General features: G+C 58.5%; 38 protein-coding genes and 1 pseudogene. 20 read left to right on the forward strand and 19 right to left on the reverse strand.

Translation table 11 applies throughout. The features are described from left to right. Positions 1–159 precede the first annotated feature (159 nt). The 6 genes from ABLU95_RS20170 to hutI form a co-directional block, all read right to left on the reverse strand. Positions 160–1,542 (reverse strand): amino acid permease, encoded by a 1,383-nt coding sequence (locus ABLU95_RS20170; RefSeq protein WP_101977958.1) that lies wholly within the window; start codon positions 1,540–1,542, stop codon positions 160–162. Between the two features lie 98 nt (positions 1,543–1,640). After that, the gene (gene hutH, locus ABLU95_RS20175; RefSeq protein WP_023288909.1) at positions 1,641–3,176 is read right to left on the reverse strand and encodes a histidine ammonia-lyase; all 1,536 of its coding nucleotides are present in this window, start codon (positions 3,174–3,176) and stop codon (positions 1,641–1,643) included. After that, positions 3,173–4,861: a urocanate hydratase gene (gene hutU / locus ABLU95_RS20180; protein ID WP_023288908.1), complete on the reverse strand. Its 1,689-nt coding sequence runs from the start codon at positions 4,859–4,861 to the stop codon at positions 3,173–3,175. The genes hutH and hutU overlap by 4 nt, the downstream gene beginning before the upstream one ends. Before the next feature lie 142 nt (positions 4,862–5,003). Next, positions 5,004–5,729, reverse strand: a complete 726-nt coding sequence (locus tag ABLU95_RS20185) for a histidine utilization repressor (protein ID WP_023288907.1) — start codon at positions 5,727–5,729, stop codon at positions 5,004–5,006. A gap of 57 nt (positions 5,730–5,786) precedes the next feature. Next, positions 5,787–6,743 carry a formimidoylglutamase gene (gene hutG, locus ABLU95_RS20190; RefSeq protein WP_289551471.1) on the reverse strand — a complete coding sequence of 319 codons (957 nt, stop codon included), beginning with the start codon at positions 6,741–6,743 and terminating at the stop codon, positions 5,787–5,789. Next, positions 6,740–7,999 carry an imidazolonepropionase gene (hutI, locus tag ABLU95_RS20195; protein WP_275257130.1) on the reverse strand — a complete coding sequence of 420 codons (1,260 nt, stop codon included), beginning with the start codon at positions 7,997–7,999 and terminating at the stop codon, positions 6,740–6,742. Before hutI ends, hutG begins: the two co-directional genes overlap by 4 nt. Positions 8,000–8,213: 214 nt before the next feature. Between hutI and ABLU95_RS20200 the strand changes: the two genes are divergently transcribed. Continuing rightward, the gene (locus tag ABLU95_RS20200) at positions 8,214–9,497 is read left to right on the forward strand and encodes a putative acyl-CoA thioester hydrolase (protein WP_348880319.1); all 1,284 of its coding nucleotides are present in this window, start codon (positions 8,214–8,216) and stop codon (positions 9,495–9,497) included. A 273-nt stretch (positions 9,498–9,770) separates the two neighbouring features. Here ABLU95_RS20200 and ABLU95_RS20205 read toward each other — a convergent pair whose 3' ends face one another. After that, positions 9,771–12,458: a cation-transporting P-type ATPase gene (locus ABLU95_RS20205; protein WP_048334459.1), complete on the reverse strand. Its 2,688-nt coding sequence runs from the start codon at positions 12,456–12,458 to the stop codon at positions 9,771–9,773. Between the two features lie 51 nt (positions 12,459–12,509). After that, entirely contained in the window at positions 12,510–12,941 is a 432-nt protein-coding gene (locus ABLU95_RS20210; RefSeq protein ID WP_086076255.1) for a universal stress protein, read from the reverse strand. 535 nt (positions 12,942–13,476) lie between these two features. On the opposite strand from ABLU95_RS20210, the gene ABLU95_RS20215 reads away from it, so the two are divergent. Genes ABLU95_RS20215 through ABLU95_RS20225 form a run of 3 tightly spaced genes read left to right on the forward strand, consistent with a single transcriptional unit; the run spans position 13,477 to position 18,590 of the window. After that, positions 13,477–14,562 carry an efflux RND transporter periplasmic adaptor subunit gene (locus ABLU95_RS20215; RefSeq protein WP_023288901.1) on the forward strand — a complete coding sequence of 362 codons (1,086 nt, stop codon included), beginning with the start codon at positions 13,477–13,479 and terminating at the stop codon, positions 14,560–14,562. Then, positions 14,563–17,628, forward strand: a complete 3,066-nt coding sequence (locus tag ABLU95_RS20220) for an efflux RND transporter permease subunit (protein ID WP_348880322.1) — start codon at positions 14,563–14,565, stop codon at positions 17,626–17,628. A 38-nt stretch (positions 17,629–17,666) separates the two neighbouring features. Next, entirely contained in the window at positions 17,667–18,590 is a 924-nt protein-coding gene (locus ABLU95_RS20225; RefSeq protein WP_072096501.1) for an acyltransferase family protein, read from the forward strand. 16 nt (positions 18,591–18,606) lie between these two features. On the opposite strand, the gene ABLU95_RS20230 is transcribed toward ABLU95_RS20225, so the two are convergent. Then, on the reverse strand, positions 18,607–19,113 hold the full coding sequence (locus ABLU95_RS20230) for a hypothetical protein (RefSeq protein ID WP_289551466.1): 507 nt from the start codon (positions 19,111–19,113) through the stop codon (positions 18,607–18,609). 732 nt (positions 19,114–19,845) lie between these two features. On the opposite strand from ABLU95_RS20230, the gene ABLU95_RS20235 reads away from it, so the two are divergent. Continuing rightward, positions 19,846–20,058, forward strand: a complete 213-nt coding sequence (locus ABLU95_RS20235) for a biofilm development regulator YmgB/AriR family protein (protein ID WP_044521698.1) — start codon at positions 19,846–19,848, stop codon at positions 20,056–20,058. A gap of 82 nt (positions 20,059–20,140) precedes the next feature. Further along, positions 20,141–20,695 (forward strand): helix-turn-helix transcriptional regulator, encoded by a 555-nt coding sequence (locus tag ABLU95_RS20240; RefSeq protein WP_017899620.1) that lies wholly within the window; start codon positions 20,141–20,143, stop codon positions 20,693–20,695. A 41-nt stretch (positions 20,696–20,736) separates the two neighbouring features. Here ABLU95_RS20240 and ABLU95_RS20245 read toward each other — a convergent pair whose 3' ends face one another. Continuing rightward, a complete protein-coding gene (locus tag ABLU95_RS20245) occupies positions 20,737–21,471 on the reverse strand; it encodes a MerR family transcriptional regulator (protein WP_023288896.1) in 735 nt (244 codons plus the stop codon). Positions 21,472–21,625: 154 nt separating this feature from the next. Further along, positions 21,626–22,837, reverse strand: coding sequence for a diguanylate phosphodiesterase (locus ABLU95_RS20250; RefSeq protein ID WP_048334451.1), 1,212 nt, complete (start codon positions 22,835–22,837; stop codon positions 21,626–21,628). Between the two features lie 327 nt (positions 22,838–23,164). Here ABLU95_RS20250 and ycgZ point away from each other — a divergent pair, with 327 nt between their 5' ends. The 3 genes from ycgZ to ABLU95_RS20265 all read left to right on the forward strand — a co-directional run bounded on the left by ycgZ (position 23,165) and on the right by ABLU95_RS20265 (position 24,158). Continuing rightward, positions 23,165–23,410, forward strand: a complete 246-nt coding sequence (ycgZ, locus tag ABLU95_RS20255; RefSeq protein ID WP_023288894.1) for a regulatory protein YcgZ — start codon at positions 23,165–23,167, stop codon at positions 23,408–23,410. A 124-nt stretch (positions 23,411–23,534) separates the two neighbouring features. Further along, positions 23,535–23,840 carry a hypothetical protein gene (locus ABLU95_RS20260; protein WP_023288893.1) on the forward strand — a complete coding sequence of 102 codons (306 nt, stop codon included), beginning with the start codon at positions 23,535–23,537 and terminating at the stop codon, positions 23,838–23,840. Between the two features lie 51 nt (positions 23,841–23,891). Beyond that, on the forward strand, positions 23,892–24,158 hold the full coding sequence (locus ABLU95_RS20265; RefSeq protein WP_004886050.1) for a biofilm development regulator YmgB/AriR family protein: 267 nt from the start codon (positions 23,892–23,894) through the stop codon (positions 24,156–24,158). A gap of 108 nt (positions 24,159–24,266) precedes the next feature. On the opposite strand, the gene pgl is transcribed toward ABLU95_RS20265, so the two are convergent. Then, entirely contained in the window at positions 24,267–25,262 is a 996-nt protein-coding gene (gene pgl, locus ABLU95_RS20270) for a 6-phosphogluconolactonase (RefSeq protein WP_023288892.1), read from the reverse strand. Between the two features lie 228 nt (positions 25,263–25,490). On the opposite strand from pgl, the gene ABLU95_RS20275 reads away from it, so the two are divergent. Then, the gene (locus ABLU95_RS20275; RefSeq protein WP_044521692.1) at positions 25,491–26,309 is read left to right on the forward strand and encodes a pyridoxal phosphatase; all 819 of its coding nucleotides are present in this window, start codon (positions 25,491–25,493) and stop codon (positions 26,307–26,309) included. Here ABLU95_RS20275 and modC read toward each other — a convergent pair whose 3' ends face one another. The 4 genes from modC to ABLU95_RS20295 form a co-directional block, all read right to left on the reverse strand. Then, positions 26,310–27,368: a molybdenum ABC transporter ATP-binding protein ModC gene (gene modC / locus ABLU95_RS20280; RefSeq protein WP_044521712.1), complete on the reverse strand. Its 1,059-nt coding sequence runs from the start codon at positions 27,366–27,368 to the stop codon at positions 26,310–26,312. It lies immediately after the preceding gene. Further along, the gene (modB, locus tag ABLU95_RS20285; protein WP_023288889.1) at positions 27,368–28,060 is read right to left on the reverse strand and encodes a molybdate ABC transporter permease subunit; all 693 of its coding nucleotides are present in this window, start codon (positions 28,058–28,060) and stop codon (positions 27,368–27,370) included. The genes modC and modB overlap by 1 nt, the downstream gene beginning before the upstream one ends. Beyond that, positions 28,060–28,833 (reverse strand): molybdate ABC transporter substrate-binding protein, encoded by a 774-nt coding sequence (gene modA / locus ABLU95_RS20290; protein WP_065882476.1) that lies wholly within the window; start codon positions 28,831–28,833, stop codon positions 28,060–28,062. Before modA ends, modB begins: the two co-directional genes overlap by 1 nt. Positions 28,834–28,975: 142 nt before the next feature. Further along, positions 28,976–29,125: an AcrZ family multidrug efflux pump-associated protein gene (locus ABLU95_RS20295; RefSeq protein ID WP_002895156.1), complete on the reverse strand. Its 150-nt coding sequence runs from the start codon at positions 29,123–29,125 to the stop codon at positions 28,976–28,978. Between the two features lie 152 nt (positions 29,126–29,277). Here ABLU95_RS20295 and modE point away from each other — a divergent pair, with 152 nt between their 5' ends. The 7 genes from modE to gpmA all read left to right on the forward strand — a co-directional run bounded on the left by modE (position 29,278) and on the right by gpmA (position 37,120). Next, a complete protein-coding gene (gene modE, locus ABLU95_RS20300; protein WP_065882478.1) occupies positions 29,278–30,066 on the forward strand; it encodes a molybdenum-dependent transcriptional regulator in 789 nt (262 codons plus the stop codon). 67 nt (positions 30,067–30,133) lie between these two features. Further along, complete coding sequence (gene modF / locus ABLU95_RS20305; RefSeq protein WP_023288887.1) at positions 30,134–31,606, forward strand: molybdate ABC transporter ATP-binding protein ModF; 1,473 nt, start codon at positions 30,134–30,136, stop codon at positions 31,604–31,606. Between the two features lie 209 nt (positions 31,607–31,815). Beyond that, a complete protein-coding gene (gene galE / locus ABLU95_RS20310; protein ID WP_023288886.1) occupies positions 31,816–32,832 on the forward strand; it encodes a UDP-glucose 4-epimerase GalE in 1,017 nt (338 codons plus the stop codon). Between the two features lie 9 nt (positions 32,833–32,841). Continuing rightward, entirely contained in the window at positions 32,842–33,888 is a 1,047-nt protein-coding gene (gene galT, locus ABLU95_RS20315) for a galactose-1-phosphate uridylyltransferase (protein WP_044521687.1), read from the forward strand. Positions 33,889–33,890: 2 nt separating this feature from the next. Beyond that, positions 33,891–35,039 carry a galactokinase gene (gene galK / locus ABLU95_RS20320; RefSeq protein ID WP_032455171.1) on the forward strand — a complete coding sequence of 383 codons (1,149 nt, stop codon included), beginning with the start codon at positions 33,891–33,893 and terminating at the stop codon, positions 35,037–35,039. Continuing rightward, a complete protein-coding gene (galM, locus tag ABLU95_RS20325) occupies positions 35,033–36,076 on the forward strand; it encodes a galactose-1-epimerase (RefSeq protein WP_065882482.1) in 1,044 nt (347 codons plus the stop codon). The genes galK and galM overlap by 7 nt, the downstream gene beginning before the upstream one ends. 291 nt (positions 36,077–36,367) lie before the next feature. Further along, complete coding sequence (gene gpmA / locus ABLU95_RS20330) at positions 36,368–37,120, forward strand: 2,3-diphosphoglycerate-dependent phosphoglycerate mutase (RefSeq protein ID WP_348880336.1); 753 nt, start codon at positions 36,368–36,370, stop codon at positions 37,118–37,120. A gap of 73 nt (positions 37,121–37,193) precedes the next feature. On the opposite strand, the gene aroG is transcribed toward gpmA, so the two are convergent. After that, entirely contained in the window at positions 37,194–38,246 is a 1,053-nt protein-coding gene (gene aroG, locus ABLU95_RS20335; RefSeq protein ID WP_023288882.1) for a 3-deoxy-7-phosphoheptulonate synthase AroG, read from the reverse strand. Between the two features lie 315 nt (positions 38,247–38,561). Here aroG and ABLU95_RS20340 point away from each other — a divergent pair, with 315 nt between their 5' ends. Together ABLU95_RS20340 and zitB are read left to right on the forward strand one after the other, a co-directional pair. Continuing rightward, positions 38,562–38,951, forward strand: a complete 390-nt coding sequence (locus ABLU95_RS20340) for a YbgS-like family protein (protein ID WP_348880338.1) — start codon at positions 38,562–38,564, stop codon at positions 38,949–38,951. A gap of 118 nt (positions 38,952–39,069) precedes the next feature. Further along, positions 39,070–40,014, forward strand: a complete 945-nt coding sequence (gene zitB, locus ABLU95_RS20345; RefSeq protein ID WP_348880340.1) for a CDF family zinc transporter ZitB — start codon at positions 39,070–39,072, stop codon at positions 40,012–40,014. On the opposite strand, the gene pnuC is transcribed toward zitB, so the two are convergent. Both pnuC and nadA read right to left on the reverse strand, forming a co-directional pair. After that, the gene (gene pnuC / locus ABLU95_RS20350) at positions 40,011–40,730 is read right to left on the reverse strand and encodes a nicotinamide riboside transporter PnuC (protein WP_004151689.1); all 720 of its coding nucleotides are present in this window, start codon (positions 40,728–40,730) and stop codon (positions 40,011–40,013) included. The two genes, zitB and pnuC, sit on opposite strands and share 4 nt — an antisense overlap. A 35-nt stretch (positions 40,731–40,765) precedes the next feature. Then, positions 40,766–41,809 (reverse strand): quinolinate synthase NadA, encoded by a 1,044-nt coding sequence (gene nadA / locus ABLU95_RS20355; RefSeq protein WP_023288879.1) that lies wholly within the window; start codon positions 41,807–41,809, stop codon positions 40,766–40,768. Between the two features lie 69 nt (positions 41,810–41,878). On the opposite strand from nadA, the pseudogene ABLU95_RS20360 reads away from it, so the two are divergent. Further along, positions 41,879–42,025: pseudogene (locus tag ABLU95_RS20360) on the forward strand (hypothetical protein); the annotation flags it as partial. Positions 42,026–42,132: the final 107 nt, after the last annotated feature.

Below are 42,132 nucleotides of genomic sequence, written 5' to 3' on the forward strand. Positions count from 1 at the left end.
CTCGTAGGCCCGGTAAGCGCAGCGCCACCGGGCGATGACAGCAGGCACAGAGCCGATTTTGTGCCGGGTGGCGGCTGCGCCTTACCCGGCCTACAGTACCCTCTCACAGGCTCATACCTCGTCGCCCCGGTAAGCGCAGCGCCGCCGGGGAGATCTGATTTACTGCTCAGTGACAACCTGCAGCGCGGTTTTACGCACCCGCGCGTACCACACCACCGTCAGCAGCCCGAGCCAGACCAGGCCGGCGATCAGCGCCATCCGCGTCTCGGCAAACATCCCCAGCACAGCGATGACCAGCCCCATAAACAGCAGCGTTAACAGCGGCGCCACCGGCCAGAACGGAACGGGGAAGGCAATCTGGCTGCACTCTTCGGCAGACAAACTACGGCGCATGGCGAAATGGGACAGCAGGATCATCAGCCATACCCACACCGTGGCGAATGCCGCCAGCGAAGCAATCAGCACAAATACCTGCTCGGGGATCAGATAGTTCAGCACCACCGCCGCCAGCAGCGCGCCGCCCATGACCACCACCGTCATCCAGGGTACGCCGTTGCTGGCGATGCGCTGGAAGCTTTTCGGCGCCAGCCCCTCCTTCGACATGCCGTACATCATGCGTCCGGCGCCGAAGATATCGCTGTTAATCGCCGAGATGCTGGCGCTGATCACGATGATGTTAAGGATTGTCGCCGCCGCCGGGATCCCCAGACCGTCGAAAATCAGCACAAACGGACTCCCCTGCTCGCCAAAGCTGTTCCACGGGAAAATCGCCATCAGCACCGCCAGGGTGCAGACGTAGAACAGGATAATGCGCAGCGGAATGGTATTGATGGCCTGCGGGATGACCTTCTTCGGATCCTTCGCTTCCGCGGCGGTGACGCCGATAATCTCCACCCCGCCGAAGGCGAACATCACGATGCCAAGCGAAGCGATAACGCCCTGCCAGCCGTTAGGGGCAAAGCCGCCGTGGCTCCAGAGATTTTCCAGCCCGGTGGCCGGGAAGCTATGGCCGAAACCAAAGAAGATGATCCCCGCTCCCGCCAGCATCATGGCGATAATCGCCACCACCTTCACCAGCGACAGCCAGAACTCCATCTCGCCGAACACCCGCACGTTGCACAGGTTCATGGCGCCGATAAAGAAGATGATGCTGAGGATCCAGATCCAGCGCGGGACATCGGGATACCACAATCCCATATAGATGCCGAAGGCGGTCACGTCGGCCAGGGCGACGATTACCATTTCAAAAGTGTAGGTCCAGCCGGTAATAAACCCGGCCAGCGGGCCGAGATACTGGCGGGCATAGCTGCCGAAGGAGCCGGAAACTGGGTTGCGCACCGCCATCTCGCCCAGCGCGCGCATGACGATAAACACCGCCGCGCCGCCAATCAAATAGGCCAGCAGCACCGCCGGGCCCGCCGCCTTGATGGCGGAAGCCGAGCCATAGAACAGCCCGGTGCCGATCGCGGAGCCGAGCGCAATAAATCGAATGTGTCGGGCATTGAGCCCGCGCAGCAGATGTGGCTTGTGTTGTTGTTGCATATACAGGTGTCCTGGTTTTTTTATTTGACGACAAATATGCGATGTAGGGCGGTCGGGGGAATGATTTCCCCCGACGCGGGTACAGAGAACAACGGTGATTAGTGCAGGCCTGGCAGTACCGCAGGCAGCAGACGCGTCAGGTGACGGGCCGCCAGAAGCGCAATGGCATTATCGATATCCGGGGCGAAGTAGCGATCCTGCGTATAGTGAGGGACGCGTTCGCGCAGCAGATGGCGCGCCTCTTCCAGCAGCGGGCTGGTGGTCAGCCCTTCGCGCATATCCAGCCCCTGCGCCGCCGCCAGCCACTCGACGGCCAGTACGCCGCGGGTGTTCTCGGCCATCGCCCACAGGCGGCGACCGGCCGCCGGCGCCATCGAGACGTGGTCTTCCTGGTTGGCGGAGGTCGGCAGACTGTCGACGCTGTGCGGGTGCGACAGCGCTTTGTTTTCACTGGCCAGCGCCGCCGCCGTGACCTGGGCAATCATAAACCCGGAGTTCACCCCGCCGTTTTTGACGAGGAACGGCGGCAGCTGCGACATATGGCTGTCCATCATCAACGCGATGCGACGCTCGGAGAGCGAGCCGATTTCGGCAATCGCCAGCGCGATATTATCCGCCGCCATCGCCACCGGCTCGGCGTGGAAGTTACCGCCGGAGATCACGTCATTCTCGGCGGCGAAGACCAGCGGGTTATCGGACACCGCGTTGGCTTCGGCCAGCAGCACCTCAGCCGCCTGGCGGATCTGGGTCAGGCAGGCGCCCATCACCTGCGGCTGACAGCGCAGGGAGTACGGGTCCTGCACCTTGCTGCAGTTATGGTGCGACAGCGAGATCGCGCTGTCGTCGGTCAGCAGATGGCGATACAGCGCCGCCGCGTCAATCTGCCCGCGCTGGCCGCGCACTTCATGGATGCGCGCATCAAACGGACGACGGGAGCCCAGCGCCGCTTCGGTGGTTAACGCCCCGCAGACGACCGCGGAGGCGAACAAATCTTCGGCTTCGAACAGACCGCGCAGGGCAAAAGCGGTCGACGCCTGGGTGCCGTTGAGCAGCGCCAGCCCCTCTTTCGCCGCCAGGGTAATCGGCTCCAGTCCCGCCTGACGCAGCGCTTCGGTGGCCGGCAGCCAGTCGCCGCCGCGTACCCGCGCTTTACCTTCGCCAAGCAGGGTCAGCGACATATGGGCCAGCGGCGCGAGGTCGCCGGAGGCGCCGACGGAGCCTTTCGCCGGGATCCACGGCGTCACGCCGGCATTCACCAGGCCAATCAGCGCCTGGATCACGCTCAGGCGGATCCCGGAGAATCCGCGGGACAGACTGTTAATCTTCAGCACCATAATCAGGCGCGCCAGGTCATCGTCCAGCGGCTCGCCAACGCCCGCCGCATGGGACAGCACCAGCGAACGCTGCAGGTTCTCCAGATCTTCCGTCGAGATACGGGTCTGCGCCAGCAGGCCAAAACCGGTGTTGATGCCGTAGGCGGTCCGCCCTTCGGCAAGGATAGCGTTGACGCAGGCCACGCTCTCGTCAATGGCGGCAAACGCGCCGCTGTCGAGGGTAATATTCACCGGGTGGCTGTAGATGTCGCGGAGCTGCGACAGGCTGAGTTGACCCGGGATCAGAGTTAAAGATTTCATTTCGCGTTCCCCTGCGTTGCCGCCACCATCGGAAGATTCAGACCCTGTTCTGCCGCGCATTCAATGGCAATCTCGTACCCCGCGTCGGCATGACGCATCACGCCGGTGGCCGGGTCGTTGTGCAGGACGCGGGCGATACGCGCTGCCGCTTCATCGGTGCCATCGCAGACGATAACCATCCCGGAGTGTTGCGAGAAGCCCATGCCTACCCCGCCGCCGTGGTGCAGCGACACCCAGGTCGCGCCGCTGGCGGTGTTGAGCAGCGCATTCAGCAGCGGCCAGTCAGAGACCGCGTCTGAGCCGTCGCGCATCGCTTCGGTTTCGCGGTTCGGGCTGGCGACGGAGCCGGAGTCAAGATGATCGCGGCCAATCACGATCGGCGCGGAGACTTCGCCGCTGCGCACCATTTCGTTAAACGCCAGGCCCAGCTTCTGCCGCCATTCCAGACCGACCCAGCAGATACGCGCCGGCAGTCCCTGGAAGCTGATGCGCTCGCGCGCCATATCCAGCCAATGGTGCAGATGCTTATCATCCTTGATGATCTCTTTCACTTTCGCGTCAGTCTTGTAGATATCCTGCGGATCGCCGGAGAGCGCTACCCAGCGGAACGGACCGATACCGCGGCAGAACAGCGGGCGGATATAGGCCGGCACGAAGCCCGGGAAATCGAAGGCGTTGCTGACGCCCACTTCCTGAGCCATCTGGCGAATGTTGTTACCGTAGTCGAAAGTCGGCACCCCCATCTCATGGAAGGCCAGCATCGCCTGCACGTGGTCGGCCATCGAGCGTTTCGCCGCCAGAATGGTGCCCTGCGGATCGGATTCAGCTTTCTGCTGATACGCTTCCCAGCTCCAGCCTTTCGGCAGATAGCCGTGCAGCGGGTCGTGGGCGCTGGTCTGGTCGGTGACCATATCCGGGCGCACGCCGCGTTTCACCAGCTCCGGCACGATCTCCGCGGCGTTGCCGCACAGCGCGATGGAGATAGCCCGGCCTTCGGCGGTGTATTTCTTGATACGCGCCAGGGCGTCATCCAGAGAAGTGGCCTGTTCGTCCACGTAGCGGGTGCGCAGACGGAAATCGATGCGGCTCTGCTGGCATTCAATATTCAGCGAGCAGGCGCCGGCCAGCGTCGCGGCCAGCGGCTGCGCGCCGCCCATGCCGCCCAGCCCGGCGGTTAGCACCCAGCGGCCTTTCAGGCTGCCCTGATAGTGCTGGCGACCGGCTTCGACGAAGGTTTCGTAAGTGCCCTGGACGATGCCCTGGCTGCCAATGTAGATCCAGCTGCCGGCGGTCATCTGGCCGTACATCGCCAGCCCTTTGGCATCCAGCTCGTTAAAGTGTTCCCAGGTCGCCCAGTGCGGAACCAGGTTGGAGTTAGCGATCAGCACGCGCGGCGAGTGTTCATGGGTTTTGAAAACGCCCACTGGCTTGCCGGACTGGACCAGCAGGGTCTCGTCGCTTTCCAGGTTCTTCAGCGCCTTCACGATAGCGTCATAGCATTCCCAGTTGCGCGCTGCGCGACCAATGCCGCCATAGACCACCAGTTCGTGCGGGTTTTCGGCGACATCGGGATCGAGGTTATTCATTAACATACGCAGCGGGGCTTCGGTCAACCAGCTCTTCGCGGTCAGCGTCGTGCCTCTTGGCGCACGGACGTCCAGCTGGCGATATTTGCTTTGCGACATCGGGGTTTCTCCTGACAATGAACGTTGTTTACGTAGATACATATACTTGTCTATACAAGCATGCGCAAGCCAGGATTTAACAGAAATGATACAATTTTATTATATTGCGTCAGCAATCACGTTTTGCTGACGCCAGCGTGGATCAGGAGCCAAAGCGGCCCTGCAGACGATAGCGGCTACCGGGGAACAGCAGGCGCGCGTGGGAGACGATGTGGGTTGTCGACCAGGTGCGGCGGCGGATCAGCAGGCAGGGATCGTGGGCGTGAATATGCAGCAGCGCGCACTCTTCCGCCGTGGCCTGCACCGCTTCAACAATATGTTCACCTTCTGTTAACGGGGCGATCAGCGACAGATAATCATGGGGCGTGGTGGCGGTATAATCCTGCTGGAGATAGTCCGGCACCACCGCGGCATTGACGCAGCGATCTTCGATTTGCACCGGCACCTCGTTTTCGTAATGCACCATCAGCGAGTGAAAGATGCGGGTGCCTTCCGCTACGCTGAGCGCCGCCGCCTGAATATGATCCGCCCGGGTCTCCTCCAGCAGCAGCACCTCGCAGCGGTGCTGATGGTGGCGGGCAATAATTTCTTCGGCAATGCTGCGCACCTCAAACAGCGCCGACTGCCCTTTCGGCTCGGCGACAAAGGTCCCCACCCCTTGCAACCTGACCAGCAGGCCTTCATCCGTTAGCTCGCGCAGCGCGCGGTTGATGGTCATCCGGCTGAAGCCGAACTGGGCCACCAGCTCCGCTTCGGAAGGGATACGGTCATGCGGTCGCCAGACGCCGCTGTGAATTTTTTCACCGATAGCCTGCTTCACCTTCTCATAAAAAGGCGCGGGCGCGGAACGGGGTTGCTGTGAAAACATAGCCTGGCTTTCCTTTTGCAAAATGGGCGGCGAAACACCCAGAATATACCGGAATGGCTACTGCCACCAATGGACGATTTGCCATGCCAGACGGGCGGCCGCGCGGGCGCCCTGACCGTCAATGTCAAACTGCGGGTTGAACTCCACCAGATCCACCGCCTGCAGCTTACCGCTGCGGCACAGCGGCTCAACGATGCGCAGCAGGGTCGCCAGCGGCACGCCCAGCGCCGCCGGGGCCGACACCGCCGGCATTTCCCGCGCCGGGAGCACGTCGAGATCGATGGTCAGATACAGACGATCGTACTGCGCGATGTTGCGCTCAAGCTCCGCCAGCACCTGGGTTTCGAAGGCCTCCAGCACCTGGAGATCCTCCACGATAGCCACCTCGCGCCGCGCCGCTTCCTCCCAGAGCGCCTGGGTGTTGGCCGCCCGACTGACGCCGATGCAGGTATAGTGAAAAGCGCGCTGCTGCGCGTCACACTCCAGCGCCAGCTGGCGGAACGGCGTCCCGGAGCTGGCGCGCTCGGCAACGCGCAGATCAAGATGCGCATCGAGATTAATAATGCCCACTTTTTCGCCCGGGAAGGCATCCAGTACCCCCGCGCCATGACCGAAGGCGGTCTCGTGGCCGCCGCCCAGAACCAGCGTGCGTTTCCCGGCGCGCTGGCAGGCGGTCACCGCCTCGCGCAGCGCCTGATGCGCGGCTTCCAGCTGGTCGCCATCGACGCTAATCGTGCCCATATCCACGCAGCGGTCGTGGCCCTGATGGCTGGCCATATTGGCCAGCGCCCGGCGTAGGGTCGCCGGGCCGTCAGCCGCTCCGGTACGCCCTTTGTTGCGCCGGACGCCTTCGTCACAGGCGAAGCCAAGCAGCGCGATATCGCCGGGTAGCGCCTGCGGCGCGAAGCGTTCCGCGCGGGGGATGGTCTGAAACAGGCGCAGCGCATTCGGCGCTTCCGCACTATCATCGCGCCCCTGCCAAAGGTTGGCGGGCGTAGCTTGCCACAGCATCATTGCCATTCTCCTTGTACCACGCGTCCCCAGAGCGGACTGCGCCCCGGCTCATACACCATCTCGACCGGATGCTCGGCATCCCAGATGGCAAAGTTCGCCACAAAGCCCGCCGCCAGCTGACCGTGGCTGTTCTGCCGCCCCAGCGCCCGCGCGGCATGGCGCGTCACGCCGGCCCACGCCTCTTCCGGTGTTAAACCAAACTTGACGCAGGCCATATTCATCGCCAGATGCAGGCTGGCGAAGGGGCTGGTGCCGGGGTTGAAATCGGTCGCCACCGCCATCGGCACCTGGTACTTGCGCAGCAGTTCCACCGGCGGTTTGCGGGTTTCATTGAGGAAGTAAAACGCGCCGGGCAGCAGGGCCGCCACGGTGCCGCTTTCGCGCATCGCCGCCACCCCCTCTTCCGTCAGATATTCAATATGGTCGGCAGACAGTCCGTGATAACGGCTCACCAGCTGGGCGCCGCCCAGCGAGGAGAGCTGCTCAACGTGACCTTTAACCGGAATGCCCAACGCCTGCGCCGCCTGAAACACCCGCTCGGTTTGCTGCGGGCTGAAGCCGACGTTTTCGCAGAAGACGTCAACGCTTTCAAACAGTCCCTCCCGCCACAGCGTCGGCAGGATAGTGTCGCAGACCAGCGTAATATAGCCGTCGGCGTCGCCTTGATATTCCGGCGGCGTGGCGTGGGCGGAGAGCAGCGTCGCCGAGAGTTCCACCGCGTTATCGCGCGCCAGCTGGCGGGCGACCCGCAGCATTTTGCGTTCGTTTTGCAGATCGAGACCGTAGCCGGATTTGATCTCCAGGGTGGTCACCCCTTCACGCAGCAGGCGGGCCAGACGCGGCTGCGCCAGCGCCAGTAATTCGGCTTCGCTGCTGTCGCGGGTGGCGCGCACGGTGGCATTAATCCCCCCGCCGCTGGCGCTGATGGTCTGATAGGAGACGCCGTTCAGCCGCTGCTCCCACTCCTGCGCCCGACTGCCGCCGAAGATCAGGTGGGTATGGCAGTCGATTAATCCCGGCGTGACCAGCCGGCCTTCGAGATCGATCCTGCGCCCGCTGGGGAGGTCATCTTCGGGGACGATCGCCGCAATGCGACCGTCGCGCACCAGCAGCGCGTGGCGCTCCAGCAGACCGTACGGTTGGGAAGCATCAGGGTTCAGGGTGGCGAGACGGGCGTTTCGCCAGATAACGCGTTCGGAGGTGGCTTCAGTCATAGCGCTTAACTTGTCATGGGTTGTATAGACATTTATTTTCATAACGCCGGGAATGTCAACAAAAGCGCGAGTAAATGTTATTTATTTGTGACTGGAGACCGTCCGGCGACGCGGCGTATTGCGTAAAGAAGGTAAGTTTTTCAGCCCACGTCTTCCCGTTTCGTTCAAGTTAGTATAAAACAGCAGGTTTTAAAGGACTTATACCCTGGCGTCTCAGCCGGGGTATTTCACTACGCTTAATTTTGCCCGGAGCAACATGAACACATATTCCGTTTCCCGTCTGGCGCTGGCGCTGGCCTTCGGCGTGACGCTGTCCGCCTGTAGCTCGACGCCTGCCGATCAACAGCCCTCAACGCAGACTGCACCGGGCACCACCGCGCGTCCCATTCTGAACGCCGATGAAGCGAAAAACTTTACCCAGGCGGCCTATTTCCAGTCGCTGACCCCCAATGCCACGGCCTGGACGCCGTCCGCCATCAGCCTGCCGGCGCAGCCTGACTTTATCGTCGGCCCGGCGGGAACCCAGGGCGTGACGCATACCACCGTCCAGGCGGCGGTGGATGCGGCGATTGCCCGCCACTCTAACCGTCGTCTGTTTATCGCCATCATGCCGGGCGAATACCCGGGCACCGTCTACGTTCCGGCGGCGCCGGGCGCCCTGACCCTGTATGGTACCGGCGATAAACCGATCGACGTGAAGATCAGCGAAGCCATTGATTCCGAAATGGATCGCAACACCTGGCGTCGTCTGGTCAATCCGGGTGGCAAATACATGCCGGGCAAACCAGCGTGGTATATGTTCGACAGCTGCCAGAGCAAATCCACCGCCACCGTCGGCGTGATGTGCTCCGCGGTCTTCTGGTCGCAGAATAACGGCCTGCAGCTGCAGAACCTGACCATCGCCAACAACCTGGGCGACAGCGTCGATGCCGGCACCCACCAGGCCGTTGCCCTGCGCAGCGATGGTGACCAGGTGCAGATCGATAAAGTGAACATTCTTGGTCGCCAGAACACCTTCTTCGTGACCAACAGCGGCGTGCAGAACCGTCTGCAGGACAACCGTCAGACCCGCACCCTGGTGACGAACAGCTATATTGAAGGCGACGTGGATATCGTTTCTGGCCGCGGCGCCGTGGTGTTTGATAACACCGACTTCCGCGTGGTGAACTCGCGTACTCAGAAAGAAGCCTACGTCTTCGCGCCGGCCACCCTGAAGAGCGTGACCTACGGCTTCCTGGCGACCAACAGCCGCTTCACCGCCTCCGGGGATAACGTCGCGCAGCTCGGCCGCGCGCTGGACGTTGACGGCAACAGCAACGGCCAGGTCGTGATCCGCGACAGCGCCATCAATGAAGGCTTTAACATCGCCCAGCCGTGGGCGGCGGCGGTAGGCTCCGGCCGTCCGTTCAGCGGCAATACCGGCAGCGCGGATGACAAAGGCAATCTGCAGCGCAACCTCAACGACAACGGCTTCAACCGTATGTGGGAATATAACAACCGCGGCGTGGGAAGCAGCGTGGTCGCCGAGCCGAAACAGTAACGCGCAACAAGCGTGAACCATAATAAAAGAGAGGGCGATGCCCTCTCTCAGACTGCTGACAACGTGCAATCTTCAGGAATTGCCCGGCGGCGCTGCGCTTGCGCGGGCCTACAGCTAACTGCATAACGGTTTGATATTGAAGTCTTTCGTAGGCCGGGTAAGGCGAATGCCGCCACCCGGCAGAAATGCGAGCACAATGACGAAACAGGTTTGTCGTCAGCCAGAGAGGGGGCGATGCCCCCTCTTTTCTTTTGCGTACTGCACGTCACGCCGTCAGGCGGTCCGCCATTTGCGGGTCAGCGGTTTTTCCAGCTCCACAATCAGGAACATGGCGAAGCCGATGATAAAGGTGATCACCCAGTAGCGGAACGGCAGCCCGGTGGTGCCGAACAGCATCTGCATAAACGGCGCATAGATAATCAGCAGCTGCAGCACCAGCAGCACGCCGCTGACGATCCAGATCCCTTTGTTAGCCAGCAGACCTTTGGTCAACGAGAAACCATCCGACACGCGGCAGTTCAGCATATAGAACCACTGGGCGGTGACCAGAGTCTGCAACAGCACGGTACGGATAAACTCCGGCGAATAGCCGCGCGGCTGCAGCCAGGCTTCGAGAATAAAAGCGCTGACCGCAATCATCGACCCCACAAACGCCACGCGCCAGATGGCAAAGCCGTCCATCACGTGCAGTTTCGGGTCGCGCGGCGGCCGCCGCATAATATTTTTCTCACCGGCTTCAAACGCCAGACCAAACGACAGCGTGGCGGAGGTGGCCATGTTCATCCACAGGATCAGCACCGGCGTCAGCGGCAGTACGTTGCCCGCCAGCAGCGCGATCACGATCAGTAACCCCTGCGCAAGGTTGGTCGGCATGACAAAAAGAATGGTTTTTTTCAGGTTGTCATACACCCGGCGCCCCTCGCGGACCGCGCTGGCGATGGTGGCGAAGTTGTCATCGGTCAGCACCATATCGGCGGCTTCCTTGGTCACCTCGGTCCCCTTGATCCCCATCGCCACGCCGACGTCAGCCTGCTTCAGCGCCGGGGCATCGTTCACCCCGTCTCCGGTCATGCCGACAATCTCTTTCTTGCTCTGTAGAGCCTGCACCAGACGGAACTTATCTTCCGGGCTGGTGCGGGCGAAGATATCGAACTGCTGCGCGGCCACGCTCAGCTGCGCGTCGTCCATCACCTCCAGCTCGCGCCCGGTAATGGCGTTCCCCGCATTGCCAATCCCCAGCATTTTGCCGATGCTCATCGCCGTTTGCGGGTGGTCTCCGGTGATCATCTTCACGCGGATCCCGGCCTGCAGGCAGTCGGCAATCGCCGTGATCGCTTCCGGACGCGGCGGATCCATCATCCCGGCAACCCCTAATAAAATGACCCCCTGCTGTAGATCCTGATGGGTCAGCTCGGTCTGGCCTGCGGCAGCCGGCTTCCAGGCCGCGGCCACCATTCGCAGCCCCTCCCGGGCGTACTCTTCAATTTTGCTTTCCCAGTACGGGAGATCCAGCGGCTGCAACCCGCTGTCGCTCTGCTGATACTGGCACAGGCGGAACAGAACATCCGGCGCGCCGGTGACCAGCACCACCTCCTCTTCGCCCAGCCGGTAAAGCGTCGACATGTATTTATATTGCGAATCAAAAGGAATTTTACTGCGCAGCTCGCTGGGCTGCGGCGACAGGGTTATCTTCGCCGCCAGCACCTTCAATGCCCCCTCGGTGGGGCCGCCGGTGATTTTCCACAGCCCGCTTTCCTCTTTGATAAGCTGGCTGTCGTTACACAGATCGATGGTGCGCAGATAGCGCTCAAGAAGCGATCCTGGCGCCACCGCAACCGGCGTCGGGTCGTCGATAGCATGGATTTTACCGACCGGCTCATAGCTGTCCCCTTCCACCCGATAGACGCTGTCCGCGGTGATCACCGCCTTCACCGTCATTTCGTTCATGGTCAGGGTCCCGGTTTTATCCGAACAGATAACGGTCATCGCGCCGAGGGTTTCTACCGTCGGCAGCTTGCGAATAATCGCTTTCTGGCGGGCCATCGCCTGCACGCCGAGCGACAGAATAATCGAGATAATCGCCGGCAACCCTTCCGGGACCGAGGCCACCGCGAGGCTAATCAACGACAGCATCAGTTCGGAGACCGGCATATCACGGAACAGCAGGCTAAAGACGAACAGCGCCGCCATCATCACCAGAATCAGGATGAAGATGGCTTTGCCCAGCTTGTCCATCTGTACCAGCAGCGGCGTGCGGTGCTTCTCAATGCCCGCCATCATTTGGTTGATGTGGCCCAGCTCGGTATCGCCGCCGGTGGCCACCACGATCCCTTTCCCCGCCCCTGAGCTGACGGTGGTCCCGGAAAACAACAGGTTGCTGCGATCGCCAAGCGGTAAATCGCCGCTTAGCGGCTCGGTGGTTTTTTCCACCACCGTCGACTCGCCGGTGAGGATCGCCTCTTCCACCCGCAGGTTGTGCGCCTCAATCACCCGTAAATCGGCGGGGATACGGTCGCCGGCGCGGATCACCACGATATCGCCGGGTACCAGCGAGGTGGTGGGGATGGTTTCATGGTTGCCCTGTCGGATCACCACCGCCTCGCTGGACAGCATATTGCGGATACTCTGCAGGGATTTTTCCGCATTACTCTCCTGAATGAAGCCGATCAGCGCATTGACCACCGCCACCGCGAGGATCACTGACATGTCGATCCAGTGGCCCATTACCGCCTTCAGCAGCGCCGCCGCCAGCAGGACGTAGATCAGCACATCGTTAAAATGCACAATAAAACGCAGCCAGGCGGGTTTACCCGGCTTCTGCGGCAGGGCGTTTTCGCCATACTGCTGCAGGCGCGTGGCCGCCTCTGTTCCGCTAATCCCGTCCGGCGAACTCTGTACGCTGGCGAGCGTCTCCTCGACGGAGCGCTGATAATAGGGCGCCCCCGGTTTATCTGTATTCATACTCTCTCCCTCGATTTCTGAAGCGGAAGTCAGGACGACATCCCGCCGTCATCAGCGCACAACGAAAACCGGTACATGGGCATAGCGCACGATATTGGCCGCTTCCGAGCCCAGCAGGTGAGTCTGAATCCCCGGATTGCGCGAACCGACAATCACCACGTCCGCTTGTAGCTCATCGGCCAGAGCAATCACTTGATCGCGAACATTGCCACTGCGCACATAAAGATGGCTGGCGTCTTCCGCAAGGCCATTTTTTTTGACCAGCTCAGTCAGTTTTTCCTTAGCGGTATTAATCAAATGGTCTTCCATCTTTCGCGCATCAGAGATAAATCCGCGCGTTAATACCGGAGAGAATGCCGGAATGACATGGATAAGATGAATTTGCCCGGAAGAATGCTGGGCGAGGAATTTCGCATGAGAGAGGGCTTTGTCGGCCAGGCCTGCATCAAACACGTCAACGGGAACAACGATATTTTTATACATGAGATAATCCTTTTATTACCAATACAATGCGTAGTGATGAATAACCCCATACTTGGGGAGGAACGAAATCTCAACAACAGAAGCGGCGAGCGGAATAGATGTTATTAAACGTAGCACAGGAAAATTAACATTAGAAAATGACGGATTAATAGACTGAAAAATATTATAAAAACCACATATTCCCTGCAGATCTCCTGCGTTTTCCCCAACAGTGCCGCTGCCGCTTGCGGTATGCTCTTTTTTAACACTTCACCTTTTCTCCGACTATGCTGATTACAAGCAGGAGTGCCGCTCCGAATGTCCGGTGGTCACCGTGGGGGGCCGAATTAAATGACATTCGCGGTTCGGGTGGGAGTAAAGGGAGAAAATCATGTTTGGTTATAGCCTGTTACGTCTGGGATTATTTGTCGCGCTGGCCATTGTCGCCTGCACGCTGGTGGGACTATTCACCTATCTGGTTGTCGCCGCCCTCGCCGAATAAGCGTGCGCCGCGTAATAAAAATGTAAAATAAATCCTGAATCTGAGGGGAATACTGTGAACCGTTATTTTTCTCTCATCCCGGTTGTTATTTTATTTACAACCGCTTGCGATCAGAAATCGCCGTCCGTCGAGTCCGCCCCGCGCATGGTCAAGGTGGCGCAGGTGACCGCCGTGGGCAATACCCAGCAGCGAACGTTTCCGGCACGTATCGAGTCTGGCGACTCCACCGAGCTGTCGTTTAAGCGGGGGGGCCAGGTGGAATCGCTGGATATTCGCCAGGGGGCGACCATCGCCCAGGGGCAAACGCTGGCGCGCCTGAATGCCCGCGAGGCCCAACAGCGGGTCAATGAGCGACAAACGGCGGCCACCCTCGCCCAGCGTCAGTTTGATCGCTTCCAAACCCTGGCGGGACGTCAGGCGATTTCCCAGGCGGAGATGGACGTGCAGCGCGCCAATCGCGATGCCGCCAACGCGGCCTTAAAAATCGCCCGTGAAGAGCTGGCGCAAATGAGCCTCACCGCGCCCTTCGGCGGGATTGCCGCCGGCGTGCATATCCGCAACCATCAGGTGGTCGCCGCCGGCCAGCCGGTGATCACCCTGACGCGTACCGACCTGCTGGATGTGGTCTTCAGCATTCCCGAAAATCTGTTCACCTCCCTGGATATCCGCAATACCGCCTACCGCCCCGTCGTCAGGATCAATACCCTGCCGGGCCGCGAATTTACGGCGGAATACAAAGAGCATACCGGCAGCAGCGACAACAGCACCCTTACCTGGCAGATCATTTTAACCATGCCGCGGCCGGATGATTTTCCCACCGTCGGCGGGGTCAGCGGCACCGTGACGGTCAATCTCGGCAATTTACCGGCCAGCGCCGGAAGGGAAACGCTCATGGTGCCGGTAGAGGCGGTGTTTAACCCGGATAACCGGCCGAAGAATGAACCGGTCGTCTGGGTGGTGAAAGGCGACAACGCGCATCGGTTTCTTGAGGAGCGCAAGGTCACGGTCGGCGAGGTGACCTCGCAGGGAGTGGCCATCACCGACGGTCTCCGCGCGGGTGAAGAGGTGGTCGCGGCGGGCGTGAGCGAGCTGCATGCCGGGCAGCCGGTGCGGATCTGGACGCGTGAACGAGGATTATAAATGGACATTTCCCGTCAGTTTATTAATAACCCGACCCGCGTCTGGTTAGCCATTCTGCTGCTGGGGGTGGGTGGTCTGTTCGCCCTGCTCAATATCGGCCGTCTGGAAGATCCTGCCTTCACCATTAAAACGGCGGTGATCGTGACCCACTACCCGGGCGCGTCCGCTCAACAGGTGGAGGAGGAGGTGACCCTGCCGCTGGAAAACGCGATTCAGCAGCTTCCCTCACTGGATAACGTCAGCTCCATCTCCTCAAATGGCTTATCGCAAATTACGGTGAATATCGCTTCGCAGTACCATTCCAGCGAGCTGCCGCAAATCTGGGATGAGCTACGTCGCCGCGTCGGTGACGCCAGCCGACTTTTCCCCCCTGGCGTAGTGACCCCCTTCGTCAACGATGACTTTGGCGATGTGTTTGGCTTTTTCTTCGCTATCTCGGGCGACAGTTTTACCAACCCCGAGCTGGTGCGCTATGCCGAACAGCTGCGTCGGGAGCTGGTGCTGGTTCCTGGGGTCGGTAAAGTCGCTATCGGCGGCGTCATTCCGCAACAGATCAATGTTGATATCTCGCTGGCGAAAATGGCGGCGCGCGGGATCACGCTCAACCAGCTCGCCGCTATCCTGACCCGGCTCAACGTGGTGTCCAGCGCCGGAGAGATCCGCGTTGGCAGCGAATCGATCCGCCTACACCCCACCGGGGAGTTTCAAAGCATCGATGAACTGGGGGATCTGCTGGTCAGCCCTCACGGCGCCAGCGCCACCACTCGACTGCGGGATATTGCCACGCTGTCGCGCGGGCTGACTGACTCGCCGTCCAGTATTTATCATGCCAACGGCCGCCAGGCGGTGACCATGGGGGTCTCTTTTATTCCTGGCGTCAACGTCATTGACGTCGGGCACGCCCTTGAAGCCCGCCTCCAGCAGATGGCCGCCGACAAACCGGCGGGTATCGACATCGCCATTTTTTACGATCAGGCGGCTGAGGTCGCCCACTCGGTCAATGGCTTTATTACCAACTTCCTGATGGCCCTGGCGATCGTGGTCGGCGTGCTGCTGGTGTTCATGGGAGTACGCAGCGGGATCATTATCGCCCTGTCGCTGGCGCTCAACGTCCTCGGCACCCTGCTTATCATGTTTGTCTGGGGGATCGAGTTACAGCGGATCTCCCTCGGGGCGCTGATCATCGCCCTGAGTATGCTGGTGGATAATGCCATTGTCATTGTCGAAGGGGTGCTTATCGCCCGCCAGCAAGGATCGCCGCTGCTGGGCGCCATTAACTATGTGATCCGCCGCTCCGCCCTGCCGCTGCTCGGCGCCACGGTCATCGCCATCCTCGCCTTCGCGCCGATTGGCCTCTCGCAGGACTCCACCGGAGAGTATTGCAAATCCCTGTTCCAGGTGCTGCTGATCTCCCTGATGCTCAGCTGGTTCTCCGCCCTGACCATCACTCCGGTGCTCATTAAGTGGTGGTTGTTTAAACACGCCCCGCCGGCCGCCGCGCCGGAGGAAAAAGCCGATCCCTACCGCGGCCGCTTTTACCGTGGCTATCAGCAGACGCTGCGAATACTGCTGCAGCAAAAGACCCTGACTCTGGTGCTGATGGGCGCCCTGCTGGCCGCCGCGATCTGGGGCTTCACCTTCGTGCGGCAGAATTTCTTTCCGTCATCGAATACGCCCATTTTCTTTGTCGACCTGTGGCTGCCCTACGGTACCGATATTAACGCCACCGAGCAGATGACCCGCGATATTGAGCGGTCGATCGCCGGCCAGCCCGGGGTGGTCACCACCGTCGCCACCATTGGCCAGGGCAGTATGCGTTTTATTCTTACCTACAGCGGTCAGCGGCAGTACAGCAACTACGCGCAGATTATGGTGCGGATGGACGACCAGCGCGGCATGGCCCCCGTCACCCGCCACGTCGAAACCTGGATCGCCAGAAACTACCCGCAGGTAAACGCCAGCACCAAACGCATTATGTTCGGCCCCTCCGGCGATAGCGCGATTGAAGTGCGCATTAAGGGCCCTGACCCGGATACGCTGCGCGCGCTGGCCAGTCAGGTGAGCGATATTCTCGCTGAGGATCCGGCGACCGACAGCGTGCGTAACGACTGGCAGAACCGCAGCAAGGTGATCCGCCCGCAGTACTCCCTAGCGCTGGGGCGCGAGCTGGGGGTGGATAAACAGGACATTGATAACGCGCTGGAGATGAATTTCTCCGGCAGTCGCGCCGGGTTATATCGCGAGGGCGCCGATCTGCTGCCGGTGATCGTCCGGCCGCCGGCAGCGGAGCGACAGGATGCCAACCATCTGCATAACGTGCTGGTCTGGAGCCAGAGCCGCCAGCAGTATATCCCGTTGAGTAACGTCATCCATGGCTTCTCCCTGGAGTGGGAAGATCCCTTGATTCTCCGCCGGGATCGCACCCGGGTGCTGACGGTCCAGACCGATCCCAGCCCGCAAAGCGGCCAAACCTCGGGTGATATTCTCGCCCGGGTGAAACCGCGCATTGACGCATTGACGCTGCCGCATGGCTATCGCATCGAATGGGGCGGCGATGCCGAGAACTCCAGTGAAGCACAGCAAGGGCTGTTCACGACCCTGCCGCTTGGCTATCTGGTGATGTTTATCATTACGGTGCTGATGTTCAGTTCGCTGAAAAACGCTGTCGCCATCTGGCTGACCGTCCCGCTGGCGCTGATCGGCGTCACGCCCGGCTTTTTGCTGACCGGCATCCCCTTCGGCTTTATGGCCTTAATCGGCCTTCTCAGCCTCAGCGGCATGCTGATCCGCAACGGCATTGTGCTGGTGGAAGAGATAGAGCAACAAAAACAGGAGAAAGATCAACGACAAGCGATCATTGATGCGGCAACATCTCGTCTGCGGCCGATCCTGCTGACCGCCTTCACCACCGTGCTTGGCCTTGCCCCGCTGCTGCGCGATGTTTTTTTCCAGAGTATGGCAGTGGTGATTATGTTCGGTCTGGCCTTCGCCACCGTGCTAACGTTGCTGGTTCTGCCGGTGATTTACGCCTGCTTTCACCATAAGGATATGACGCCTCAACGATGAACAGTACCGGCCTGAGCATTATTAAGACACTCGGCTGTATGACAGCGGTGACTTTTTTCACCATCTATAACACCTGGGATCGCTTTGATTATGACTATCACTGGATCCTCGGGCTGCTGACCTTTGTCTCGACCATCGCCACGCCGCTGTTTTTTGTGGTGGCCGGCTATCTTGATGCGCAAACGCGACACGACGCCAACTGGCAAATTGGTAAAATTAAAAGCGTGGTGATCGTCTTTCTGTTTTGGGTGACGGTCTATTATGTCTGGGAGCCTTACCAGCGCGGCTACCTGATCCAGCCCTGGTTTATTTTCGCCCTGATTGTCATCTATACCTTCCATCCCCTGATTGCCTGGCTCAGCCAGCGGCGCGGTCTGTTTTTCACCGTGGTCCTGACGCTACTGTGCTGCTCTTATGGTTACGACCTGCTCTCGGTGCTCTACCCGGAAAGACATCTTTTCAGCCTGGCGCCGCAGTATCGTCTGTGGACGTGGCTACTTTTTTATTTAACCGGGCAGTTGTTTAACGATCCGCGGGTCACGGAGTGGATACGCGACCCGCGGGTGATTAAAGCCGCCATTATCGCCCTGCCCTTTGTCTATTTATTTACCTGGTTTTATGAACGCCACTTTTTCTTCGCGCTGTTTAAAGCCGATCGCAATGCGTTCATTCTCACGGGGTCGCAGATTTATATTCTGATCGTCCTGCTGGTGATCGCCGCTAACGCCGTGCAGTTTAAAAAGAACCGCGAACTGAAGGAGGCCGTGCTGGCGACGGTTAGCAAAGCGATGACCGGGGTCTATATTTTGCACTACTCCGTTTTTCACCTGCTGGTGATGCTGATCCCTATTCACTCGTTAGCCACCAAGCTGGGAGTGATTGCCCTAACGTTTGTCCTGTCGGTGCTCATTTCCCTCGCCGCGCTCTCCAGTACGCTGCTCAGGAAGGTGATAACCCTTTAACAAACGACGCGGCAACTTAGCGGAAGCTCCACTGGATGCTGATCACAAACACGCTGGGAATAATAATGCCGCTCTCAAGGGCGAAATAGTCGGTAAAGTTATACTGGATAGCATGGTAGATATAGGGTGAAAAGCCGATCCCGGTGGCGTCCTTGAAATCTTTATAGGAGCCATGATCGCCGCAATGCTCGAAGGCGTCGAAGAAGAATTCGCCGGTATAGCCGTAAACGCCTTTGAAGGTCCACCCGCTGCCGTTGTGGTACCAGTCTCTTCTCACCCCCAGCGCCAGACAGCGATCGTCGAAACTGTTATTCAAGGTGCCAATAAGCAGGCTGTATTTCGAGTCGTCAGAGAATTTCCGCTCCACCGAGAAAAAGTGGTTCTCGAAATTCTCAGTATATTGACCGTGATTATTGGTCAGATGGTAAACATAGGAACCGGTATTCACCGAATAGAGGTTAATCTCTTTCGCCTGCACGAAAGTCGCTAACCCGGCCAGGAGCATCACGCTTTTACCGCGCATTTCCCCTCCTCACACCTCTACGCCTGTCCATAGACAGACTGCCTTTGCCGTATTTACCGGTCGTGACAGGGGTAAAAGACCCGACAGGGAAATGGGAGAAAGATAACGATGCCGAACCATCGCATCGCTAGTAAAAAGCGTAGCACACGCCTTATCCGCCAACAAACCGACCGAAACGTTAACGAAATGGCCGATGTGTTGCTCTTTACCTGATTGTGCAAAAAACAGACAAAACCTCACCTGATATCCGCTATGATCAGCGTCCGACGCGGAAGAAAGCCACCTGTCGACGACAGAGTTGCTGTGTACCTCTTCCTGCGTCGGCGCGATTTCATCCAACACGCCAGCCTGCACAATACCTTCCCATTGAGCTCACGCCTGTCGTCAGCCTCTTCCCGCTAGTTTTACAAGTGGATCCTGCACAAACCGGCTTTTATGTACAAGTTATACAGGAAATAGAATCCTTTAAAATCAACAACTAAAAACAAACATTAAAAATAAGCCGTTGCGTTGTACATATAGTTCTAAAAAAAGTTGTACATAGTGGGATCACCGTCTATAGTTTGGAGTGTTAACTGCTTGTTGCGCAACGAAGCGGGGATGTTTAACGGTGGCGCGGCAAGTCAGGCGGTGGTTCCTGGTTTTGCATTTCCTGTTCGTGACTTGGCGCGTACCAATGGTACGTAGCGACTTTTATTGTCAGTTTGCGTTATACGTGGGAGAGTTCGAGCTATGCATATTAAAAATACCATTCCAGCAGAGTTTGTCTTCAATTCGGCCCTGATGAAGAATATTGAAAATACGCTCATTAAGCAGCACAGAACGATAAATAATGAGCGGATGATTACGGAAATTCAGCATCGCCTGAAAACGGAAAGTAATGAAATACTCTCCGACCTCTATTTGCAGGCGCTGGATATGCTGTACAGCAAACCTCATCATTAATTAAACTCGCGGAACTGGCAGCAGACTTAAGCCTGCGGTGCCGGCACGCCTGGGTCTCTATCGGCTAACTGAGGCAAATAAAATGTCACACCATAATACCTGCTATCGTACTGAACATTACGATCTGTGGTTTGATAATCGTTTTCTTCTCTATGGGATGTCGCTGATCCTGAATAGTCTGCCGGCATCTTACTTTCGCAAAAAACATGTTTTCTTTACCAGCGACAATTATTTCGCGGTACTGCAGCACAACTATAATCGTCGGGATACGTTATTTATTTTGTTAACCGAAGGCAATGATCTTAATTTTCTTAGTGAACTGCCTATGCTGCGCTTACCGGCCAATTCAACGCCGGAAGAGTTAAAGATATTTCTGCACCAGCCAACCCGCTACTATAAAACCCACCCGGCGCCGGGCGCCTCGGTGCAGTTTACCGAGCGGGAAAAGAAAGTTATTCAACTTATCAGCAATGGCGAAGCGGTCGCCAGCATTGGCCGGTCGCTGAATCTGCATATTAAAACCATTTATCAGATCCGGCTGAATCTGATTAAAAAGCTCGGCTGTAGCGGTAGGACCGATTTTTTTAATATCAGCCGCAGCGAAACCTTTAAATCCTGGAGCCAGATCCACCTGTAACCCGGCGCGTTAGCCCCGGTCTGCTTTGCGGATCGGGGCGATTAATTATTACCGTGAAAATGGATGCTGAAGCCCTGCTCCTGCCAGTGGCTGAGCAGCTCTTCCTGGAGAGGGGTGGCGGCGCGTCCGGTCCAGACGAAGATATGCTGCCCGGGGAACAGCTCGGGCCGCGGCGACTCCAGCGGTTCGGCGAGGACGTTGACGTGCCAGCCGCGCTGGGAAAGACGCCATGCCTCCAGCCACAGACGCGTCCTGTCCTCATTGCTCCAGCCCACCAGCAGCGTCTCCCTGCCGTTCTTTTTACGCGCTTCGGCGAGAAACAGCGCCACGCAGTCAATCAGCAGACCATCCAGCAAACTACTAATCACCAGAGAGGTATTCTGATCGAGCTTCAGACGCTGACGTACCGGCACTAACAGGCTGTCGATGAGCGTGTCGACGGGGTGTTGATGGCTTAGCGCCAGTAATTTGGCACGGATTCTGGCGGGCTGCATATAACGCAGAATGGACATCATCTCTTCCTGAAGATGCGCGGATTCGTCGCGCGCCGCCGGCAGGTTACCCTCCAGCAGCGCTTTGACTTTCCCGACGGATACGCCGCGCTCTATCCAGCGCTTGATCTCTTCAATGCGCAGGATATCTTCTTCATCAAATTGCCGATGCCCGCCTTCGCTACGCTGCGGTTTCAGTAGACCGTAACGACGCTGCCAGGCGCGCAGTGTGACCGGATTGATTCCGCAACGTTCGGCGACTTCACCGATACTGTAAAACGCCATAGCAGCCTCACATCAACCTGATACTTTAATACCTAAACTAACGAATTCAGGCATCCTGTACAACTCTATTTTCTTGTACAGATAAAGATAACAGGTTGTGGCTCACAGCGCTTGGGAAAAAGATGAAAAAATAGTTGGCTGATTTCGCGGTGGATTATTTTTTTTCCGGCCAGGCGACGGCGGGTAAGCCCCCCAGGCGCGCGCTGGCGAACAAATTCCCCTGAAACTGCGAAATACCGGCTGATTCCAGCCACATCCACTCTTCAGCACGCTCAACGCCGACGGCAGAGACCGCAATCTCCAGCGAAAAACAGCATTTGATAATCGCCTGTACAATTGACTGGCGCGGTCCATCCTGGTGGATATTGCGGATCAGCTCATGGTCGATTTTAATTCTGTCGGGCTGGTATTGCGCCAGCAGCGACAGCCCGGCAAACCCGGCGCCGAAGTGATCGATGGCAAGATTGATACCCGCCCCTTTTAGCTTTCGCACCGCATCGGTAAAATCATCCATCCGCGAAATCACTTCCCGTTCGGTAAACTCGACAATAATCTGTTCAGGAATAAGATCATTACGCTGAATTTGATCGAGCAGGAAACCCACCGCGTTCGGCGCTTTAACCAGCGTCATCGGCAGTAAATTAATACTTAACGCCTTATTACGTAAGCCTAATTGCCCGGCCAGCGACAGCGCGACGCGTTTACTGTGCAGATCGGCGAGATAAATATCGTCCCCGGAAAGCCCGGCAAAATAGGCGCCAGGCGACTGGCCGTCCGGTGTGCGTAACAGCGCTTCCCACGAAATAATTTCGCAAGCGAAAGGGTCGACAATCGGTTGGAAGGCAAAGGACCAGCTTTCCTTATTATCAATTATCGGCGTATCAGGATAGAAAGTATTCTGATCGGGGATAAATACCCAGCTGTCAGCGGAAGGAATCTCAAAATAGTTCGCTTTTTCCGTTGATTCGACAAAGGTGCGGAAAAATTGCAGTGCCCGGTCATCATAGGTGAGCTGATATTTTGTGGTCCCGCGGTCCATCACCGTCTGCAGCACCTCCTCGCGATCATGTTCCCGTAAATCAAACAGTTCCATACCGACCTTACCGAAACGGCGGGACGGCGCATAATCGCACAGAAGCTCTACCAGGTTATAATGGCGGGGATCGCGGCAAATATGCTGATAAATATCCTGAACCTTTTCTTCAGGCCCCTCAATGAGTTGAAAAAAATGCGTCCCGTTAAAAAGTAAAATACCGGTGACGTCCGCCTGCCCATTTCTTTCGTTTGCCCTGGCAACCATGGCCTCGATCGATTTGAATGAGACATTGTCGCAAATATGGCTGCGATAAATGATGGTGGTTAGCATAGTGATTCCAGATGGGAGGGTAAGCATTCACAGTAGCAGTTATCAGGCTAATCGTCTTGTAAAACTACGTTTTGTCTTAACAAAAAAGATACACTAAAAATCCCTTTTTTGTGCAAGGCTTTTTCATTTTTCTTTTCTTGTACAACGTGCACCGTTAAATCCTACCTTTACAAGCCAGAACCGCACAAAACACATAAAAATAAATTATTAAAAATCAATTAGTTAACCATTCCTGAATCATTATTGTTCAACTTTGTGTGTACAGGTTAACAATTATTGTATAAGTTTAATGGCAGTTAACAGATGAGTGAAATGTAAGGAGCAGATATGCAGCAGAATGGTTACATTCCAGATACAGCGAACGCAATTGCCCAGTATTTCAACAAAGCATCGTTACCTTCCCAGCAGGAAACGCTGGGTCAGATTGTGATGGATATTCTCAACGAAGGGCGTCATCTCAACCGCAAGGCGCTGTGCACTAAACTGTTGAGCCGCCTCGACCGGGCCCGTGCCCCCGAGGAAGAGAGTCACTATCAGACCTTAATTGGTCTGCTGTTTGCCGATCAGGAATAACGTCATCGATCGTCGCCTGTTGCGCCGCAGTAGCAGATGAGGGGCGATCGCTTCCATAAACCTGCTGCTGACCTGAATGCCCGTTCGCAGATTCAGGGAGAGAGTGGCATGCAGTGAGACGGTTATGAATAGCAGTGAAACTGAGGAAATCACCGATGAGATCATCGGCGAGGCGGTACTCGCGCTTCTGAAAACGAATCGCCCTATTACCACCCCGACCCTGCTGGTTCGACTTCGGTTGATGCAGGCGACAGAGTCAGACCGACAGCGAAGAAAGGTTATCGCTGCCGTGATTGAAGAAATTTGCGCGAAGCTTGCCCGTCAGCGGAAGCAAGCGCCTTTGCAGGTAAAGAAAATCAATGGCCGTTGGGAAACCCGAGGATCGCCGGCGCAAAGCGCCATGGCGCCGGAAGGTAAAAAGATCCACTGAGTATCCTAACCGTGGTGAATAACACAGAGTGAGAATGTGATGAGACAGACTATGCATCAGCAACCCGATATTTACGCAGGACTGCAGGACACCGCGCTCTCCGACTATTTCCGTAACGCCGGTGATAAGCTGGTTGATGAGTCCGCCGTGATGTCGCTGGCCATCAACAGTATTCTCCAGTCCGAAGGTCACCTGAACAATAAGGCCATTATTTTATGGCTGATTCAGGCGCTGGAAAGTACCGATGACGTGGTGACCGCAGACGTGATCCGTAAAACGCTGGAGATTGTCGTCGGCTACACCATGGACGATATCTAAGGCCGTCACGCTTCAGGCCCGCCAGGGCAACCCCTTTCCGACAGAGCCTGTCCGCTCTGTTAAAAAAAACCTCGCTGACGCGAGGTTTTTTCTTTTACGCCTGACGGATCAGTGGGCGTTGACTACCACCCACATCGGCCCCTGCCCGACCGCATAGCGACCCTTCTCCTGCAGCAGCCCCTGCTCGCCGGTAATTTCGTACACCGCGATATGGTGCGACTTCTGCCCGGCGGCAATCAGATACTTACCGCTGTGATCGAGATTAAAGCCGCGCGGCTGGGTTTCGGTCGGCTGATAGCCCTCCACCGCCAGCACGCTGCCATCTTCCGACACGCTGAACACCGTGATGATGCTGGCGGTACGATCGCAGGCGTACAGGTGACGACCGTCCGGAGTGATATGAATATCCGCCGCCCAGCGCACGCCGGTGAAATCAGACGGCATCATATCCAGAGTTTGTACACATTCGATATTGCCATTCGGGTCTTTCAGCTCCCAGACGTCAATTGAGCTGTTCAGCTCATTGACGCAGTAACCATACTGCTGGTTCGGATGGAACACCATGTGGCGCGGACCCGCCCCTTCGACGGTGGTGACTTCCGCTGGCTCCTGGGCGGAGAGGAAACCATCCTCGCTGAGGGTAAACAGGCAGATGCGATCCTGCTTCAGCGCCGGCACCCACAGGGTACGATTGTCCGGGGAGATATTGGCCGAGTGGCAGCCTTCCAGCCCGTCCACCACGGTGATGGTTTCGCCCGGCAGGCCATCCTGCAGCGGGGTCACGCTGACGCAGCCCTGATTGTAGGAGGCGCTGAAGACAAAGCGACCATGATGATCGGTAGAGATGTGGGTCGGGCTGCCCGGCAGCGCCGCTTCCCCTGCGAAGGTCAACGCCCCGTTATCCGGCGTGATGCGATAAGCTAACACGCGAAACTCCGGACGAACGCCAACGTACAGATACTCCTTATTGGGGCTGACCACCATCGGCTGGACCTGCCCCGGGGCATCAACCACCTGCACCAGCGTCAGTTTGCCGTCCGCTTCAAGACTCCAGACGTGGATTTGTTGGCTTTCCGGGCTGGCGGTATAAACGGTTTGTTTCATGACTACTCCTTCCCTCACTGCACGTGGATTTTTCATTTTCAGGATAACGGTACCCTGAAAATTATAAGACATCCGCCCATGATACTCGCATCGCCTGCCGAATTACCGACGGAGGGCGGCACAAAGGGCATACAGACATTCACGGCAGATGTGGAAAAATTGGTCCTGACGCCACGGCGGTGTACCATCATGGCCAGGTCACTTTTCAACATCAACCGGAAATAACACATGACAACACGCGTGATTGCCCTGGATTTAGACGGCACCCTGCTCACCAGCAAAAAAACCATCCTGCCCGCTTCGCTGGAAGCGCTGGCCCGCGCCAGAGAGGCGGGCTACCAGGTGATCGTCGTTACCGGACGTCATCACGTCGCTATTCATCCTTTTTATCAGGCACTGGCTCTCGATACACCTGCAATTTGTTGTAATGGCACTTATTTGTATGATTATCACGCAAAAAAGGTTTTGGCGGCCGATCCTATGTCGGTGGAACACGCGGTAAGCCTCACCGCCATGCTCGCCGAACAGCAGATCCACGGCCTGGCCTATGTGGATGACGCGATGCTTTACGAACAGCCCACCGGGCATGTGATCCGCACCCGCAACTGGGCGCAGGCGTTACCGGAGGATCAGCGCCCGGTCTTCAGCCAGGTCGACTCGCTGGCGCAGGCGGTCCGCGAGGTCAAGGCGGTATGGAAATTCGCCCTCACCGACGACGACATTCCCCGTCTGCAGCGCTTTGCGCAGGAGGTCGGCGAGACGCTGGGCCTCGAGTGCGAATGGTCGTGGCACGACCAGGTGGATATCGCTCGCGCCGGCAACAGCAAAGGCAAACGCCTGGCGCAGTGGGTCGCTGACCAGGGGCTGTCGATGCAGAATGTGGTGGCCTTCGGCGATAACTACAACGATCTGAGTATGCTGGAAGCGGCAGGCACCGGGGTGGCGATGGGTAATGCGGTGGACGACGTCAAAGCCCGCGCCAACGTGGTCATCGGCGACAATGAGTCCGCCAGCATCGCCGAGTTTATCTACCGTCAGTTGCTGTGATCAGGCGGCAATCGACACGCTTTTGATCTGGGCAAATACCTGCTGGCCTGGCGCTATCGCCAGGTCATCCCGCGCCCACGGGCTGATTCGAGCCCACAGCGGATGGCCGCTCACCCTGAGCTGAACCTCAATCTGCCCGTTGACCTCCAGACACTGAACCACCTCGGCGCGTAAGATATTGCGGATGCTGGTTGCGGACGGCTGGGCCAGCACCAGCGAGACGTCCGACGCCTGGATGCGGATCCGCGCGCTCTCCCCGGCGGGACGATCGAGCCGGTTGACCCACAGCATTTGATCCCCTAGCGTCAGCGCGGTCATCGCGTACTGCGGATGCTGCGCGGCGACGGTGGCGCTGAGGATCGTACTCTGCTGTTCCGCCGGCAGCCAGGGGTGCATCACGCTGCTGCTCCAGACCTCCTCCAGCGGACCGAAAGCCTTCACCTTACCGGCCTCCAGCACCAGCACGCGATCGGCCAGATGCTGGATCTCGTCCAGCGAGTGGCTAACGTAGAGCATCGGAATATGGATCTCCTGCGCCAGCCGCTGCAGATAGGGCAACAGTTCGCGTTTGCGCGGAATATCCAGCGAGGCCAGCGGCTCGTCCAGCAGCAGCAGCTCCGGCGCGGTCAGCAGGGCGCGACCAATGGCCACGCGCTGCTTTTCGCCGCCGGATAACCGGCCCGGCAGCCGATCCAGCAAGGGCGCAATTCCCAGCAGTTCCACCAGTTTATCGAACTGGCTGACCATGGATTTCGCCATTCCGTACTGCAGATTGCCGCGCACTTTATAGTGGGGAAACAGGCGCGCATCCTGAAATACATAGCCGATCCGCCGCTGCTCCGGCGCCAGGCAGATACGCTGCGCGGTGTCGTTCAGCACCCTTCCGTTGAGGACAATCCGCCCCGCCTGCGGCCGGGTCAGGCCGCTGATAGCGTTGATCAACGACGTTTTCCCGGCGCCTGAGACGCCAAAGATGGCGGTGATCCCGCTGCTGGGCAGCGTTTCACGGATCTGCAGACAGTGGCTGCCGAGGGTCTGGGTAAAGTCCAGCTCGAGCATCATGATCCTCCCATTCGCTGGCGGCTCACGCGGGCCAGCCATTCTGAAATCAAGAGCGAGACCAGCGCCAGACCGATAGCGATGAGGCAGAGGCGGGCCGCCGCCCCCTCCCCGCCCGGGGTCTGGATCAAGGTGTACATCGCCGAAGGCAGGGTGCGCGTTTCACCGGGAATATTGGAGACGAACGTGATGGTCGCGCCAAACTCCCCTAACGAGCGGGCGAAAGCCAGCACCGTGCCGACAATAATTCCCGGCAGAGTCAGCGGCAGCGTAATGGTGAAAAATACCCGCCAGCGGCTGGCCCCGAGGGTTCTCGCCGCCTGCTCCAGTTTGATGTCCACCCCCTCCAGCGCCAGGCGGATGGCGCGCACCATCAGCGGGAAAGACATCACCGCCGCCGCCAGCACCGCCCCGCGCCAGCTGAAGGCAAAGCTGATGCCGAACCAGTCATACAGCCAGCTGCCAATAAACCCGCGCCGCCCCATGGCCACCAGCAGCAGATACCCCACCACCACCGGCGGCAGCACCAGCGGCAAATGGAGAAGGCTGTCGAGCAGCGCCTTGCCGGGGAAGGTGCGCCGGACCAGCAGCCAGGAAAAAAAGATGCCAAAGGGCAGGCTCAGGGCCACCGCCAGGGAGGAGACTTTCAGGCTCAGCAGCACCGCCTGCCATTCGGGTTCGCTCAGAAACATCAGCGGGTGGTAAATCCGTAACGTTGAAAAATCGCCGACGCTTCCGGCCCTTTCAGGTAGTCATAGAAAGCGCTCACGGCCGCATTGCGGTGGCCATCGACAATCGCCAGCGGGTACTCGACTTTCTGATGCGACGCCTCAGGGAAAGTGCCAACCACTTTCACCCCTTTGCTGGCCACGGCATCCGATCCGTAGACGATGCCCAGCGGCGCTTCGCTACGCTCCACCAGCGCCAGCGCGCCGCGCACGTCTTCCGCCGGGGCGAGCTTCGGCGACAGGGTCTCCCAGGCGCCCAGTTTCTGCAGCGCTTCTTTGGCGTAGATACCTGCCGGAACGTGCTGCGGATCGCCCACCGCCAGACGGCCCCCTTTCAGCAGGCTGGTCCAGTCGGTTTTCTCATCAATGGTTATCGCCCCCTGCGCGCTGGCTTTCGGCGCCACCACCACCAGGCTGTTGCCAAGCAGGGTGGCGCGGGTCGCCGGATCGATGGCCTTTTTGTCTGCCGCGTAATCCATCCACTTTTGATCGGCGGAGATAAACAGGTCCGCCGGGGCGCCTGCTTCAATCTGCCGCGCCAGCGTCGACGACGAGGCAAACGACGAGACGACCTCGACGTTTTTCGCTTTCTTATACGCCTGGGCGATATCCTGCATCGCGTTGGTTAACGACGCGGCCGCGAAAACGGTCACTTTCCCCTCTGCCGCCAGCGCCTGACCCGCGATGCACAGCGTGAGCGATACCCCGACCACCCCGCGTAACCAAGAACCTGTCATCTGAATCTCCTGTCAATGCGTTATGTACTCGACAATATAACGATATGCGAAGCGTTTTTATAGTGACGCAGGACAATAAAATGAAGGGAAATGATACAGGAGGGAAATAGCACAGCGCCCGGTTAAACCGGGCGCCGGGAAATCAATGATTTTGCTGGCTGCGATCTTTGTGGCCGACGCCGGAGAAGAGGTTGAACACTTCGCCAAGACCGTAAATCAATCCCAGGATGACCGCCATCACCACCGGTACCATGATGACCGCAAAAACCAGACTTTTCAAAAGCTCTAACATGGTTCACTCCAGATAGTATGATTCCCTGATTGTAACGGTTTCAGCCGAAAAAACACGCCCCATTTGTGCGGTGGTTAATGACAAACCGCGCAGAGAGGTTTTGCAACGGGGTGACTATCGGTCACAATACGCTTTTTTGTCAGGAAACGATTATGCAGGCCGAAATTCTTCTCACCCTTAAGCTTCAGCAGCGCCTGTTTGCCGACCCCCGGCGGATCGCCCTGCTCAAACAGATTGACCTGACCGGTTCGATAAGCCAGGGGGCGAAGCACGCGGGTATCAGCTATAAAAGCGCGTGGGATGCCATCAACGAGATGAACCAGCTCAGCGAACAGCCGCTGGTGGATCGCGCCACCGGCGGCAAAGGCGGCGGCGGCGCGGTGCTGACCCGCTACGGGCAGCGTCTGATCCAACTGTACGATCTGCTGGCGCAGATCCAGCAGAAAGCGTTTGATGTGCTCAGCGATGACGACGCCCTGCCGCTGGACAGCCTGCTGGCGGCCATCTCGCGCTTTTCCCTGCAAACCAGCGCCCGCAACCAGTGGTTCGGCACTATCACCGGCCGCGATCGCCAGCAGGTGCAGCAGCACGTCGAGGTGCTGCTGGCCGACGGGCAGACCCGCCTGAACGTCGCCATTACCGCCCAAAGCGCTGAAAAGCTGGGGCTCGATGAGGGCCAGGAGGTGCTGGTCCTGTTGAAAGCGCCCTGGGTTGGCATCACCCTCGACCCGGCGGTGGCCCGCCAGGCCGAGAACCAGCTGTCGGGTCGCATCAGCCATATCGAATGCGGCTCCGGGCAGTGCGAAGTGCTGATGACCCTTGCGGACGGCCAGACCCTGTGCGCCACCCTGCCGCAGGCCCAGACCTCTGGCCTGACCGAAGGGACGGAGGCGATCGCTTACTTCAACGCCGATCGCATCATTCTCGCTACGTTATGCTGACCCCATTGACATTGCGCGCCTGAAGTCGTATCCCTGATGCACATCGCTGCAAAAAATGGGATACATCATGTCATCATTGCAAATTTCGCAAGGCACGTTTCGCCTGAGCGATACAAAAACCTTAAAAATAGACCACCTGAGCGTGGCGGCGGGTGAAAGCTGGGCGTTCGTCGGCAGCAACGGCAGCGGCAAATCCGCCCTCGCACGGGCCCTGGCCGGCGACCTGACCCTGCTCAGCGGCCAGCGCGAAAGCCTCTTCTCCCGCGTAACCCGCCTCTCCTTCGAACAGCTGCAGAAGCTGGTCAGCGACGAGTGGCAGCGCAATAACACCGACCTGCTCAGCCCCGGAGAAGAAGATACCGGACGCACTACCGCGGAGATTATTCAGGATGAGGTGAAAGATCCGGCCCGCTGCGCGCAGCTTGCCGAACAGTTTGCCATCAGCGCCCTGTTGGACCGCCGCTTTAAGTATCTGTCCACTGGCGAAACGCGTAAGACCCTGCTGTGCCAGGCCCTGATGAGCGATCCGCAACTGCTGATCCTCGACGAGCCGTTCGACGGCCTCGACGTCAACTCCCGCCAGCAGCTGGCCGCCCTGCTGGCCGACCTGCATCGCGCCGGCATCACCCTGGTGCTGGTGCTCAACCGTTTCGATGAGATCCCGGACTTTGTGCAATACGCCGGCGTGCTGGCTGACTGCCTCCTCAGCGAGACCGGCGAGAAGCACGCTCTGCTGCAGCAGGCGCTGGTCGCCCAGCTGGCGCACAGTGAAAAACTGGACGGTATCACCCTCCCGGAGCCGGATGCCCCACCGGCCCGCCATACGCTGACGGAGACGGCGCCGCGTATCGTCCTCAATGACGGGGTGGTCTCCTACAACGATCGCCCGGTCATCAACCACCTCTCCTGGACCGTAAACCCCGGCGAACACTGGCAGATCGTCGGCCCCAACGGCGCGGGTAAATCCACCCTCTTAAGCCTTATCACCGGCGATCACCCCCAGGGCTACAGCAACGATCTCACCCTCTTTGGCCGTCGGCGCGGCAGCGGCGAGACCATCTGGGATATTAAAAAGCATATCGGCTACGTCAGCAGCAGCCTGCATCTGGACTACCGGGTCAGCACCAACGTCCGCAACGTCATCCTGTCGGGCTATTTTGACTCGATCGGCATTTATCAGGCGGTGTCGGATAAACAGCATAAGCTGGTGCAGCAATGGCTGGATATTCTCGGCATCGATAAGCGCACCGCCGACGCGCCGTTTCACAGCCTGTCGTGGGGCCAGCAGCGGCTGGCGCTTATCGTCCGCGCGCTGGTGAAGCATCCAACCCTGCTGATCCTTGATGAACCGCTGCAGGGGCTGGATCCCCTCAATCGCCAGCTGGTGCGCCGCTTCGTCGACGTCCTGATTGGCGAAGGCGCCACGCAGCTGCTGTTTGTCTCGCACCATGCGGAAGATGCCCCGGACTGTATTACCCATCGCCTGGCGTTCGTTCCCAGTGGAGACGGTTACACTTATCAGCTCGGCCCCGTGGCCTGACGCCCCCTGCCGGGGATCGCAAGATCCCTGGTATTTTTCAGAAAAATAGCGCCTTACTCACCTAATAAGATGTATTTTAAACAAAATATATTAAACGATGCCGTTTCACTCTTGAGTGTAAACGATTCCACTAACTTGTTCTGTGTCACACTTTTCACTTCTTTGATATGCTATCTTCCTCATACACGATAAGCCGAATGGAGCGAATCATGAAAGTTCTGGTTACAGGTGGTAGCGGTTACATTGGAAGTCATACCTGCGTTCAACTGCTGCTGCAGGGGCATGAGGTGGTGATCCTCGACAATCTCTGCAACAGCAAGCGCAGCGTACTGCCGGTGATTGAGCGTCTCGGCGGCAAAGAAGCCACCTTTATTGAAGGCGATATTCGTAACGAAGCGCTGATGACCGAGATCCTCCACGATCACGCCATTGAAGCGGTGATCCACTTCGCCGGGCTGAAAGCCGTCGGGGAGTCCGTCGCCAAGCCGCTGGAATATTACGACAATAACGTCACCGGCACACTGAAATTAGTCTCCGCCATGCGCGCCGCGGGCGTGAAGAACTTCATCTTTAGCTCCTCCGCCACCGTCTACGGCGACCAGCCGAAAATCCCGTATGTCGAAAGCTTCCCGACCGGCACCCCGCAAAGCCCCTACGGTAAAAGCAAACTGATGGTGGAGCAGATCCTGACCGACCTGCAAAAAGCGCAGCCGGAGTGGAGCATTGCGCTGCTGCGCTACTTCAACCCGGTCGGCGCCCACCCGTCGGGCGACATGGGCGAAGACCCGCAGGGGATCCCGAATAACCTGATGCCGTATATCGCCCAGGTCGCCGTTGGCCGTCGCGAATCGCTGGCCGTGTTTGGTAACGACTACCCGACCGAAGATGGCACCGGCGTGCGCGATTATATCCACGTCATGGACCTTGCCGACGGCCACGTCGCGGCCATGGAAAAACTGGCTGACAAAGCCGGGGTCCATATCTACAACCTTGGCGCCGGCGTCGGCAGCAGCGTGCTCGACGTGGTCAATGCTTTCAGCAAGGCCTGCGGCAAACCGATTAACTACCATTTCGCGCCGCGCCGCGATGGCGACCTCCCGGCCTACTGGGCGGATGCCGCCAAGGCCGACCGCGAGCTGAACTGGCGCGTGACGCGCAACCTGGACGAAATGGCGCAGGACACCTGGAACTGGCAGTCCCGCCATCCGCAGGGTTATCCAGACTAAGGAACCTTCATGAGCGTATTTAACCCCGTTGACCATCCGCATCGTCGTTATAACCCGTTAACCGGGCAGTGGATACTGGTTTCTCCGCATCGCGCCAAGCGCCCCTGGCAGGGAGCGCAGGAGACGCCGGCAAAACAGACCTTGCCGGCCCACGATCCGGACTGTTTCCTGTGCCCGGGCAACACCCGGGTCACCGGCGACACGAATCCGAATTACACCGGCACCTACGTGTTTACCAACGACTTTGCGGCCCTGATGACCGACACCCCGGATGCCCCGGAGAGTGACGATCCGCTGATGCGCTGCCAGAGCGCGCGCGGCACCAGTCGGGTGATCTGCTTCTCGCCAGACCACAGCAAAACGCTGCCGGAACTGAGCCTAGAAGCGCTGGAAGGCGTGGTTAAAGCGTGGCAGGAACAGACCGCGGACCTCGGGAAAAGCTACCCGTGGGTGCAGGTCTTTGAAAACAAAGGAGCAGCGATGGGCTGCTCCAACCCGCACCCGCACGGTCAGGTATGGGCCAACAGCTTCCTGCCTAATGAAGCGGAACGGGAAGACCGTCTGCAGAAAGCGTATTACGCCAGCCAGGGCCAGCCGATGCTGCTGGACTATGCCCGGCGCGAACTGGCCGACGGCAGCCGCACGGTGGTCGACACCGATCACTGGCTGGCGGTCGTGCCCTACTGGGCCGCATGGCCGTTCGAAACGCTGCTGCTGCCGAAAGCGCCCGTGCAGCGTATTACCGATTTAACCGACGCCCAGCGCAGCGATCTGGCGCTGGCGTTGAAAAAGCTGACCAGCCGTTACGACAACCTGTTCCAGTGCTCATTCCCCTACTCCATGGGCTGGCACGGCGCGCCGTTTAACGATGAAGACCATAACCACTGGCAGCTTCACGCCCACTTTTATCCGCCGCTGCTGCGCTCCGCGACGGTCCGCAAGTTTATGGTTGGCTACGAAATGCTGGCCGAAACGCAGCGCGATCTCACCGCCGAGCAAGCTGCCGAACGACTGCGCGCCGTCAGCGACGTCCATTTTCGTGAATCCGGAGTGTAATGATGAGTCTGAAAGAGAAAACCCAAACCCTGTTTGCTGAGGCCTTCGGCTACCCGGCCAGCCATGTCATTCAGGCACCAGGCCGCGTCAACCTGATCGGCGAGCATACCGATTACAACGACGGCTTTGTGCTGCCCTGCGCCATCGACTACCAGACGGTGATCAGCTGTGCGCCGCGCGACGATCGTACCGTGCGGGTGATTGCCGCCGATTACGACAATCAGACCGACGAATTCTCTCTCGACGCGCCGATTCTCAGCCACGACACCCAGCAGTGGTCGAACTATGTCCGCGGCGTGGTGAAGCATCTGCAACAGCGGAACAGCCACTTCGGCGGCGCGGATCTGGTGATCAGCGGCAATGTGCCGCAGGGCGCGGGCTTAAGCTCCTCAGCCTCGCTGGAGGTCGCCGTCGGCACCGTGTTCCAGCAGCTCTACCATCTGCCGCTGGACGGCGCGCAAATCGCCCTCAACGGCCAGGAGGCGGAAAATCAGTTCGTCGGCTGCAACTGCGGGATCATGGATCAGCTGATTTCGGCGCTGGGCAAAAAAGACCATGCGCTGCTGATCGACTGCCGCTCGCTGGGCACCAAAGCCGTCTCGATGCCGAAAGGCGTGGCGGTGGTGATCATCAACAGCAACTTTAAGCGCACCCTCGTCGGCAGCGAGTACAACACCCGTCGTGAACAGTGCGAGACCGGCGCGCGTTTCTTCCAGCAGCCCGCTCTGCGCGATGTCACCCTTGAGCAATTCAACGCTGTCGCCCATGAGCTGGATCCGGTGGTGGCGAAGCGGGTACGTCATGTGCTGACGGAGAATGCCCGCACCGTGGAAGCCGCCAGCGCCCTTGAAAAAGGCGACCTGAAGCGGATGGGCGAGCTGATGGCCGAATCCCACGCCTCGATGCGCGATGATTTCGAGATCACCGTCCCGCAGATCGACACCCTGGTGGAGATCGTCAAGGCGACAATCGGCGATAAGGGCGGCGTGCGCATGACCGGCGGCGGTTTTGGCGGCTGTGTGGTAGCGCTGGTCCCGGAAGATCTGGTCGATACCGTTCAGCAGGCCGTTGCCAACGAGTATGAAGCGAAAACCGGAATTAAAGAGACGTTTTATGTCTGCAAACCGTCACAGGGGGCTGGTCAATGGTAACGCAAACTACCGCGCTGGCGCCGGACGGCCAGCCATGGCAGCAGGTAACCCTGCGCAATAAGGCGGGGATGACCGTCACCGTGGCGGACTGGGGCGCGACGTTGCTCAGCGCCGAGGTGCCGCTGGCCGATGGCAGCGTGCGCCATCCGCTGCTGGGCTGCGCAAAGCTGGAAGACTATGCCCGCCAGGCCGCGTTTCTTGGCGCCTCGGTAGGCCGCTACGCCAACCGTATCGGCAATAGCCGCTTCCCGCTTGACGGCCAGCTCGTCACCGTCACGCCGTCAAACGACGCGGGCCACCAGCTTCACGGCGGCCCGGAAGGGTTTGATAAACGCCGCTGGCGCATCGTCCGCGCCGACGAGCAGGAAGCGCTGTTCGCCCTGACCTCGCCCGATGGCGATCAAGGCTTTCCGGGCACTCTGCAGGCCACCGCGCACTATCGTCTGACCGACGATAACCGCATCGCGATTACCTATCGCGCCACCGTGGACCAACCCTGCCCGGTGAACATGACCAATCACGTCTATTTCAACCTCGACGGTGACCAGGGCGACGTGCGCCAGCACCAGCTGCAGATCCTCGCCCATCGCTATTTGCCGGTGGAAAGCGATGGTATCCCTGGCGGCGGACTCAAAGACGTCGCCGGCACCAGCTTTGATTTCCGCCAGCCGAAAACCATCGCCGCCGACTTCCTCGCGGATGCCGATCAGCAAAAGGTGAAGGGTTATGACCATGCCTTCCTGCTGGACGCCAGAGGCGACGCCACTCAACCTGCGGCGCAGGTCTGGTCGCAGGACGGCAAGCTGCAGATGACGGTCTATACCTCCGCTCCGGCGCTACAGTTTTATTCCGGCAACTATCTCGGCGGCACCCCGTCGCAGACGACGGAACCCTACGCCGACTGGCAGGGGCTGGCGCTGGAGAGCGAATTCCTGCCGGATTCGCCGAATCATCCGGAATGGCCGCAGCCGGACTGTGTGTTACGTCCGGGCCAGGAGTACGTCAGCCTGACGGAATATCAGTTTATTGCCCGCTAATCGCCAGCGCCCTCCGCCGGGGGGCGCTGAGTTTCGTCCCCGCCCTCCTCTCCGCCGCCTCTTTTTTCAGCAACCTGCTCTAATTTCCGTCACTAAAGGACAAAAAAATAACCTGTGTTTTACAAGCACCTTACACTGAGCCACTATTTTCGCTATGGTTAGGGATAAGCATTGCCGTGAGCCAAATCACGGCAATATAATGAGAATAGTTATCAATCAATAACACATACACCAACATATTCAGCGCACCGTTCGCGGCGCGAGGGATGGCGTGTAGAGAGGAGTAAGAGAATGGCTGTAACTAAGCTGGTACTGGTTCGTCATGGCGAAAGCCAGTGGAACAACGAAAACCGCTTCACCGGTTGGTATGACGTTGATCTGTCCGAGAAAGGCATTAGCGAAGCGAAAGCGGCAGGTAAACTGCTGAAGGCTGAAGGCTTCAGCTTTGATTTTGCTTATACCTCCGTGCTGAAACGTGCCATCCACACCCTGTGGAACGTGCTGGACGAACTGGATCAGGCCTGGCTGCCGGTTGAGAAATCCTGGAAGCTGAACGAGCGTCATTACGGCGCGCTGCAGGGCCTGAACAAAGCGGAAACTGCTGAGAAATACGGCGACGAGCAGGTTAAACAGTGGCGTCGCGGCTTCGCCGTTACTCCGCCGGAGCTGACCAAAGACGACGAGCGCTACCCGGGCCACGATCCGCGCTATGCAAAACTGACCGACGCGGAACTGCCGACCACTGAAAGCCTGGCGCTGACCATCGACCGCGTCGTGCCTTACTGGAACGAAACCATTCTGCCGCGCCTGAAAAGCGGTGAGCGCGTGATCATCGCCGCTCACGGTAACTCCCTGCGCGCGCTGGTTAAATACCTCGACAACATGGGCGAAGACGAGATCCTCGAACTGAACATCCCGACCGGCGTACCGCTGGTGTATGAGTTCGATGAAAACTTCAAGCCGATCAAACATTACTATCTGGGCAACGCGGAAGAGATCGCGGCGAAAGCGGCTGCCGTCGCCAACCAGGGTAAAGCGAAGTAATTTCCCCCGGTGAAAATAAAAAAGCGTGGAAATCTCCACGCTTTTTTTATGACCTGCGCGAGCGCAACGTAGCTTAGCCGCGGCGGGTTTTCACCGCTTCCGCCAGCTGACGCAGGATCGCTTCAGTATCCTCCCAGCCGATGCAGGCGTCGGTGACGCTCTTGCCGTAGGTCAGCGGTTCACCGCTCTCAAGGCTCTGGTTGCCTTCCACCAGATGGCTTTCAATCATCACGCCCATAATGGCGCGCTCGCCGCCGGCAATCTGCTGGCATACGTCGGCGCCTACTTCCATCTGCTTCTTGAACTGCTTGCTGGAGTTGGCGTGGCTGAAGTCGATCATCACCTGGGCCGGCAGGCCCGCTTTCGCCAGACCGATTTTCACCTCCGCTACGTGCTTCGCGCTGTAGTTCGGCTCTTTGCCGCCGCGCAGAATAATATGGCAGTCGCCGTTGCCGCTGGTATTGACGATAGCGGAGTGGCCCCACTTGGTGACCGACAGGAAACAGTGCGGCGCGCCGGCGGCGTTAATCGCGTCGATAGCTACCTTGATGGTGCCATCGGTACCGTTTTTAAAGCCCACCGGGCAGGAGAGCCCCGAGGCGAGCTCGCGGTGCACCTGGGATTCGGTGGTGCGCGCCCCGATGGCGCCCCAGCTCATCAGATCGGCGACATACTGCGGGGTGATCATATCGAGGAATTCCCCCGCCGCCGGCAGGCCGCTGTCGTTAATGTCCAGCAGCAGCTTGCGCGCAATGCGTAACCCGTCGTTGATGCGGAAGCTGTTATCCATATGGGGATCGTTGATAAGCCCTTTCCAGCCGACGGTAGTGCGCGGTTTCTCAAAATAGACGCGCATGACGATCTCGAGCTCGCCCTTCAGCGCCTCGCGCAGGGTCAGCAGACGGGAAGCGTACTCTTTCGCCGCCGCCGGGTCGTGAATAGAACAGGGCCCAATCACCACCAGCAGGCGGTCATCATCACCTTTGAGGATCTGGTGGATCGCTTTGCGAGCATGTGCAACGGTGTTTGCAGCATTTTCGGTAGCAGGGAATTTTTCCAGGAGCGCAACGGGAGGTAATAATTCGTTGATCTCTTTAATGCGTAAATCGTCGTTCTGATAATTCATCTTCTTTCCAGCGTTGGCATACTTATTCAATGAAATGCAATCCCTCCAATCTATCTCTTCGCTGAAATAGTGTAAACGTGATTTTACAGTAGTGATGGAATAATCCTGGAAATAGGCAAAAATACGCCATAAAGTAGCGAAACCAGACTCATGAACTACAATATTTAACTGTTAAAGCTAATTAAGCCTTACGTTTCAGGATTATATAGTGACACTGCGATCGTCTGCGGAGTCTTTAACCATAGCGAGTCAGATCCCTGGCACACTTACCGCTGGAGGCGTAGTTACCGCTTCCCGACCCAACAGGAGTATCCGATGAACATGAAAAAACTGACGACCCTTTTGCTCACCGCCACCTTAGGTCTTGCCAGCGGCGCGGCCCTGGCGGCAGACGCCGGCGCCCAGTCCAACAATGGCCAGGCCAACTCTTCCGCTGATGCCGGTCAGGTGGCGCCGGACGCCCGTGAAAACGTGGCGCCGAATAACGTCGATAATAGCCAAATCAATTCTGGCTCTGGCTCTGGCACTGGCGGCACCATGCTTCATCCTGACGGCTCGACGATGGGCCAGGACAATATGTCGAGCGATGAGGTCCATAAAAACTCGATGTGTAAAGACGGCCGCTGTCCGGACACCGGTAAGAAGCTGGACAACGGCGACAGCATGAACCATGACAACAACAAAACCGACGGCACCACCCAATAATTGATGCGGTGAGTGCAAACAGAGAAAAGGCGAGCCGGGCTCGCCTTTTCTCTGTTTGTTATCGTTCTCTGTTTATGATGTCATAGCGTGATAATGATAACTATCAAGGGACGACACTATGGCGCACTCGCATTCGCACTCCTCCGCCCAGGCTCCGGATAACGGCAACGCCCGCCGGCTGCTCTGGGCGTTCATCGTCACCGCTGGTTTTATGCTGGTAGAAGCCATCGGCGGCGCGATCTCCGGCTCGTTGGCCCTGCTGGCGGATGCCGGCCATATGCTCACCGACTCCGCCGCCCTGCTGTTTGCGCTGCTGGCGGTTCGCTTCGCCAGCCGTCCCCCGAATGCCCGCCATACCTTTGGCTGGCTGCGTTTGACCACCCTGGCGGCGTTTCTCAATGCCATTGCTCTGGTGGTGATCACCATGCTGATTGTCTGGGAGGCCATTCAGCGCTTCCAGCACCCGCAGCCGGTTGCCGGCGTGACGATGATGGTGATTGCGGTCGCTGGCCTGCTGGCCAACGTGCTGGCTTTCTGGATCCTGCATCGTGGCAGCGAAGAGCGGAACCTCAACGTGCGCGCCGCGGCGCTACACGTGCTCGGCGATCTGCTGGGCTCGGTTGGCGCGATTGTGGCCGCCGTGGTGATCCTCACCACCGGCTGGACACCTGTCGACCCGATCCTTTCCGTGGTGGTTTCCTGCCTGGTGTTACGTAGCGCCTGGCGTCTGCTGAAGGAGAGTCTGAATGAGCTGCTGGAAGGCGCGCCGCGTTCGCTGGATGTGACGGCCCTGCAGCGGGATATCCGCCGCTCTATCCCGGAGGTGCGCGATGTTCACCACGTCCACGTCTGGCTGGTGGGGGAAAAACCGGTGATGACGCTGCATGTGCAGGTTGTGCCGCCGCACGATCATGATGCGTTACTCAACCGCATCCTGCATTTCCTGGAACATAAATATGAAATTGAGCATGCCACGGTGCAGATGGAGTACCAGCCCTGCAGCGGCCCGGAGTGCCATCTCAACACGATGCACGCCGGGCACGATCATCACCACCACCATTAGCCAGAAAACGCGTGAGAACCTCGCTCACGCGCGCTGTTTATCCACATCCGGCTGCCGTTCAGCGCAATGAACGTCAGCAAGAGATATTCCAGCGACATCGCATAGACGCCCTGACGGGCAAAAATCACCACGCTGATGACGTTGACGATGACCCACAGCAGCCAGTTCTCAACGTATTTGCGGGTCATTAAGATCATCGCCACTACCGACAGCACCGTCATACAGGAGTCCCAGAACGGGAAGGCGTCCGGCTGCAGTTCCGGCATAGTGACCTGCAAACCGAGCGCTTGCATCAGGCTGACCGCGATCCGCGTCAGGAAAGCAAAAAACGGATTGATAAACAGGGTCAGCAAGCCGATCGCCACCACGCAGGCCGCCAGCCAGCCCAGAGCTTTACTGCGCGGTAGCCAGCGGATCTGCAACTCAGCCTCATGGTTGCTGCTTTGCCGCGACCAGGCATACCAGCCGTAAACGTTAGCGGCAAAGAAGAACAGCTGCAGCAACAGGCTGGCATACAGCTGGATCTGAAAGAAGATGATGGCGAACAGCGTGACGTTGACCAGACCGAAGGCATAGTTACTGATCTTCTCCAGGCTCGCCAGCCAGATGCACAACAGCCCGGCGATGGTCCCTACGGCCTCTATCCAGGAGAGATCGTACCCCCCGGCGCCGATGGGTATATGTACTAAAATATTCTGCGTGCTAAAAAAATCCATTTTATCCTCTCAGCGCCAGATGACGCGGCAATAGGTTATCCCCGTAGTGTAGCCGCAAAATCCAGCATCCGGTTAAGGGGAATTAATGCGCCAGTCCGCAGCGCTTCGTCGACGTGGATTTCATGTTCAGCGCCGCCCTGCTCGAGACCCTCGGCAATGGCTTTCAGGCCGTTCATCGCCATCCACGGACAATGCGCGCAGCTGCGGCAGGTCGCCCCTTCACCGGCGGTGGGCGCTTCCAGCAGCGTTTTCTCCGGCACCGCCTGCTGCATTTTATAAAAGATACCGCGATCGGTCGCCACGATCAGCTGGCGCTGGGGCAGGCTTTTCGCCGCCGCGATCAGCTGGCTGGTGGAGCCTACGGCATCGGCCATCTCGACGATCGCCTGCGGCGACTCGGGATGGACCAGCACAGCGGCTTCGGGATGCAGAGCCTTCATCCGCATCAACGCCTGGGTTTTAAACTCGTCGTGCACGATGCACGCCCCCTGCCAGCAGAGCACATCTGCGCCGGTCTGACGCTGAACGTAACGGCCAAGATGGCGGTCCGGCGCCCAGAGGATTTTTTGACCAAGGCTATCCAGATGGTCAATGAGTTCCACGGCGATGCTGGAGGTCACCACCCAGTCGGCGCGAGCCTTCACCGCGGCAGACGTATTGGCATAGACCACCACGGTGCGGTCAGGATGAGCGTCGCAAAAGGCGTTGAACTCCTCAATCGGACAGCCCAGATCCAGGGAACACTCGGCGTTCAGAGTCGGCATCAGAATGGTCTTTTCCGGGCTGAGGATTTTGGCGGTTTCCCCCATAAAACGCACCCCGGCGACCAGCAGCGTAGAGGCCGAATGGCGGGCGCCAAAGCGCGCCATCTCCAGCGAGTCGGCAATACAGCCGCCGGTCTCTTCCGCCAGCTGCTGAATTTCAGGATCGGTGTAGTAATGCGCCACCATCACGGCATCGCGCTCGCGCAGCAGACGCTTGATTTTTTCGCGGTAAAACTGCTTTTCATCGACGGTCAGCGGCTGAGGTTTCGGTGGGAAGGGATAAATCGCCGTTTCAGGATCAAACATTACGCTCATCATGCAATCTCGTTTTACTGGCTTAACTCAAAGACCGTCAGTATGGCCTGCCCGCGCCATGATACGGTCATGGTGTTTTATATGCTAAACAAGATAGCCGATTACGCGCCAAAAGTCGTGATGAATTTTGTACATCAGCGCCTGTTCCAGGGGACGATGCTGCGTCGCTGTCCGGGCTACCGGTTCGCGCCCTGTGCAGGCGTGGTAAGCGCAGCGCGACCATGGGAAAGTGCTGAATACAATATTGTGGAAATTGATGGGCGGGCAGATAGCAAAAAGGCGCCTTTAGGGCGCCTTTTTACATTGGTGGGTCGTGCAGGATG

The sequence above is a fragment of the Klebsiella sp. GG_Kp146 genome, from assembly GCF_040061975.1.
GTDB classification, from domain to species: domain Bacteria; phylum Pseudomonadota; class Gammaproteobacteria; order Enterobacterales; family Enterobacteriaceae; genus Klebsiella; species Klebsiella quasipneumoniae.

Excerpts from the sequence above, each read along its gene's own strand:
- modE (WP_065882478.1), top strand. The coding sequence starts at position 29,278 with ATGCAGGCCGAAATTCTTCTCACCCTTAAGCTTCAGCAGCGCCTGTTT.
- ABLU95_RS20235 (WP_044521698.1), top strand. The coding sequence starts at position 19,846 with ATGCATATTAAAAATACCATTCCAGCAGAGTTTGTCTTCAATTCGGCC.
- ABLU95_RS20340 (WP_348880338.1), top strand. The coding sequence starts at position 38,562 with ATGAACATGAAAAAACTGACGACCCTTTTGCTCACCGCCACCTTAGGT.
- hutI (WP_275257130.1), bottom strand. The coding sequence starts at position 7,999 with ATGAAAATAAATGTCTATACAACCCATGACAAGTTAAGCGCTATGACT.
- galE (WP_023288886.1), top strand. The coding sequence starts at position 31,816 with ATGAAAGTTCTGGTTACAGGTGGTAGCGGTTACATTGGAAGTCATACC.
- hutU (WP_023288908.1), bottom strand. The coding sequence starts at position 4,861 with ATGTCGCAAAGCAAATATCGCCAGCTGGACGTCCGTGCGCCAAGAGGC.
- ABLU95_RS20170 (WP_101977958.1), bottom strand. The coding sequence starts at position 1,542 with ATGCAACAACAACACAAGCCACATCTGCTGCGCGGGCTCAATGCCCGA.
- hutG (WP_289551471.1), bottom strand. The coding sequence starts at position 6,743 with ATGATGCTGTGGCAAGCTACGCCCGCCAACCTTTGGCAGGGGCGCGAT.
- ABLU95_RS20250 (WP_048334451.1), bottom strand. The coding sequence starts at position 22,837 with ATGCTAACCACCATCATTTATCGCAGCCATATTTGCGACAATGTCTCA.
- ABLU95_RS20225 (WP_072096501.1), top strand. The coding sequence starts at position 17,667 with ATGACAGCGGTGACTTTTTTCACCATCTATAACACCTGGGATCGCTTT.
- gpmA (WP_348880336.1), top strand. The coding sequence starts at position 36,368 with ATGGCTGTAACTAAGCTGGTACTGGTTCGTCATGGCGAAAGCCAGTGG.
- modA (WP_065882476.1), bottom strand. The coding sequence starts at position 28,833 with ATGACAGGTTCTTGGTTACGCGGGGTGGTCGGGGTATCGCTCACGCTG.
- ABLU95_RS20260 (WP_023288893.1), top strand. The coding sequence starts at position 23,535 with ATGAATAGCAGTGAAACTGAGGAAATCACCGATGAGATCATCGGCGAG.
- pgl (WP_023288892.1), bottom strand. The coding sequence starts at position 25,262 with ATGAAACAAACCGTTTATACCGCCAGCCCGGAAAGCCAACAAATCCAC.
- modB (WP_023288889.1), bottom strand. The coding sequence starts at position 28,060 with ATGTTTCTGAGCGAACCCGAATGGCAGGCGGTGCTGCTGAGCCTGAAA.
- pnuC (WP_004151689.1), bottom strand. The coding sequence starts at position 40,730 with ATGGATTTTTTTAGCACGCAGAATATTTTAGTACATATACCCATCGGC.
- modC (WP_044521712.1), bottom strand. The coding sequence starts at position 27,368 with ATGCTCGAGCTGGACTTTACCCAGACCCTCGGCAGCCACTGTCTGCAG.
- ABLU95_RS20230 (WP_289551466.1), bottom strand. The coding sequence starts at position 19,113 with ATGCGCGGTAAAAGCGTGATGCTCCTGGCCGGGTTAGCGACTTTCGTG.
- ABLU95_RS20220 (WP_348880322.1), top strand. The coding sequence starts at position 14,563 with ATGGACATTTCCCGTCAGTTTATTAATAACCCGACCCGCGTCTGGTTA.
- ABLU95_RS20185 (WP_023288907.1), bottom strand. The coding sequence starts at position 5,729 with ATGTTTTCACAGCAACCCCGTTCCGCGCCCGCGCCTTTTTATGAGAAG.
- nadA (WP_023288879.1), bottom strand. The coding sequence starts at position 41,809 with ATGAGCGTAATGTTTGATCCTGAAACGGCGATTTATCCCTTCCCACCG.
- ABLU95_RS20205 (WP_048334459.1), bottom strand. The coding sequence starts at position 12,458 with ATGAATACAGATAAACCGGGGGCGCCCTATTATCAGCGCTCCGTCGAG.
- ABLU95_RS20275 (WP_044521692.1), top strand. The coding sequence starts at position 25,491 with ATGACAACACGCGTGATTGCCCTGGATTTAGACGGCACCCTGCTCACC.
- modF (WP_023288887.1), top strand. The coding sequence starts at position 30,134 with ATGTCATCATTGCAAATTTCGCAAGGCACGTTTCGCCTGAGCGATACA.
- galT (WP_044521687.1), top strand. The coding sequence starts at position 32,842 with ATGAGCGTATTTAACCCCGTTGACCATCCGCATCGTCGTTATAACCCG.
- ABLU95_RS20240 (WP_017899620.1), top strand. The coding sequence starts at position 20,141 with ATGTCACACCATAATACCTGCTATCGTACTGAACATTACGATCTGTGG.
- ABLU95_RS20210 (WP_086076255.1), bottom strand. The coding sequence starts at position 12,941 with ATGTATAAAAATATCGTTGTTCCCGTTGACGTGTTTGATGCAGGCCTG.
- hutH (WP_023288909.1), bottom strand. The coding sequence starts at position 3,176 with ATGAAATCTTTAACTCTGATCCCGGGTCAACTCAGCCTGTCGCAGCTC.
- ycgZ (WP_023288894.1), top strand. The coding sequence starts at position 23,165 with ATGCAGCAGAATGGTTACATTCCAGATACAGCGAACGCAATTGCCCAG.
- aroG (WP_023288882.1), bottom strand. The coding sequence starts at position 38,246 with ATGAATTATCAGAACGACGATTTACGCATTAAAGAGATCAACGAATTA.
- galK (WP_032455171.1), top strand. The coding sequence starts at position 33,891 with ATGAGTCTGAAAGAGAAAACCCAAACCCTGTTTGCTGAGGCCTTCGGC.
- ABLU95_RS20295 (WP_002895156.1), bottom strand. The coding sequence starts at position 29,125 with ATGTTAGAGCTTTTGAAAAGTCTGGTTTTTGCGGTCATCATGGTACCG.
- galM (WP_065882482.1), top strand. The coding sequence starts at position 35,033 with ATGGTAACGCAAACTACCGCGCTGGCGCCGGACGGCCAGCCATGGCAG.
- ABLU95_RS20245 (WP_023288896.1), bottom strand. The coding sequence starts at position 21,471 with ATGGCGTTTTACAGTATCGGTGAAGTCGCCGAACGTTGCGGAATCAAT.
- ABLU95_RS20200 (WP_348880319.1), top strand. The coding sequence starts at position 8,214 with ATGAACACATATTCCGTTTCCCGTCTGGCGCTGGCGCTGGCCTTCGGC.
- zitB (WP_348880340.1), top strand. The coding sequence starts at position 39,070 with ATGGCGCACTCGCATTCGCACTCCTCCGCCCAGGCTCCGGATAACGGC.
- ABLU95_RS20265 (WP_004886050.1), top strand. The coding sequence starts at position 23,892 with ATGCATCAGCAACCCGATATTTACGCAGGACTGCAGGACACCGCGCTC.